Source organism: Mesorhizobium sp. WSM4837 (assembly GCF_055811435.1).
The window spans coordinates 1-46,915 of the sequence record NZ_JBVVQE010000057.1 but is presented as its reverse complement, the minus strand read 5'-3'; the positions used below and the strand labels follow the sequence as shown (position 1 = coordinate 46,915).

43 protein-coding genes and 2 pseudogenes are annotated in these 46,915 nt (G+C 62.5%); 27 read left to right on the top strand and 18 right to left on the bottom strand.

Annotated features, from left to right (window positions below; all coding sequences use genetic code 11):
- Nucleotides 1-69 precede the first annotated feature (69 nt).
- From AC0L3D_RS26790 to AC0L3D_RS26770, 5 genes are all read left to right on the top strand, one after another.
- On the top strand, nt 70-996 hold the full coding sequence (locus AC0L3D_RS26790; RefSeq protein WP_287347312.1) for a carbohydrate ABC transporter permease: 927 nt from the start codon (nt 70-72) through the stop codon (nt 994-996).
- Nucleotides 996-1,853: a carbohydrate ABC transporter permease gene (locus AC0L3D_RS26785; protein ID WP_473630372.1), complete on the top strand. Its 858-nt coding sequence runs from the start codon at nt 996-998 to the stop codon at nt 1,851-1,853. The genes AC0L3D_RS26790 and AC0L3D_RS26785 overlap by 1 nt, the downstream gene beginning before the upstream one ends.
- A gap of 27 nt (nt 1,854-1,880) precedes the next feature.
- Complete coding sequence (locus AC0L3D_RS26780) at nt 1,881-3,890, top strand: glycoside hydrolase family 127 protein (protein WP_473630371.1); 2,010 nt, start codon at nt 1,881-1,883, stop codon at nt 3,888-3,890.
- 110 nt (nt 3,891-4,000) lie between these two features.
- The gene (locus AC0L3D_RS26775) at nt 4,001-5,164 is read left to right on the top strand and encodes a hypothetical protein (protein WP_473630370.1); all 1,164 of its coding nucleotides are present in this window, start codon (nt 4,001-4,003) and stop codon (nt 5,162-5,164) included.
- Nucleotides 5,151-5,774 carry a hypothetical protein gene (locus AC0L3D_RS26770; protein ID WP_091600508.1) on the top strand — a complete coding sequence of 208 codons (624 nt, stop codon included), beginning with the start codon at nt 5,151-5,153 and terminating at the stop codon, nt 5,772-5,774. Before AC0L3D_RS26775 ends, AC0L3D_RS26770 begins: the two co-directional genes overlap by 14 nt.
- Here AC0L3D_RS26770 and AC0L3D_RS26765 read toward each other — a convergent pair.
- The gene (locus AC0L3D_RS26765; RefSeq protein WP_473646332.1) at nt 5,740-6,753 is read right to left on the bottom strand and encodes a threo-3-hydroxy-L-aspartate ammonia-lyase; all 1,014 of its coding nucleotides are present in this window, start codon (nt 6,751-6,753) and stop codon (nt 5,740-5,742) included. The genes AC0L3D_RS26770 and AC0L3D_RS26765 overlap by 35 nt on opposite strands.
- A 225-nt stretch (nt 6,754-6,978) precedes the next feature.
- Between AC0L3D_RS26765 and AC0L3D_RS26760 the strand changes: the two genes are divergently transcribed.
- From AC0L3D_RS26760 to AC0L3D_RS26750, 3 genes are all read left to right on the top strand, one after another.
- On the top strand, nt 6,979-7,956 hold the full coding sequence (locus AC0L3D_RS26760) for an ornithine cyclodeaminase family protein (protein WP_473630369.1): 978 nt from the start codon (nt 6,979-6,981) through the stop codon (nt 7,954-7,956).
- Nucleotides 7,957-7,973: 17 nt separating this feature from the next.
- A complete protein-coding gene (locus tag AC0L3D_RS26755; protein WP_473611318.1) occupies nt 7,974-8,174 on the top strand; it encodes a hypothetical protein in 201 nt (66 codons plus the stop codon).
- Between the two features lie 154 nt (nt 8,175-8,328).
- Nucleotides 8,329-8,700: an endonuclease domain-containing protein gene (locus AC0L3D_RS26750; RefSeq protein ID WP_473630368.1), complete on the top strand. Its 372-nt coding sequence runs from the start codon at nt 8,329-8,331 to the stop codon at nt 8,698-8,700.
- Between the two features lie 456 nt (nt 8,701-9,156).
- On the opposite strand, the gene AC0L3D_RS26745 is transcribed toward AC0L3D_RS26750, so the two are convergent.
- A complete protein-coding gene (locus tag AC0L3D_RS26745) occupies nt 9,157-10,482 on the bottom strand; it encodes an NAD(P)/FAD-dependent oxidoreductase (protein WP_473646330.1) in 1,326 nt (441 codons plus the stop codon).
- 175 nt (nt 10,483-10,657) lie between these two features.
- On the opposite strand from AC0L3D_RS26745, the pseudogene AC0L3D_RS26740 reads away from it, so the two are divergent.
- Nucleotides 10,658-10,918, top strand: a pseudogene (locus tag AC0L3D_RS26740) (GNAT family N-acetyltransferase); the annotation flags it as partial.
- A gap of 89 nt (nt 10,919-11,007) precedes the next feature.
- Here AC0L3D_RS26740 and AC0L3D_RS26735 read toward each other — a convergent pair.
- The 3 genes from AC0L3D_RS26735 to AC0L3D_RS26725 are packed head-to-tail and all read right to left on the bottom strand — an operon-like array spanning nt 11,008 to nt 13,157.
- Nucleotides 11,008-11,448, bottom strand: coding sequence for a GtrA family protein (locus tag AC0L3D_RS26735; RefSeq protein ID WP_473630367.1), 441 nt, complete (start codon nt 11,446-11,448; stop codon nt 11,008-11,010).
- A complete protein-coding gene (locus tag AC0L3D_RS26730) occupies nt 11,441-12,127 on the bottom strand; it encodes a class I SAM-dependent methyltransferase (protein ID WP_473630366.1) in 687 nt (228 codons plus the stop codon). The genes AC0L3D_RS26735 and AC0L3D_RS26730 overlap by 8 nt, the downstream gene beginning before the upstream one ends.
- Nucleotides 12,102-13,157, bottom strand: coding sequence for a glycosyltransferase family 2 protein (locus tag AC0L3D_RS26725; protein ID WP_027153861.1), 1,056 nt, complete (start codon nt 13,155-13,157; stop codon nt 12,102-12,104). The genes AC0L3D_RS26730 and AC0L3D_RS26725 overlap by 26 nt, the downstream gene beginning before the upstream one ends.
- A gap of 356 nt (nt 13,158-13,513) precedes the next feature.
- On the opposite strand from AC0L3D_RS26725, the gene AC0L3D_RS26720 reads away from it, so the two are divergent.
- The 6 genes from AC0L3D_RS26720 to lpxK all read left to right on the top strand — a co-directional run bounded on the left by AC0L3D_RS26720 (nt 13,514) and on the right by lpxK (nt 19,112).
- Nucleotides 13,514-14,857, top strand: a complete 1,344-nt coding sequence (locus AC0L3D_RS26720) for a TldD/PmbA family protein (protein ID WP_473630365.1) — start codon at nt 13,514-13,516, stop codon at nt 14,855-14,857.
- Complete coding sequence (locus AC0L3D_RS26715; RefSeq protein WP_473630364.1) at nt 14,844-15,653, top strand: 3'(2'),5'-bisphosphate nucleotidase CysQ; 810 nt, start codon at nt 14,844-14,846, stop codon at nt 15,651-15,653. Before AC0L3D_RS26720 ends, AC0L3D_RS26715 begins: the two co-directional genes overlap by 14 nt.
- 76 nt (nt 15,654-15,729) lie before the next feature.
- Nucleotides 15,730-15,975: a DUF4170 domain-containing protein gene (locus tag AC0L3D_RS26710; protein ID WP_023802307.1), complete on the top strand. Its 246-nt coding sequence runs from the start codon at nt 15,730-15,732 to the stop codon at nt 15,973-15,975.
- A 5-nt stretch (nt 15,976-15,980) separates the two neighbouring features.
- Entirely contained in the window at nt 15,981-16,769 is a 789-nt protein-coding gene (locus tag AC0L3D_RS26705; RefSeq protein WP_473646328.1) for a lysophospholipid acyltransferase family protein, read from the top strand.
- Complete coding sequence (gene waaA, locus AC0L3D_RS26700) at nt 16,766-18,082, top strand: lipid IV(A) 3-deoxy-D-manno-octulosonic acid transferase (protein WP_473646326.1); 1,317 nt, start codon at nt 16,766-16,768, stop codon at nt 18,080-18,082. Before AC0L3D_RS26705 ends, waaA begins: the two co-directional genes overlap by 4 nt.
- A 1-nt stretch (nt 18,083) precedes the next feature.
- Nucleotides 18,084-19,112, top strand: coding sequence for a tetraacyldisaccharide 4'-kinase (lpxK, locus tag AC0L3D_RS26695; RefSeq protein WP_473646324.1), 1,029 nt, complete (start codon nt 18,084-18,086; stop codon nt 19,110-19,112).
- 242 nt (nt 19,113-19,354) lie between these two features.
- Here the strand turns inward: lpxK and AC0L3D_RS26690 are convergent, their stop codons facing one another.
- Nucleotides 19,355-19,588 carry a DUF2093 domain-containing protein gene (locus AC0L3D_RS26690; RefSeq protein ID WP_112564953.1) on the bottom strand — a complete coding sequence of 78 codons (234 nt, stop codon included), beginning with the start codon at nt 19,586-19,588 and terminating at the stop codon, nt 19,355-19,357.
- A gap of 143 nt (nt 19,589-19,731) precedes the next feature.
- Nucleotides 19,732-20,658 carry a LysR substrate-binding domain-containing protein gene (locus tag AC0L3D_RS26685; RefSeq protein ID WP_473630583.1) on the bottom strand — a complete coding sequence of 309 codons (927 nt, stop codon included), beginning with the start codon at nt 20,656-20,658 and terminating at the stop codon, nt 19,732-19,734.
- Nucleotides 20,659-20,747: 89 nt separating this feature from the next.
- Here AC0L3D_RS26685 and AC0L3D_RS26680 point away from each other — a divergent pair, with 89 nt between their 5' ends.
- Complete coding sequence (locus AC0L3D_RS26680; RefSeq protein ID WP_473646322.1) at nt 20,748-21,641, top strand: DMT family transporter; 894 nt, start codon at nt 20,748-20,750, stop codon at nt 21,639-21,641.
- A gap of 207 nt (nt 21,642-21,848) precedes the next feature.
- On the opposite strand, the gene mutL is transcribed toward AC0L3D_RS26680, so the two are convergent.
- Nucleotides 21,849-23,708: a DNA mismatch repair endonuclease MutL gene (gene mutL / locus AC0L3D_RS26675; protein WP_473630585.1), complete on the bottom strand. Its 1,860-nt coding sequence runs from the start codon at nt 23,706-23,708 to the stop codon at nt 21,849-21,851.
- A 587-nt stretch (nt 23,709-24,295) separates the two neighbouring features.
- A complete protein-coding gene (locus AC0L3D_RS26670; RefSeq protein ID WP_473646320.1) occupies nt 24,296-25,198 on the bottom strand; it encodes a LysR family transcriptional regulator in 903 nt (300 codons plus the stop codon).
- Nucleotides 25,199-25,302: 104 nt separating this feature from the next.
- Between AC0L3D_RS26670 and AC0L3D_RS26665 the strand changes: the two genes are divergently transcribed.
- A complete protein-coding gene (locus tag AC0L3D_RS26665) occupies nt 25,303-26,295 on the top strand; it encodes a zinc-dependent alcohol dehydrogenase family protein (protein ID WP_473630327.1) in 993 nt (330 codons plus the stop codon).
- Between the two features lie 15 nt (nt 26,296-26,310).
- On the opposite strand, the gene AC0L3D_RS26660 is transcribed toward AC0L3D_RS26665, so the two are convergent.
- Nucleotides 26,311-27,213: a LysR substrate-binding domain-containing protein gene (locus AC0L3D_RS26660; protein ID WP_473630328.1), complete on the bottom strand. Its 903-nt coding sequence runs from the start codon at nt 27,211-27,213 to the stop codon at nt 26,311-26,313.
- Nucleotides 27,214-27,305: 92 nt separating this feature from the next.
- Here AC0L3D_RS26660 and AC0L3D_RS26655 point away from each other — a divergent pair, with 92 nt between their 5' ends.
- The 3 genes from AC0L3D_RS26655 to AC0L3D_RS26645 all read left to right on the top strand — a co-directional run bounded on the left by AC0L3D_RS26655 (nt 27,306) and on the right by AC0L3D_RS26645 (nt 31,341).
- Nucleotides 27,306-28,856: a trimethylamine methyltransferase family protein gene (locus AC0L3D_RS26655; RefSeq protein ID WP_473630329.1), complete on the top strand. Its 1,551-nt coding sequence runs from the start codon at nt 27,306-27,308 to the stop codon at nt 28,854-28,856.
- A 43-nt stretch (nt 28,857-28,899) separates the two neighbouring features.
- Nucleotides 28,900-30,549 carry an ABC transporter substrate-binding protein gene (locus AC0L3D_RS26650; protein WP_473630330.1) on the top strand — a complete coding sequence of 550 codons (1,650 nt, stop codon included), beginning with the start codon at nt 28,900-28,902 and terminating at the stop codon, nt 30,547-30,549.
- 96 nt (nt 30,550-30,645) lie between these two features.
- Complete coding sequence (locus AC0L3D_RS26645; protein WP_023802321.1) at nt 30,646-31,341, top strand: corrinoid protein; 696 nt, start codon at nt 30,646-30,648, stop codon at nt 31,339-31,341.
- Here AC0L3D_RS26645 and AC0L3D_RS26640 read toward each other — a convergent pair.
- Genes AC0L3D_RS26640 through AC0L3D_RS26630 form a run of 3 tightly spaced genes read right to left on the bottom strand, consistent with a single transcriptional unit; the run spans nt 31,336 to nt 34,801 of the window.
- Nucleotides 31,336-33,321 carry an oxidoreductase gene (locus AC0L3D_RS26640; RefSeq protein WP_473646319.1) on the bottom strand — a complete coding sequence of 662 codons (1,986 nt, stop codon included), beginning with the start codon at nt 33,319-33,321 and terminating at the stop codon, nt 31,336-31,338. The genes AC0L3D_RS26645 and AC0L3D_RS26640 overlap by 6 nt on opposite strands.
- Before the next feature lie 40 nt (nt 33,322-33,361).
- Nucleotides 33,362-34,156, bottom strand: coding sequence for a pyrroline-5-carboxylate reductase family protein (locus tag AC0L3D_RS26635; RefSeq protein WP_473630332.1), 795 nt, complete (start codon nt 34,154-34,156; stop codon nt 33,362-33,364).
- Nucleotides 34,157-34,171: 15 nt separating this feature from the next.
- Nucleotides 34,172-34,801, bottom strand: coding sequence for a TetR/AcrR family transcriptional regulator (locus tag AC0L3D_RS26630; protein WP_027153879.1), 630 nt, complete (start codon nt 34,799-34,801; stop codon nt 34,172-34,174).
- Between the two features lie 148 nt (nt 34,802-34,949).
- Here AC0L3D_RS26630 and AC0L3D_RS26625 point away from each other — a divergent pair, with 148 nt between their 5' ends.
- Nucleotides 34,950-36,986 carry an oxidoreductase gene (locus AC0L3D_RS26625; RefSeq protein WP_473646318.1) on the top strand — a complete coding sequence of 679 codons (2,037 nt, stop codon included), beginning with the start codon at nt 34,950-34,952 and terminating at the stop codon, nt 36,984-36,986.
- Between the two features lie 46 nt (nt 36,987-37,032).
- The gene (locus AC0L3D_RS26620) at nt 37,033-37,404 is read left to right on the top strand and encodes a dimethylsulfonioproprionate lyase family protein (protein ID WP_473646316.1); all 372 of its coding nucleotides are present in this window, start codon (nt 37,033-37,035) and stop codon (nt 37,402-37,404) included.
- A 175-nt stretch (nt 37,405-37,579) separates the two neighbouring features.
- On the opposite strand, the pseudogene AC0L3D_RS26615 reads toward AC0L3D_RS26620, so the two are convergent.
- Both AC0L3D_RS26615 and AC0L3D_RS26610 read right to left on the bottom strand, forming a co-directional pair.
- Nucleotides 37,580-38,626 (bottom strand): annotated as a pseudogene (locus AC0L3D_RS26615) (FAD-binding oxidoreductase); the annotation flags it as partial.
- Nucleotides 38,627-38,650: 24 nt separating this feature from the next.
- Nucleotides 38,651-39,889 carry an aromatic ring-hydroxylating oxygenase subunit alpha gene (locus tag AC0L3D_RS26610; protein WP_473646315.1) on the bottom strand — a complete coding sequence of 413 codons (1,239 nt, stop codon included), beginning with the start codon at nt 39,887-39,889 and terminating at the stop codon, nt 38,651-38,653.
- A gap of 150 nt (nt 39,890-40,039) precedes the next feature.
- Between AC0L3D_RS26610 and AC0L3D_RS26605 the strand changes: the two genes are divergently transcribed.
- From AC0L3D_RS26605 to AC0L3D_RS26595, 3 genes are all read left to right on the top strand, one after another.
- The gene (locus AC0L3D_RS26605) at nt 40,040-40,918 is read left to right on the top strand and encodes a LysR substrate-binding domain-containing protein (RefSeq protein ID WP_473646314.1); all 879 of its coding nucleotides are present in this window, start codon (nt 40,040-40,042) and stop codon (nt 40,916-40,918) included.
- A gap of 110 nt (nt 40,919-41,028) precedes the next feature.
- Entirely contained in the window at nt 41,029-41,508 is a 480-nt protein-coding gene (locus tag AC0L3D_RS26600) for a DUF3828 domain-containing protein (RefSeq protein WP_023802330.1), read from the top strand.
- 4 nt (nt 41,509-41,512) lie between these two features.
- The gene (locus tag AC0L3D_RS26595; RefSeq protein ID WP_473646312.1) at nt 41,513-42,019 is read left to right on the top strand and encodes a hypothetical protein; all 507 of its coding nucleotides are present in this window, start codon (nt 41,513-41,515) and stop codon (nt 42,017-42,019) included.
- 87 nt (nt 42,020-42,106) lie between these two features.
- Here AC0L3D_RS26595 and queF read toward each other — a convergent pair whose 3' ends face one another.
- Both queF and AC0L3D_RS26585 read right to left on the bottom strand, forming a co-directional pair.
- Entirely contained in the window at nt 42,107-42,568 is a 462-nt protein-coding gene (queF, locus tag AC0L3D_RS26590) for a preQ(1) synthase (RefSeq protein ID WP_023802331.1), read from the bottom strand.
- A 396-nt stretch (nt 42,569-42,964) separates the two neighbouring features.
- The gene (locus AC0L3D_RS26585) at nt 42,965-43,372 is read right to left on the bottom strand and encodes a hypothetical protein (protein ID WP_091600611.1); all 408 of its coding nucleotides are present in this window, start codon (nt 43,370-43,372) and stop codon (nt 42,965-42,967) included.
- 116 nt (nt 43,373-43,488) lie between these two features.
- On the opposite strand from AC0L3D_RS26585, the gene AC0L3D_RS26580 reads away from it, so the two are divergent.
- Nucleotides 43,489-43,914, top strand: a complete 426-nt coding sequence (locus AC0L3D_RS26580) for a MarR family winged helix-turn-helix transcriptional regulator (RefSeq protein WP_027153887.1) — start codon at nt 43,489-43,491, stop codon at nt 43,912-43,914.
- 114 nt (nt 43,915-44,028) lie between these two features.
- Here AC0L3D_RS26580 and AC0L3D_RS26575 read toward each other — a convergent pair whose 3' ends face one another.
- Nucleotides 44,029-46,101, bottom strand: a complete 2,073-nt coding sequence (locus AC0L3D_RS26575; RefSeq protein ID WP_473630336.1) for a putative bifunctional diguanylate cyclase/phosphodiesterase — start codon at nt 46,099-46,101, stop codon at nt 44,029-44,031.
- A gap of 281 nt (nt 46,102-46,382) precedes the next feature.
- Here AC0L3D_RS26575 and AC0L3D_RS26570 point away from each other — a divergent pair.
- Nucleotides 46,383-46,915: aminotransferase class I/II-fold pyridoxal phosphate-dependent enzyme (locus AC0L3D_RS26570; RefSeq protein WP_473646311.1), on the top strand; the 533-nt coding region annotated here is incomplete at its 3' end.

Genomic DNA, 46,915 nt, shown 5'->3' with positions numbered 1-46,915 from the left:
CACCCCCGACCTTCGGCCGGACCCTCCCCTCAAGGGGGAGGGGGACGTAGCGCTAACGAGAGAGCAGGCATGACCTCCATCGCAGCCATCTCCACCCCAACCTCCCGCCGCAAACTGGTCGGCGCCGGCCGCCGGCAGTGGGTCGGCCTGCTCTATGTCGCGCCGGCCGTCGCGCTGGTCGTCGTCTTCTTCATCATTCCGCTTGGCATGACGGCGTGGATGTCGCTGCACAACTGGCCGCTGATGGGCGCGCACTCGTTCATTGGCCTCGACAATTACTGGGCGATCCTGCGCGACACCAGGTTCTGGAACGCGCTCAAATTCACCGGCTACTATACGGTGATCGTCACCATCGCGATCTTCGTCGTCGCCTTTCCGCTGGCGCTGTTCATCGAAAGGCCGCGGCCGCTGACCGGCTTCTACCGGACGTCGTTCTTCATGCCGGCCGTCATCGGTTTTGCCTCGGCCAGCCTGCTGTGGTCGTGGCTGCTCAATGTCGATTCCGGCCTGTTCAGCCCGGCCGCCTTCGAGCTCGGCCTGACCGAAAGGAAGGTCAACCTGCTGGCGACGTTCCAGCCGGCGTTCTGGTCGATCATCGCCATGGTCGTCTGGAAGGTGGCGGGTTTTACCATGATCATCCTGATGACCGGCCTGCAATCGATTCCGCCGGATCTGCAGGAGGCGGCGATGATCGACGGGGCAGGGCCGCTGGCGCGGTTTCGCGCCATCACCCTGCCGCTGATGCGCCGCACGCTGGCGCTGGCGCTGATCCTGTCGGTTGCCGGCTCGGTGCTCGCCTTCGACCAGTTCTACATCATCCTGCGCGGCGGGCCGCGCAACCAGACGCTGACCGCCGTCTACTGGATTTTCAACCAGTCGTTCGTGTCGTTCAAGCTCGGCTACGGCGCCGCCCTGTCGATGGTCCTGCTGGTCATCTTGGTCGCGCTCAGCCTGATCCAGCTGCGGTTGCTGCGCCAACCGGAGGGCGTTGACTGATGGCGCAGGCACGAAGCCGCAAACGCCGCATCGGCATGCAGATCGCCGAGCACGCGACGGGCATCATCGCCTCGCTGCTGTTTCTGGCGCCGATCGTCTGGACCGTGCTTTCGGCCTTCAAGCCGGCACAGGAATCGCGCCTGCCGCCGCTGCCGCCCTGGCCGACGACGGGTTTTTCGGTCGAGAATTATGCCACGCTCAACACCTTTGGCGATGGCCTCTGGCTGCCGGCGCAAAACAGCATCTATGTCTCGGTCATGACGGTGGTGCTGTCGGTGATCGTCAGCGTGCTGGCCGGCTACGGTTTCTCGCGCTTCCGCTTTCCGCTGAAGAACCTGCTCTTCGTCCTTATCCTGTCGACGATCATGATCCCGTTCCAGTCGATCCTGACGCCGATCTTCCTGGTGCTGACCAAGATCGGCCTGCACAACACGCTGACCGGCCTGGTTTGCGTCTATGTCACGCTGCAGCTGCCGTTCTCGATCTTCATGATGCGCAACGCTTTCGACGCGGTGCCGCGCGAGATCGAGGAGGCGGCCCGCATGGACGGCGCCAACAATGTCACCATGCTGCTGCGGGTGATGCTGCCACTGGTCTGGCCGGGCATCGTCACCATCGCGCTGTTCGCGTTCCTCGGCGCCTGGAACGAGTTTCTGGCGGCGCTGGTGCTGATGACCGACCAGTCCAAATTCACGCTGCCGATCATGATGACGGCGCTGCAGTCGGGCCGCTTCGGCGCCATCGACTGGGGCGCGGTGCAGGCCGGGGTAACCGTGATGATGGTGCCATGCCTGGTGCTGTTCCTGCTGCTGCAGCGCTTCTACATCCGCGGCCTCATGGCAGGGGCCGTGAAGTGACCAATCGAACCGAACCGGAGTAAATTGATGACCGCATCGCAATCCGCCAAGCCGGCTGCCGAGCTGGACCAAACCGGCAAGTCGGACAAGCCAAAACGCGCCTTCCGCCCGCTGCCGGTGCCGCAGGTCGATGTGCGCGGCTTCTGGGGCGACCGTGCCGATGCCGTCGCCACCACGACCGCCGGCATCCTCTATGATCGCTGCGTCGAGGCGCGCATGCTCGAGCAGATCGATCCGGATCGGCCATCGCCGGGCGTCGTCATTCCGTTCCACTCACCTTCGCCGGACGAAGCAGCCACCGCCGGCAACGAATTCACAGGATCGACGGTGACGACCCAAATGTTCTGGGACTCCGACTGGGGCAAGACCATCGAGACCGCCGCCTACTCGCTGTACCGCCGCCGCAATGACGCGCTGGAGAAGAAGATCGACGCCGTCATCGACATGTACGCCAAGCTGCAGCAGCCCGACGGTTATCTGTCGAGCTGGTACCAGCGCATCCAGCCGGGCTTGCGCTGGACCAATCTGCGCGATTGCCACGAGCTCTATTGCGCCGGCCATCTGATCGAGGGCGCGGTCGCCTACTTCCAGGCGACGGGAAAACGCAAGCTGCTCGACATCATGTGCCGCTATGCCGACCATATCGCCGAGACCTTCGGCGCCGAGCCCGGCAAGAGGAAAGGCTATTGCGGCCATGAGGAGATCGAACTGGCGCTGGTCAAGCTCGCGCGGGTCACCGGCGAGCAGAAGTACATGGACCTGGCAAAATACTTCATCGACCAGCGCGGCCTTGAGCCGCATTATTTCGACGAGGAGGCGCGTGCCCGCGGCGCCGACCCAAAAGCCTATCATTTCAAGACCTACGAATACAGCCAGTCGCACAAGCCGGTGCGCGAGCAGGACAAGGTCGTCGGCCATGCGGTGAGGGCGATGTATCTCTATTCCGGGATGGCCGATATCGCGACCGAATATGGCGACGACACGCTGCGGGCGGCGCTCGACCGGCTGTGGGACGACCTCACCACCAAGAACCTCTACATCACCGGCGGCCTCGGGCCGTCGTCGCACAATGAGGGCTTTACATCAGACTACGACCTGCCCAACGAAACCGCTTATGCCGAGACCTGCGCTTCGGTCGGACTGGTGTTCTGGGCGAGCCGCATGCTCGGCATGGGCCCCAATGCGCGTTACGCCGACATGATGGAGCGGGCTCTCTACAACGGCTCGATTTCGGGCCTGTCGCTCGACGGCTCGCTGTTCTTCTATGAAAATCCGCTGGAAAGCCGGGGCAAGCACAACCGCTGGAAATGGCACCGCTGCCCGTGCTGCCCACCCAATATCGGCCGCATGGTCGCCTCGATCGGCAGTTATTTCTACGGCCTGTCCGGCGATGCCCTTGCCGTCCATCTCTATGGAAACAGCACGGCTCGTTTCGATATCGCAGGAACGCAAACGGAGCTGCGCCAGACCAGCAACTATCCATGGGACGGCGCGGTCTCGATCACGATCGAGCCCGAGGCGCCGACGACATTTACCTTGCACCTGCGCCTGCCGGCCTGGTGCCGCAAGGCGGCGCTCAAGGTGAACGGGGAGGCGGTCGATCTGCAGGCGGTCACCAGCGACGGCTATGCCGCGATCCGGCGCGAATGGCGCAAGGGCGACCAGGTCGAGCTCGACCTCGAAATGGCCATCGACCGGCTCTATGCCAACCCGCAGGTGCGGCAGGATATCGGCCGCGTCGCGCTTGCCCGCGGCCCGCTGATCTATTGCGTCGAGGAGACCGACAATGCCGGCCAGCTGCACCGCATCGCCTTGCCGCCGACAGCCGAGATCGAGGCGCATCAGCAGCCGAACCTTTTGGGCGGCGTCGTGACGCTTTCGGCTGTTGCCAGGAAAGAGAAGTTTGAAGACTGGGACAACGGCCTCTACCGCCCCGAACCGCCGGCGGTTGAAGAGTCAAAAATCACCGCTGTGCCGTATTTTGCCTGGGACAACCGCGATCCCGGCGAGATGCTGGTCTGGCTGAGAGACTCGTGATCCGTGGACGAAGATGATGCCGCCGACGACAGGGATGTCTTGAATTTGCCCCGGCGGCGCTAATTTAGAGGGGAGAGTGGCGCTAGCCACTCGAATGGGTGGAGGCAGAGTTGGCGCTCGAAGATGTCGCGCGTCCGAGCGCTGGTGCTCGCGCCATGGTCATGACCGTCGCGGCGGTGCCGTTGCTGTTCGTGATCGGTGGACTGGCCATCCGCTATGCGGCTTTTGCTTCGGTGTCGGAGGAAACAGGTTTCGCGGCTTATGCCCGTGCGCTGTGCCGGTGGGATTGCGCCTGGTACATTGGCATCAGCGAACAGGGCTATGAGCGTTTTCCCATTCCAAACCACAGCAATGTCGGTCGCTGGAGCTTCTTCCCGCTCTATCCGATGCTGGTGGCGGCGATCCGGTTTGTTTTCCCATACCCTACGATACTGATCGCGACGGTCACCTCGATTGCCTGCAGCTACGCCGCCTGTCTGGTGGCGTGGCCGCTGCTCGAGAACAACATGCGGGCCTATGTGCTGTATTGCGCGTTTCTGCTCAGCGGCCCGTTCTCGTTCCACTTCACGACCTTCCTGAGCGAACCGCTTTTCGTGCTGCTGACCTCGTGCGTTTTTCTGGCGCTCAAGCGCTCCAGCTATCTCGCCGCGGGCGTTTCATCCGCGCTGCTGTCGGCGACCAGGCTGGTCGGGGTCTTCGTCGTCTTTGCAACCGTTATTCAAATGTTCAGCGAGCACCGCCGGCAGGGCGGATCGGCGCTGTCTTTCCCGCGTTGGCTGCTTGGCCGACCGGATCTGCTGGTCGCTGTCCTCATCTCGCCTGCCGGTTTGTTCGCTTACATCCTGCTCCTGTACCTCACCGTCGGAGACGGCTTTGCATTCCTGCACGTCCAGCGCGCGTTCGGACGGGTGGCGGGCAATCCGCTGGTCTTCCTGTGGGACGGGCTCTCAGCTGTTCCGACCACCGGATGGCTGCCCACGGCGCCGCAATGGAGCGCGCTCTCCGCGATCGCCGGGCTGGCGCTGTCGGCCGGTCTGGCGGCTCGCAGGCAATATGGCGCGGCACTCTTCTGCGCGCTCTGCATCATCCTGCCGCTGATCACCAACCTGGCCTCGATGGTCAGATATGTGATTGGGCTTGCGCCCCTGACAATGTTGCTCGTCGTCCTGTTGTCGGCGTCAAGGCTCATTTGGCTCGCGGCTTTGGTTCTCTTCCTTGGCGCCTGTTATTTGATGACTGTGGCGTGGATCGGAGGCTATCTTGCCCTGGTCTGACATTCCGGCCCCGTATCGGCGCGCCGCCTCGCTTGGCGGCTACGCGCTTGCGGCAGTTCTGGCCGGGTCCGAGATCGTCATCCTAGCGCTTGCTCTCAATCCGAACGTCAACGCCGATTACCGCGCCTACTACATCGATCAGACGACGACCTGCCTCAATCGCGATGCGACCGGCAGCTACACACTTGGCCAGACGGTGTCGTTCCGGAGCGACGGCGCCAAACGGGCAGCCAGCATAAAGGTCTGCGGCTGGTCGGGGTCGGCAGGCGACGGCACCCATTCGCTAGGCGAGACCTCGCGGCTTCGCGTGAAGATACCGCCGCTCCGCGACAGCCTGATGGCCACGCTGCAAATGGCCGCCGTCATTCGTCCACCGCAGATCACGCAAAGGGTGGTGATCTCGGTGAACGGTGTTCGGGTGCATGCGGAGACGCTGTCTGGCAAAGAACCACGAACGGTCTCGTTCGTCGTTCCACCGGCGGCTCTCGGCAAGGCCGATACACTCGAAATCGCCTTCGACTATCTCGACGGCATTCCGCCGACTCCGGCCGCCAGCGACATCTACAAGCGCTCCATCAAGCTGGTGTCGTTGCGGCTGGATGCGATTTGAGATCACGCTCTGCGGCCGCCATGATCAAGCTGGCGAAGCGCGTGAGATCCACATTGCCGCCACTGACGATGACACCGATGCGCTGGCCTCGCAGGCTTTGCGATTCACTGCGAACCGCCGCCGCTGCAAGGCAACCGGTGGGTTCGACCACGATTTTCATGCGCTCGGCGAAAAAATGCATCATTTCGATGAGCGCGTCGTCGCTGACCGTGGTGATAGCGGCAACCTTGTCGCGGATGACAGGAAAATTATGCGCGCCCAGATGGGTGACGACCGCGCCATCGGCGATGGATTTCGGCACTTCGATGGTGACGACCTCACCCCGGGCGAGGGATTGCTGACCATCATTGCCGGCCTCCGGTTCAACCCCGACGACCCGGCAGGCGGGCGCGCATTCCGCCGCCGCCAGTGCGGCGCCGGCGAGCAGGCCGCCACCGCCAAGGCAGACATAAAGGGCATCGAGCGAGCCGGCCTCCTGGATAAGTTCAAGTGTCGCCGTGCCTTGCCCGGCAATCACATCGGGGTGGTCGTAGGGTGGAATGAGGGCGGCTCCCCGCTCGGCGGCGATCCTGCCGCCAATCTCTTCGCGGTTCTCGCTGTAGCGGTCGTAGAATATCACTTCGGCGCCATAGCCGCGGGTGGCACGCACCTTCAGCTCGGGCGCATCCCTGGGCATGATGATCGCTGCCTTCACGCCATTGATCGCGGCCGCATAGGCCAGCGCCTGCGCATGATTGCCCGAAGAATAGGCCACCACTCCCCGTGCCCGCACCGAAATATCCAAGGCCAGAAGCGCGTTCATGGCGCCGCGGAACTTGAAGGCGCCGCTACGCTGGAAGTTCTCGCACTTGAAGAACACCTCGGCGCCGGTGAGCTCGTTGAAGGTGCGCGAGGTCAGCACCGGCGTCCGGTGGGCCAATCCGGCGAGGCGCGCCGCGGCGGTCAGAACATCGTCGAATGTCGGGATATTGAGGGGCATTGCGGGTCGCCTTCTTCACTTTGCCGATGGTGGGCCGGCCGATGGGCTGGCTTGTCTGCGACGATACGTGTTTGCGCGAACCGGCGAGCGCATTCGATGGGAAGCTCGGCGCAACATTCGCCCGAATGACGGGCGACAAACCGCAGGAAATGCGGCTCGTTGGCCAACACCGCTGTCTTCCCCCGAGAACCGCTGGCTAGAATGAGGGAAAGCCGGGGAGATGTCATGTCCGTCACCGCAGACGAGTCGCAGCTGCTGCTGCTTGCAGGCGATCAGGTCGCGCCGCTGTTGGAGCCGGATGCCGTGCTCGATGCCGTGCGGCGGTCCTTCGAGCTTCACAGTGCGCGCGAAGGCAGGGTCTTTCCGCTTGTGCGCGAGAAGCTGCATACCGGCGGCATTTTCGGTATCAAGTCGGGCGACGTGCCGAAAGCCGATCTTCTGGGCTTCAAGGCAGCGGGCTTCTGGCCAGCCAACCGCGAGGTCGGCAAGGAGCCGCATCAGGCGACCATCGTGCTCTTCGACCCGCATACCGGGCGTCCCTTGTGCATCATCGACGGGAACGCCATCACCACCTTGCGCACAGGGGCGGCTGGCGCCATTGGCCTGACCCTGCTGGCCCGCCCCGAAAGCCGGTCGATCTGCATTTTCGGCACCGGCACCCAGGGCCGGATCCAGCTGCGCCTGACCCTGCGTGCCATGCCCGGTCTGGACACCATCCATTACCTGACGGCGGACGGCCGGCCCGACGCGGCGTTCGAGGCGGCATTCGAGGATTTCGCGCCGGCCCATTCGAACCAAGCCGCCAAAGCTGTCGGCTCGAGCGATATCATCATCACCGCGACCCCCGGCAGCAGACCGCTGTTTCCGCCAGAAGCGGTGCGGCCCGGCACGCACATCAACGCCGTGGGTGCCGATACGCAAGGCAAGCGGGAACTGCCTGACGGCCTGCTGCGCCGGGTACGGCTCTTTGCCGACGACTGCGAACAATCGGCCGCTGTCGGCGAAGGCCAGTGGGACACCGGCTGCCGGGCAATCGAAATCGGCGATCTTCTGACCGGAAAAATTCCGTTCACGCGCGATGCCGCCGACATCACGGTCTTCGACATGACCGGGCTCGCGCTGCAGGATCTGACGGTCGCGGATATGCTCTGGCGACAGGCCAGGAGCCGGGGCACGGGAACGCGCGTGCCATGGCGCTGGTAACGCGGGAGAAACAGGCAATGACGACCAAGACCATCCATTTGTTCAACGCGCAGAGCGGCATATTCGCCGCCATTTTGCTACAGGACGAGGTCGATGTGGCTCCTTTCGGCGAAACCCCGAAGATCGGCCATCTCGTTCGCATCGGACCAAATGCTCCTGCTCTCGATCATCTGGATATCGCCATCGGCGACGCGGTCGCCGAAAAACAGGAACGATAGGTCGGGGTCGCACCGTTTGGATGTCCAGACCAACTCGTCGGCGTCGGGGCGACTCTGGTGGATGGCCAGGGCCCATTGACCAGTGATGGGAGTCAGCGATTTGCATAACGATGGTATGTTGGACGTAGCGCCAAGGCCGGAATAATCTCGCCCGATGCCGCATCAGCCTGTCGCTCCGACCAAACGTCGTTTCGCCCGCTCGATGCGGCGCGAGCCAACAGAGGCGGAGGACCGCCTGTGGCACGAACTGCGCGGACGCAGGCTCGATCGCATCAAATTCCGGCGTCAGGCTCCCATCGGCAAATTCATCGCCGATTTCGTTTGCGTCGAGGCCAGGCTGATCGTCGAGATCGACGGCAGCCAGCATGCCGATTCGAACCACGATCGGGAGCGAGACGCCGAATTGAAGGCGAGGGGCTTTCGTGTGCTGCGCTTTTGGAACGACGACGTGCTGCGGGATTTGAACGCCGTCTGCGAGACCATCATCGCTTATGTCCGCGATGAGAGTTTGCAGCCGTGGCGGTAATGGCGCGGTCTTGCCTTCTCCCCCTGTGGGAGAAGGTGGATTGGCGCGCAGCGCCAAGACGGAAGAGGGGTGTTGGACGGAGCGCCGTCCGTGCCAAGATGGAGCACCCCTCATCCGGCCGCTTCGCGGCCACCTTCTCCCACAAGGGGAGAAGGGAAAGCGCGGCATTCCGCGCCTTGGCCAAGCCGCATACTGGGTCGGTATCTTTCCGAGCTCGAGCGGGGCGAAGCGGCTGCGACGCCCGAGGCCCGGATTGAAGGCGTTTGCCGCGAACTGGCGGTCGTGGACGCGGTGAAGCTGTGTGCCTGAAGCGCGCCTGTATGTATTGGATGCTGGAAGAGGGTGCGGCGGCGGCGACTGCATCGGCGAGAGCGGTCATCAAACGGTCCAGATCGCGCCTGAGCCCGTAGGTAACGATCGCTCAGCGCCCTTTGCTGTCGCCAGCGGTCGATCGCATCAGAAGGCGCCGACTTCCATTTTGGATCTGTCCGCGAAGCGTGACAGGCGGAATGGCGTCGGATCGACGCTTGCCGCGTCACCGGCGACCAGATCCGCCGCCAGATGGCCAATGCCGGGGCCGGCGCCGAAGCCGTGTCCGGAACAGCCTGCGGCGACGAACGCTCCGCCGATGCTGTCCACCGCCGAAATCACAGGTACTGCGTCCGGTGTGAAGTCGATATACCCGCCCCAGGAGGACACGATGCCGGCATCGGCAATGGCGGGGAAGAGGGCCCTTATCTGCGTCATGATGCTTGCCGCCATTCGCTTGTCCGGAGCGGGATCGAGGACGCGGATGCGCTCAAACGGGGTCGGCCTGTCGAGACGCCAGCGACCGAGTGTTTCCGGGCCTGCGAAGAACGAGCGACTTACGCCGATCTCGACGGCCTTCAGCCGTTTGATGAACATCGGCAGAAACGGGCGGGCATAGCGGATCCCCTGCGGCGTGATCTCGAGCGTCGCCCTGCCGCTGGCGGCTATCGTGTAGCTGCCGTCGATCCGGCGCGTCAGGGCACCGTCAGAGGTAAAGATTGCCCCGCCAAAATCCGGTGCAGGACCGGTCCGCAAGGTGGTCTGACGGACGCTGGCTTGCGGCAGCGAAACCGCATGCATGCGCAGGAAAGCAGAAGCCCAGGCGCCGGCGGCGCACAGCACCGCGTTGGTGCGGATCAGGCCTTTCTCGGTGACGACGCCGCTCACTTGCCCATTGGTGATATCCAGGCCGCGTGCCGCGCAGTTCTGATGAATGGTCGCGCCACGCTTGCGGGCGCCCTCGGCGATCCGCGGGGCGGCTAGCCAGGACTCGGCCTTGCCATCGTCTGCCGCGTGGACGCCGCCCAGCCATTTGCGGCCGCCAGCCGCGGGAACGGCGGCAGTGGCCTCGTCGGCCGTAAGCATCCGCGTCTTGACGTCGAACCGCCGCGCAACCGCGCGCCACTTGTCCCATTCGGCGAGCTGCTTTGGATCGTCCGTTGCATAGATGAGCCCGCAACGGCGGAAGCCAAGGTCGTGCCCGATCTCTTCGGTCAGCTCTTCCCACAGCCGCAGCGCCAGATTGGCAAGCGGCAATTCACGTGCATCGCGGTTCTGCCGGCGGCACCAGCCCCAGTTCCGGCTCGACTGTTCGCAGCCGACATAGCCCTTTTCGATCAGCGCCACCGACAGGCCGCGCCGCGCCAGGAAATAGGCCGCGCTGGCGCCGACAATCCCGCCGCCGATCACCACGACGTCCGCTGACCTGGGCAGCGTTTCATCGCTGCTGATGTGGTGGATTAAAGGGGACATGGCGGCCTCGGCAATCAATGATAGCTCGCAGTATCGGCGACCGGCGCCGCAGAATGCACTGACTGCAGCGGCATTTTGGTATTTTGCACCGAATCTCGCCGGCATTCGGCGAGTGGCGCGGAAGAGGCGGTTCTATCGTCCTGTCAGTCTTCCCACTCCAACAGTCCTGGTGCTCATGAACACCCAGTCCGTCACATTCGAACCTTTTGAAGCGCACCATCTTGAGGAAGCGACGGACCTGTCGCGAGCGGCCGGCTGGCCGCACCGGAAGGAAGACTGGGCCATGATCTGGTCCCTGAGCGAAGGTCAGGTCGCCTTGGAAGGCGGCAGGGTGGTGGGAACCGCCTTCATGACCCCTTTCGGAAGAACCTGCGCAACTCTCAACACCATCATCGTCGATGAGGCAATGCGTGGTCGCGGGCTGGGACGGCGGCTGACCACCAAATATCCCGGGTTCCACGAACGCACGCATCTTTGCCCTGGCCAGCCAGGCCCTCGGCTGAGGCCAACTCAGAAGACCATGGATCAGGTGGAGCGGTCGCCGTGCTCGCCGGGTCCTCGCTGCGCAAAAACCCATCGGTCGAGCATGAGAAGATTGACCGCCGGAACAAGCAGGCATGTAACCACAATGGCAATGATCGGCGGCAGGCCGAGTTTCGCCGTCAAAAGCGCCGGCGCCGCGTAAGCCACGGCAAAGCCTGTCGCCGTCAGCAGGAGAAAACGCCCAGCTTCCGATCGATGCGATCCATTCGACATGAAGGTTATCGATTTATGGGCGAAATATGAAAACACGGCAGCCGCCGCATAAGCCGCGAGCGACGCCTGGACCGGCGAAAGGCCAATCCATTTCGATTCGACCAAACCGATAGCCAGGGCAGCATACAGGATTGTCGCGGCGATGCCGACCAACCCGAAGCGCGCCAGCAGCTTCAGCCCGGCACCGGCAGTCGAACGGTCCTCAGACATGCGCGCTGCACGCATACTGGGCCCCGAGCGGCAGAGGCGCGAGCAGGCGCTCGACTCGTCTCGCGAAGGACCTGGCCGACGGCAGCAGCAGGAAGTGCTCGGATCGGATATCCTGAAAACCCGTCTCCTGAAAAAGCGACCTTGCTTTGGCGGCGTTGAGCAGGACCGCGTCCTGGTCGAACGGACACCGCAACACCGCGAGACGCGTCAGCGGATTATAAGGGTTGTGCTCGATGATGCAGGCGACGCCGCCCGGCCGCACGACGCGCCGCATTTCCCGGAAGAAGTCGAGCCAGGAGGCGGGCGGAACGTGATGGACGACGCAACTGGCGAAAGCCAGATCGAACGCGCCGTCGCCATAAGGCAGGCGCGGCGTTGTGCAGGCCCGGTAGCTCACACACGGATTGTCCTGGCTGGCGCGCAGGATCGATTGTTCCGAAACGTCGCAGCCATCCAGGCTCTCGAACGCGCCTTCGAGATAAGGGTGGAGCGACCCGACGCCGCAGCCGATATCCAGTGCCCGCACCCCGCCCTGTCGAAGCCCACGCTCGACGGCGAGACGCCGCAGCAGGTCGGCCTTGGCGATCAGAAAAAAGTCGTGCCCGAGTCCGGAAAACCGGATGGATCCTGCGACCGCCTCGCCATAATTCGATTTATAGCTGTCGAAGAGTTCGGCCATCAGCCGAGGCTCCGTTCCTGGGTTTTCGAAACGGTCGACGGCTCTCACTGGCGGCACGCATCGCCTTGTCGAAGCCGGCGACCCGATCGATCACGTAAAGCGGACGGCGTTTCACCTCGGCGTGGATGCCGCCGACATAGAGCCCGACCACGCCGGTCATGAAAAGATTGATGCCGCAAAGCAGCGAAACGATCACCACGGTGGATGTCCAGCCGGCAATGATGCCGGTTTCAAAAATCCAGGCGAAGATGGCGTAAATGCCGAACAACACCGCAAGCGCGGAGATCGCCAATCCGCCCCACAGCGCCATGCGCAGCGGCTTCTCGGAGAAGCTTACGATGCCGTGAACGGCAAGGTGCATCATCTTCCAGAATGGGTATTTGGTCTGGCCAAGCGTCCGCGCCGGGCGTTCGAAAGGCACCGCTGTCTGCTTGAACCCCATCCAGGCGAACATGCCCCTGACGAAACGGTCGTGTTCGGGCATTTGCTTGAAGGTTTCCAGAGCCTTGCGCCCGACCAGGCGAAAATCGCCGACGTCGCGGGGGATGTCGACCGACGTCATCTTCTCCAGCAGGCGGTAGAAGAGACTCGCCGTAATGCGCTTGAACCAGGATTCGCCCTCACGCTTGACACGGCGGGCATAGACGATCTCGAAGCCTTCCTTCCACTTCGCCACCAGATCGAGGACCACCTCCGGCGGGTCTTGCAGGTCGGCATCCATGACGATGACGGCATCACCCGCAGCCGCATCCATGCCGGCCGTGATCGCGACCTGATGGCCGAAATTGCGGGAAAGCTCGATCAGCCGGAAGCGCGGCTCGACGGCGACGACGTTGCGAAGGTATTCGACGCTCCCATCGAGGCTTCCGTCATCGACGAAGATCGCCTCAGTCTCGCCGTCCAGCCGGCCGATCAGCGAACTGATCCGCTCGATCAGTCGCGGCAGCACCTGTTCTTCATTGTATATGGGAAGGACCAGCGAGTACCGCGGCGGCGACACGTTCACCGCAGTCCTGATGCTTTGGATCACAGGGTCTCGCATGCCGTTGAAAATGGAACGCAAGCTACAAAGTTCCAAGGCCATACAAGAAATCGCTAAATTTAGCGGTTTCGGGCAGATGCTGATCATGCGTGGAAAGGAACACAGGCGTTACCGCAATCGAACGTCCACTTGTGGTCGGAGCACGGCGTCAATGGGCTATCGCCCGTTCCAAACCGCCGCGAAGCAACCTTTGAGGACCCGCTTCGATCATGCCGCCCAAAAACGGGTGTCTGCCGGCCGATCTGCCCCGCTTGCCACTTCTGCCATTGCACAAGCCACATCAGAACAATAGATGGTGCGGAGCGGCCGCCCCTTATGTCAGGCGGAAAAACAGGACTATGCGCATGACCGATACGCTGGACTCAGCGAAATTGACCGACCGGGTCGCGGCCCTGGTCGAGGCTGCCAAACGGGCCGGCGCCGACGCCGCCGACGCGGTTGCGGTGCGCGGCCGTTCGACCGGCGTGTCGGTGCGGCTTGGCAAGGTCGAGGGCACCGAGGCGTCCGAGAGCGAGGATGTCTCGCTGCGCGTCTTCGTCGGCAAGCGGGTGGCGAGCGTCTCGGCAACCGCTGCCGCCGACCCGAAAGCGCTAGCCGAGCGCGCCGTGGCGATGGCGAAAGTCTCGCCGGAAGATCCCTACCAGGGCCTCGCCGATCCGGCCTTGCTGGTCAAGAAGCCGCGCGACCTCGATCTGTTCGATCCGACGGAAGTCTCGGCCGACCAGTTGAAGGAAGCGGCGCTGGCCGCGGAAGCGGCGGCCCTTGCCGTCAAGGGCGTTACCAATTCGGCCGGCAGCGGCGCCAGCGCCGGGCTTGGCGGGCTGGTGCTCGCCACCTCGCACGGCTTTGTCGGCCACTATGTCGCCTCGCGCTTTTCGCGCTCGACCAGCGTCATCGCCGGCGAGGGCACCGGCATGGAGCGCGATTATGAATTCTCCTCGCGCCAGCATTTCTCCGATCTCGACGCACCCGAAGACATCGGCCGCAAGGCCGGCGAACGCGCCGCGCGGCGCGTCGGCGCGCGCAAGGCGGCGACCGGGCCGGTCGATGTGGTGTTCGACCCGCGCGTCGCCCGCGGCATCGCCGGCCATCTCGCCGGCGCCATCAATGGCGCTTCCGTCGCGCGCAAGACCAGCTTTCTGCGCGACATGATGGGCAAGCAGGTGGCGGCGGCCGCGATCACCGTCACCGACGAGCCGCTCCGGCTCCGTGGCCAGGCGTCGCGTCCGTTCGACGGCGAAGGCATCGAGGGCGAAAAGCTGCTCATGGTCGAGAAGGGCGTTTTGAACCACTGGTTCCTGTCGACCTCAGTCGCGCGGGAATTGGGGCTGACCACCAACGGGCGCGGCTCGCGCAACGGCTCCTCCGTCTCGCCGTCATCGACCAATCTTGCCATCGAGCCGGGCGAGCGGACGCCCGAGGACCTCATCAAGTCGCTCAAATCAGGCTTTTACGTCACCGAAGTGTTCGGCCAGGGCGTCGACATGGTGACTGGCGAGTACAGCCGCGGCGCTTCCGGCTTCTGGATCGAGAATGGCGAGCTCGCCTATCCGGTTGCGGAAGTGACCATTGCCTCGAACCTGAAGACGATGTTCCTCAACATGGTTCCGGCGAGCGATCTCGATCGCAATTTCGGCACCGCCGCACCATCGCTGCTGATCGAAGGCATGACCCTTGCCGGAGCTTGACCAGGTCGCCTCCGCCGCCGGGGCTCGTGAGGATCTGCCGCTGCTGCGCGACGCTGCCCGCGAGGCGGGCGCCATCGCCATGCGCTATTTCGGCAACAATCCGCAAGTGTGGATGAAGGGCGGCACATCACCGGTGAGCGAGGCCGATCACGCCGCCGACGCCTATCTGCACCAAACCTTGCTTGCAGCGCGGCCGGACTATGGCTGGCTGTCGGAGGAGACGGCCGACGATCCGGCAAGGCTTGCCGCCCGCCGCACCTTCGTCGTCGATCCGATCGACGGCACGCGCGGCTTCCTCGAAGGCCTGCGCTCCTGGTGCGTCAGCGTCGCGGTGGTCGAGGACGGCCGCACTCTTGCCGGCGTGCTCGAATGTCCTGCCACGGAGGAGACCTATTGGGCGCTGCCAGGTGAGGGGGCGTTCCTGAATGGCCGTCGCATTGCCGTGCGCCGCCCGGCAGCGATGGTCGAAATTGGCGGGCCGAAGCCATTGATCGCCCTGATGCCGGCGCAATGGCAGGGGCGGCTGAGCCGCGTGCCCTATATTCCCTCGCTCGCCTATCGGCTGGCGATGGTCGCCAATGGCAGGCTCGACGCGACCTTCGTCAAACCCAGCGCACATGACTGGGACATCGCCGCGGCGGATCTCATTCTGCACGAGGCCGGCGGCGCATTGCTCGACCAGAAGGGCCGCGCACCGCGCTATGCCGGCGAAGTCATCCAGCACGGCGCGCTGGTTGCCGGCAGCGGCGAACTGCTCGCCGTCCTCTCCGCCGTCGTCGCAGGGCTGGACGGCTGAACGTATCATCAATGGTTCCAAAGTCGGCGGCTTTGGTCTAGACCTGTCACAAACTCACGATATGTGAAGGACCGACATGACCGCGGAAGACGGAAAGAAGCAGCTTTTGCACCTGGTGTTCGGCGGCGAACTGAAGACGCTTGGCGGGACAGAATTCCGTGATCTCGAGACGCTCGATATCGTCGGCATCTATCCGGATTATCAATCCGCGCAAACGGCGTGGAAAGCCAAGGCCCAAGCCAGCGTGGACAATGCCCACATGCGTTATTTCGTCGTTCACCTGCACCGGTTGCTCGACCCCGAAAACAAGCCTGCCGGTTGACATGGATGGATCATGAAGGCGTGAAAGGGCCGGCCACGAGGTCCGCGGCAAGGCGGCGTCGCGGTGGCACCCCGAAGACATTCTGGCGCAAGATACGCGAACCGCTGGCGCAATCGCGATTCGTCAAGATCGCGATCGCCAGCCTGTTTGCGCAGTTCGTTCGCCTCGTCCGCCTGACCAATCGTGCTGTCGACGGATCGGCGCAGATGTCGGGCGGCGCCTACGCGCAGTTCGAACCCGCCATCATCGCGCTGTGGCACGGCCAGCATCTTCTGACTCCGGCCTACTATCCCGGGGGACGGCCAGTGGTCGCCATGGTGTCGCGTAGTGCCGATGCCGAGCTCAACGCACTGATGATCGAGAAATTCGGGATCGAGGCGGTGCGCGGCTCGGGTGGACGCGAAGGCTCGAAGCGTCGCGACAAGGGCGGCGCCAAAGCGCTGATCGCCCTGAAAAAGTCACTCGCCACCGGCAAGAACGTCGCCATGATCGCTGACATTCCTCATGGCACGCCGCGCGACGCCGGGCTTGGCATCGTTCTCCTGGCGCGGCTTTCGGGCCGGCCGATCCTGCCCGCCGCAATCGCCACCAGCCGCCGCAAGGTGCTGGAGCGCAGCTGGGACAAGACCACGATCAATCTGCCGTTCGGCCGCTCCTCGATCGTGCTTGGAGCGCCGGTGTTCGTTCCGGCCAATGCCGACGAGGCTGAAATGGAACGCAAGCGCCAGGAGGTCACGGCCGCGCTCAACGCCGCGACCGCCGAGGCCTACCGCCTCGTGGATGGCCCAAAATGAGCGAGCGCTGGGCGCGCACTTTCCTGACGGCGTATCGTTTCGCAGGCGCAACCGCCTATCCCCTGGTCGGGCCCTATGTCGCCTGGCGCACCTCCAGAGGCAAGGAGGACCGAATTCGCCGGCGCGAGCGCTATGGCATCGCCGGGCGCGAGCGCCCCGAAGGGCCGGTGATCTGGATCCATGCGGCGAGCGTCGGCGAGACGATCGCCGTCGTGCCGCTGGTCGAGAGCATCCTCGATTACGGCGTCAACATCGTGCTGACGACGGGGACCGTCACCTCCGCTCAGGTTGCCGAGGAACGGCTCGGCGACCGCATCATCCACCAATACGTGCCGCTCGACCTCAAGCCGGCGGTCAGCCGCTTCCTCGACCATTGGCGGCCGGATCTGGCGATCATCGCCGAATCGGAGATCTGGCCGATGACCATCCTCGAGCTCGGCGCACGGCGTGTGCCGCAGGTGCTGGTCAATGGCAGGCTGTCGGACCGTTCGTACAAATCCTGGAAGAAGCGCGCCAACATCGCCGAGGCGCTGTTCGAGAATCTCGCCCATGTTGTCGCCCAGTCGGATGTCGACGGCGAGCGCTTCCTCTCGCTCGGCGCCCGGCCGGTCACCGTATCCGGCAATCTCAAGGTCGACACCACGCCGCCGCCGGCCGATGAAAGGGCGCTGTACACGCTGAAGCGCCAGATCGGCGCCCGCCCGACCTGGGCGGCGATCTCGACCCATGACGGCGAGGAGGCGGTCGCCGCAGAGGTTCACGCGATGCTGCACAAGCGTCACCACGGTCTTTTGACGATCGTCGTGCCGCGCCATCCCGATCGCGCCGAAGCACTTGCCGCGCAGATTTCCGGCATGGGCCTGAAACTCGCTCGGCGCAGCAAGGGCGACCGGATCATCGCCGATACGGACATTCTGCTCGGCGACACGATGGGCGAGATGGGGCTTTATCTCCGGCTGACAGAGATCGCCTTCGTTGGCCGTTCGCTCACCTCGGAGGGCGGCCAGAACCCGCTGGAGCCGGCCATGCTCGACACGGCGGTGCTGGCCGGCCGCAACGTCCAGAATTTTCGCGAGACCTATCAGCGCCTGCTCGACAGCGGCGGCGCCAAGCTGGTGCGCGACCGCGACATGCTGGCCGGCGCCGTCAATTTCCTTTTGACCAACGAGGTGGCTCGCCACGAGATGATGGCGGCGGGTGCGGCGACTGTCGAAGAGATGCGCGGCGCGCTGGCGCTCACCTTGAAGTCGCTCGAACCCTACATTCAGCCTTTGGTCGTCAAATCGCGCCTCAAGGGCGCCAACGGCCGTTAAGATGGCCAGCGAAGCGCCCCCCTTCTGGTGGGAAGAACCGGACTGGCGGGCGCTGGCGCTGGCGCCGCTGTCGGCTGTCTATGCGCTGGTTGCCGGCCGCCGCATGCGTTCAGCGGCGCGCGAGAAGATCGAGGCGCCGGTGCTTTGCGTCGGCAACTTCACCGTCGGCGGCACCGGCAAGACGCCGGTGGCGATCGCACTGGCCCGGCAAGCCAGGCGCATGCAGCTCAATCCAGGTTTCCTGTCGCGCGGCCATGGCGGCTCCTTCGCGCGGCCGCATGTCGTCGATCCGCATCATGACGCCGCCAAGCATGTCGGCGATGAGCCGCTGCTTTTGGCTAAGCATGCGCCGGTCGCAGTGACGCCGAACCGTGCCGCCGGCGCCCGCCTCCTGCTGGAAAAGCATGGCTGTGATTTCCTGATCATGGATGACGGTTTCCAGAGCGCGCGCATCCACATCGACTATGCGCTGGTCGTCGTCGACGCACGCTACGGCGTCGGCAACGGCCGCGTCATTCCCGGCGGTCCGCTCAGGGCTGGCATCGTCGACCAACTGGTTTTCACCAGCGCGCTGCTGAAGATGGGCGAGGGCCTTGCTGCCGATGCCGTCGTTCGCCAGGCGGCGCGCGCCGGTCGGCCGATCTTCGAGGCGCATACGCTGCCAACCAGCAAGGCGGGGCTGGCCGGCAAGCGATATCTGGCCTTTGCCGGCATCGGCCATCCCGACAAATTCTTCGACACGGTCCGTCAGGCCGGCGGCGAGGTTGCGCTGGCCCGGTCGTTTCCTGACCATCATTTCTATGGCAAGGACGAACTGGCCGAACTGGCAACGACAGCGCGAGGTGCCGGACTTGGCCTCATCACCACCGCCAAGGATGCCGCCCGGCTGCGCCACGATGCCGCGTCGGCCGATTTCCTCGGACAGCTCGATGTGCTGGAGATCGACACCGTGTTCGATCCCGACCACGTGCCCGAACGCATCATCCTCGAGACGCTGGATGCCTGGCGGCAGCGCAAGCTGCAGGGCTGATCTTGGAGCATTGCGTCGTTGGTAGAGCTGTTTGACGCTGGCGGGACAGCGCCCCCTCTGTCCTGCCGGACATCTCCCCCACAAGGAGGGAGATCGGCCGTCACCCCGGCTTTCGCCAATCACCAACGTCGCAGGATGAGCATGGCGCTAAAGCTGCCGATCTCCCCCCAAGTGGGGGAGATGCCCGGCAGGGCAGAGGGGGGCGCGAAGGATCGCTACTGAACGGCTTTGATGGCGCCGCCCTAACGTCGGCTGCGCAGTTCGGGATGTGTCTCGATCTCGCGGCGCAGCGAGGCCGCGGCACTCACATAGGGCTCCTGCCTGGCGACGCTCCAGTATTTGAGCTCATCGAGCGGGATGCTTTCGCCGGTGACCGCACAGCGCACGAAGGCGCCGGGGCTGGTCACCTGGAAGTCGCCGTCCAGGTAGCGGATACGGGCTTCCTTGCCGCCGGGGCCTTCAAAGCGATTCATCATGACATGGAGCCAAGGTTCATGACGATGTCATCGCCACAAAATGCCGGCAAGGTCAAGCTCCGAGCGAGGCAAGATTGGCTTCAGTCGGCTTCGTTTCGGACGGCAACCAGCCGAGCAGGCCGGCAAAGTGGATGCCCCGCTTCCTACTGCTCGGCTGCGATGAAATCCTCGATCCTTTCCGCCGCCAGTCCGGCGTGGGCTGCGATGCGCCGGGCAAGCTCGGCTGCGGCGGCGCGCGGGCGCCCGATAGGCCGGTCGAGCCAGTAGGATATCGGGCTGAGGACGACGCGCTCGTCGACGGCGATGATACGGCCTGACTTCAGTTGATCCTCGGTCATCGGCGGCCGCGCCAGCGCGATGCCGAGACCATGGGCGGCGGCGCCGAGCACCAGATTGTAGTCCTCGAAACGGCGGTCCTGCGGACGCGGGCGATAGTCGATGTCCTGTGCGGCAAACCAGGCACGCCAGGCCGAGGCGTCGGAATCGTTGATCAGCGGGAATTTGAGCAGCCGGGCAGGGTCGCCTCGGCCGATCTCGCGGGCGAGGTCCGGCGAGGCGACCGGAAACACATGTTCCTCGAACAGCTGCACCGAGACGCGGCCGGGGATGCGGCCGCGTCCGCAGCGGATCGACAGATCGATGCCCTCGTCGGCAAGGTCCGCCTGGCGGATATCGACGTCGAGCACGATGCGCAGCCTGGACGGATTGTTTTCCAGCGCCGCCATGCGCGGCATCAGCCACAGCCCGCTGACCGAGGGAATCGAGGTCAGCCGCACCACGGCGGTGCCGCGCGGCTCGATCCAGCGGTCCGAATTGCTCGATATCAGCGCGAAGGCCTCAATGGTGCGCAGATGCAGGCGGTTGCCTTCGATCGTCAGCGAGACTCCTCGCGCGCCGCGATCGAACACTTTCAGCCCGAGCCAGTCCTCCAGCTTGGCGATCTGCCGGCTGACGGCGCCATGGGTGAGATTGAGCTTTTCGGCAGCGGCCGAAAAGCTGCCCGTCCGTGCCGCGGCGTCGAAGGCGCGCAGGGTTTCGAGCGGCAGCATCGCGTCTGAGCTGTGATCCATAGTCACAGCTGACTCTCGATTTGGTCGTTTGTCAACCGATCGGGAAAGGCGCTTTGTATGTTGAGAGCATGAAACGCGGGAATAATGAAATGAACGCTTGTACCGGCACGTTGAATACGACACAGCGGATCGACACCACGGCGGCCATTGCGGTGGCGTTGACAGTGGTCGGCTGGGCCTCCGCCTTTCCGGCGATCCGTGCCGGCCTCGTCGCTTTCGGGCCGCTGGAACTTGGCGCGCTGCGCTTCGCCATCGCGGCGGTGCCGGCGGCGATCTTCCTCGCCGTCAAGCGGCCGGCGCTGCCCCGGCTCGATGAATTGTGGCGCTTTGCCTTCGGCGGCGCCGTCTTCGTTGCGCTGTACACGGTAATGCTCAATTTCGGCGAGCTGACCGTTTCGGCGGGTGCCGCCGGCTTCATCATCAATGTCAGCCCGATCTTCACCGCGATCATGGCGATGGCGCTGCTTGGCGAACGCTTCTCGGGCCTGGCCTGGGCCGGCACATTGCTGTCCTTCGCCGGCATCGGCATCATCGCCATGGGCGAGGGGCAAGGGTTGCATTTCAACAATGGCGCGCTGCTGGTCCTCGGCTCGGCGCTGTGCTCGGCGGTCAACACCATCGTGCAAAAGCCGCTGTTTGCCAGCCATCATCCGCTGACCATTTCGGCCTCGAACATGCTGCTCGGCGCGCTCTGCCTGCTGCCCTTCCTGCCGAACGGCCTGGCGCAGGCGGCAGTTGCCGATACCGCCGGTCTCGGCGCCGTCGTCTTTCTCGGCATCGTGCCGAGCCTCATCGCCTACGCCGCCTGGGCGACAGCACTTTCCCGGCTGCCGGCGGCGCGTGCCTCGAATTTCCTTTATCTGGTTTCGCCGGTGGCGACGCTGATCGGCTTCTTCTGGCTAGGCGAGGTGCCGACGCTGCTCGGCATCATCGGTGGCGCGCTGGCGCTCGGCGGCGTCATCGTGGTGAATTTGAAGCGGTGAATCAGAGGGTTGGAGCTGTCTCTTGACTCGAAAAGAGCCGCTATACAGCGGCTCTTTTCAGACACCCCACCCCGCTGCTTTGCAGCGACCCTGCCCACAAGGGGGAGGGTAAGTTGCTTGCGAGGCGTCCGCGGCTAGGCTCCCTACCTCCCCCTTGCGGGGAGGTCGGACCGAAGGTCCGGTTGGGGTCTGCGCCCTGCACGTTCTTCATCGTCGCCCAAACAACCTCTCAATGTCGGCGAGCCTGAGCTCGATGTAGGTCGGGCGGCCGTGGTTGCAGGTGCCGGACCCGGGCGTCGCCTCCATCTGGCGCAGCAGTGCGTTCATCTCTTCCGGCTTGAGCAGGCGGCCGGAACGCACCGAGCCGTGGCAGGCCATGGTCGCGGCTATCCTGTCCAGCCGCTCTTTCAGCGTGTCGACGGTGTCGTTGTCGGCGATCTCGTCGGCAAGGTCGCGCACCAGCTGCTGGACATTGGTTTCGCCGAGCATCGACGGCGTCTCGCGCACCGCGACCGCACCCGGGCCGAAGCGTTCGACGGCGAGGCCGAAGCGGGCCAGTGTTTCGGAATGCAACGCGAGCCGTTCTGCATCCTCTTCCGGCAGATCGACGATCTCGGGCAGCAATAGCATCTGCGACGGCACGGCGCGCGAATGCAATGCGTTCTTCAGTGCCTCGTAGACCAGCCGCTCATGCGCCGCATGCTGGTCGACGATAACAAGCGAATCCCTGGTCTGCGCGACGATGTAGTTCTCGTGCACTTGCGCGCGTGCGGCACCCAGCGCCATGCCGAGCAGCGTCTCCGCCGCTTCGTCTTGTCCGGCGCGCGCGTCGGCGCTGTGAAGCGAACCGGCATCGAACGCCGCCTGATCGTTTTCGCCGAAGCCGCCATTGGCAAATCCTGCATCCAGCGGCCGTTGCGACGAGCGGGAAGGATCGAAACCGGCGAAGCCGGAGGCCCGGTAGGCCGCTTCGTAGCTGCGATGACCGTTGGCCGGTCCTGGATGCGCATAGGATGCTGCGCCTGGCCGGAATGCCGCCATCATGCCGGCCGCCCCTGATGTGGCGGCACGAATGCCGGCATTGGCCAGCGCCTCGCGAATGGCGCCAACGATCAGCCCGCGCACCAGCCCCGGATCGCGGAAGCGGACGTCGGCCTTGGCCGGGTGGACATTGACGTCGACGATGGCCGGATCGAGCGTCAGGAACAGCACCGTCACCGCATGGCGGTCGCGCGGCAGCACGTCGGCGAAGGCGCCGCGGATGGCGCCGGCGATCAGCTTGTCGCGCACCGGCCGGCCGTTGACATAGGCGTATTGCTGCAGCGCGTTGGCGCGGCTGAAGGATGGTATCGAAACGTGGCCGGCAAGATGCACCCCGTCGCGCATGGCGTCGATGGCGATTGCGTTGGCCGGAAAGTCAGCGCCCATCACTTGCGCGACGCGGCGCAGCTGGCCTTCCGGGCTGTCGTCGGTCGCCGGCAGTTCCAGCGTCGTGCGGTCGGAACCGGCCAGCGTGAAGCGCACGGCCGGGAAAGCGATCGCGATCCGCTTGATCACGTCGCTGGTCGCCGAGCTTTCGGCGCGCTCGCCCTTCATGAATTTGAGCCTCGCCGGCGTGGCGAAGAACAGGTCGCGCACCTCGACCGTGGTGCCGCGATTGGCAGCCGCCGGCTTGACGGCGGACACGCGCCCGCCCTCGATGCCGATCTCGGCGGCGCTGTCGCCGTTGGCGGTGCGCGAGCGGATCGACAGCCGCGCCACCGAGCCGATCGACGGCAGCGCTTCGCCGCGAAAGCCGAGCGAGCGGATGTCGTGAATGTCCTCAGTGAGCTTCGAGGTGCAATGGCGTGCGATCGCCAGCGGCAGTTCCTTTTCCGGGATGCCTGAGCCATCGTCGGTGACGCGGATCAGGTTCAGCCCACCGCCGGCGGTGACGATCTCTATTCTGGCTGCGCCGGCATCGAGTGCGTTCTCGACCAGTTCCTTGACCACGCTTGCCGGACGCTCGATGACTTCGCCGGCGGCGATCTGGTTGATCATCGTTTCGGAAAGCTGGCGAATGGGCATGGGGTACTATACGCGGATTCGAGGGCGGTTGGAGGGCTGAAATGTATTGACCTCTAGCAAGGGCAGCCAACTATAACCGCTGCGCTCCGTCCACCCCCCTCTGGCCTGCCGGCCATCTCCCCCGCAAGGGGGGAGATTGGCAGTTCACGCGTTCCGCCAGCCTTCAACCGTTGGAGATTGGCGAAGGCCGAGGCGACATCCGATCTCCCCCTTGCGGGGGAGATGGCCGGCAGGCCAGAGGGGGGTGCTGTCCCGCCACGATGTAGAGATAGGAGTATTGTTGAAGTGAATGGGCATGCTCCCCAATTGACTTAGTGGAAATGGTCGGGTGAAGGCCAAAATCAAATTGCCGTTGGAGGCGACATTTGGACGAAATCCTGGATTACTTAATGACAAAATTCGGTCGATGGATACAGCGTCGAAAGGGTAGAATTGCCAAAATAGCGTGGTTCACAATCTGGACGGTTATTTCGATATCGCTAACGGTTTTTATGATTTATCTCCTGTATATACGAAATCTGACCATATAGCTTTTCTATCGTCGGGTCGTTCTCAAGGAAATCCACGCAGCCGAACGCTCGTGCATTTCAAGTCATCAGCCCGGGCAGCGCTGCCGCCAGGGTGTCGACGGCAAGGCGGACCTTCAGCGGCAGATGAGGCGTCTGCAGCCAGAGCGCATAGGCGTCGTAAAGAAATCCCGGCTGTTCCGGCAACAGCACGACAAGTGCGCCGGCCTGAATGCGCTCACGGACCAGCCAGTATGGCAGCCAGGCGAGCCCCATGCCGGCTGCCGCAGCATCGGCGATCGCAGCGAGGTCGTCGAGCCGCAGCCGGCTGACCGGCATGACCTCCAGCGCACGCTGGCCATCACGCGGAAACAGCCACGGTTGAACGACACGGCCCGAACGGCGGTAGACGATGGTCTGGTGGCTGCCGAGATCCTCTACCCGCCGTGGCTGCCCGTGCATCTCGAGATAGGATGGCGACGCGCAGACGACCATGCGCTGGCGCGCGACGCGACGCGCCATCACGCCGGCCTGATCCTCCAGATTGCCGGTCCGGATGGCAAGATCGCAGCCATCCTCTGCAAGATCGGCGATGGGATCGCTGAAAGACAGGTCGAGTTCCAGAGCGGGATATCGCTGCGCAAGCTCCAGCAGCATCGGGGCAACGCAGCGCCGGCCGAAGTGTACGGGCATGATGACGCGCAGCTTTCCGCGTGGTTCGGAAAGTTGATCGGCCGCCAGTGCATCCGCAGCTTCGGCTTCAGCGAGTACCATCCGGCAGCGCTCATAGTAGGCGCGCCCGAAGTCGGTCAGGCTGTGGCGGCGTGTGGTCCGGTTGATGAGGCGCACGCCCAGACGCTCCTCGAGAAACCGGACATGCTTGCCGACCATCGGTCCGGACAGATCGAGAGCGGCAGCAGTCGCCGCGAACGAGCCAAGATCGAGGGTTTTGACGAACACGGCCATGCTCGTAAGGCGATCCATATTCAAAACTCCCAGTTTCTACTGTCTTGCCCAAGCAAGCATTTATCTGCCGGATGGCCGATGGCATAGCGTATTCGGTTAAAATATTTTGGAGTTGTGGCCGCATGGCACGTGTTGTTCGCTTTCATGAGCATGGTGGTCCCGAGGTTCTGCGCATCGAGAATCTCGATATTCCCGCGCTCGGTCGGGGCGAGATTCAGATCCGGGTCAAGGCATTGGGTCTCAACCGGGCCGAGGCGCTGCTGCGTTCGGGCACTTATATCCAGACGCCGCCGTTGCCTTCCGGTCTTGGCCTTGAGGCAGCGGGTGTCGTCGAAGCGGTCGGCGAAGCCGTGCACGGTTTTGCGCCAGGTGACGCCGTCAGCGTCGTGCCGCCATTATCGATGGCCCGCTGGCCCGCCTATGGTGAGATTGCCACATATCCCGCCCATCTCGTGGCCAAGCACCCGCCATCGCTTACCTGGGAAGAGGCGGCAGCCGTCTGGATGCAATATCTCACCGCCTATGGCGCGCTGATCGACATTGCCAAGCTCAGCAGAGACGACTTCGTCGTCATTACCGCGGCATCGAGCAGTGTCGGACTTGCCGCGATCCAGATTGCCAACATCGTTGGTGCGACCGCGATCGCGGTGACGCGGACATCTGCCAAGAGAGAGGCCCTGCTCAAGTTCGGGGCGGCCCATGTCGTCGCTTCAGCGGACGAAGATCTGGAAGCCCGGCTGAAGGAAATCGCCAGTCCGGACAACATCCGAGTGGTTTTCGACGCAGTCGGCGGCCCGATTTTCGAACCTCTGACGGCGGCGATGGCACGGGGTGGCATTCTCATCGAATATGGCGGCTTGAGCCCCGAGCCGACGCCGTTCCCGCTGTTCGATGTGCTGGCCAAGACGCTGACGCTGCGCGGCTATCTCGTCCACGAGATCACTGGCGATCCGGTGAAGTTGGAAGCTGCCAAGGCGTTCATCCTCGACGGATTGATGTCGGGTTCGCTAAAGCCGGCAATCGCCAAAACCTTTTCATTCGAGCAGATCGTCGAAGCGCATCGCTTTCTCGAGTCGAACGAGCAATTCGGCAAGATCGTCGTGACGGTTGATTGAGCATTAATGGGAGCCTCACGCCTGCGCCGCCAGCCAGTCCCGCACCTTGCGAGCATTGTCGCTGAGGTCGCGGGTTCTCGACCAGATGACATGAAAGCCCTTGCCGGTCGTCATCGTGTGGCCGGTCGCACGCACCAGCAGCCCCGACGCCAGCAGGCGCTCGGCGAGGTGGCCCCAGCCGAGCGCAATGCCTTGGCCTTCCATGACCGCCTGGATCACCAGCGCATAATCGTTGATGCGCAAGCCACGCCCGGCATCGGTGATGGTGACCCCGGCCGAGGCGAACCACTCGTCCCAGCTCGCGGCTTCGCGAAACGGCTCTTCGAGATGGATGAGCCGGTGCGATGGCAGATCCTCGACGCTCTCCGGCAGTCCGAACCGCGCCACATAGCTCACGCCGGCGACGGGGAATATCTCCTCGTCGGCCAGTGGCAGTGAATGATAGTCCGGCCATTCCCGGGGCTCGCCACCGCGCACAGCGAGCGGGATGCCCTCGGCGATGATGTCGAGATCGCGGTCGGCGGTCTGGATGCGCAGATCAATTCCCGGCAGTTCGTCGCGGAACTGCTGCAGGCGCGGCATCATCCAGAACGAGCCGAAGGCCGTCGACGCGGCAAGCGTCACATGGCCGCCGGTCGCCTGTAGGCGCAAATCCTCCGCCGACTTGCGGATGTGCGACAGGCCAAGCGAGACGTCGGCATGAAAGCGGTCACCGGCTTCGGTCAGGCTGACTTGTCGATGGCGACGCTGGAAGAGTTTCGCGCCGAGCTGCTCTTCAAGCCCGCGGATCGCGTAGGACACGGCAGCCTGCGTCATGCCAAGCTCTCGCCCGGCGGCGGTAAAACTCGACAGCCGCCCGGCGGCTTCGAAAACGATCAGGCTGCCGGCAGAGGGCAGCAGGTGGCGCAGGCTTCGCATAAGCTGAACTTATACAAGAGATCAGGATTTTCCAGCGTCACAGCTGTATTTTGTCTCGCTAAGTTGACTGGCTCTGGGAGGATAGAGTTGCCATGAATGCACCGGCCGCCGAAGTCACCGAACACGCCAACCGCCGAGGGGGCGGCCGCCTGGGCCGCAAGGCGCTGCGGGGAACTCCGATGGCGTCGTTTCCGACGCTGGTTCGCAACATACCCGCATACCAAATGGTCCCGGACGAGGCTGTCGAGCTGATCCACCAGGAGTCGCTGTCGATCCTCGAAGAGGTTGGCTGCGAGTTCCGCGACGACGAGGCCATAGCACTGTGGCAGGCCGCCGGAGCCGATGTCTCTGAGACGCGCGTCCGCATTGACCGCGCGCTCTTGATGGAGCTGGTCTCGAAAGTCCCGCCGGAGTTCACGCTCAATGCGCGCAACCCCGAGCGCTCGGTCCGCGTCGGCGGCAAGAATTCCATCTTCGTGCCGATGTACGGCGCGCCTTACGTACGCGACCTCGACAACGTCAGGCGCTATGGCACGCTCGCCGACCTTCAGAATTTTCATAAGCTCGCTTACATGGCGCCGGCGCTGCATTCGTCGAGCTCGATCATCTGCGAGCCGATGGAAATTGCGGTGCCGAAGCGTCACCTCCACATCATCCATTCGGCGCTGAAGCATTCCGACAAGCCGTTCATGGGCATCGTGACATCCAGGGAACGCGCCGAAGACACGATGGCGATGGCGGGCATCGTGTTCGGCGAGGATTTTGTCCGCGACAACCCGGTGTTGGTCGCGATCACCAATTGCAACTCGCCACTGGTATGGGACGCCACCATGCTGGACGCGATGAAGGTCTATGCACGTCACAACCAGCCGTTGATCCTGGCGCCGTTCGCGCTGTGCGGCGCCTCGACTTCGGCCTCGGCGGTGGGAGCGGTCGCGCAGGTCAATGCCGAAGCGCTGGCGGGCGTCGCCTTCACGCAACTGCTGCGTCCGGGTTCACCGCAGATCTACGGACAGTTCATGGTCACGGTCGACATGAAGACCGGCGCGCCGATGGGTGGCACGCCCGAGGCCGCCCAGATGATGTATTTGATGGGAGCACTGGCGCGGAAATACCGGCTGCCATGGCGCACGTCGGGCTTCCATGTCGGGTCGAAACTCAACGACGCCCAGGCAGGCTACGAGGCGAACATGCTGATGCATGCCGCCATCCTTGCCGGCGCCAACTACATCTGGCACGCCGCCGGATGGCTCGAGGCCGGCCTGACCTGCGGCTATTCAAAATTCGCGACGGACTGCGAACAGCTTGTCGGCTGGTACAAATATGCTGGCGGCCTGCCGTTCGACGACTTCAAGGAAGCGATGGCGGCAATCCGCGAGGTCGGGCCGCAGGGCCACTTCCTCGGCACCCAGCACACACTCGAGCATTTCCAGTCCGCCTTCTTCATGCCCAGCATCATGGACTTCAATTCCTACGAACAGTGGAAGGCTGAAGGGGCAAAGGACCACGACACGCGCGGCCGCGAGAAAGCGCGCAATATGCTCGCCGATTATGAGGAGCCGAAGCTCGATGACGGCATCGCCGATGGTCTCAAAGATTTGATCGCGCTGCGCGAGGAGAAGCTGCCGGACAGCGTTAGTTAATCCAACGGGCGAAGACCCAAAGGCAACCATAAGGGAGGAAATAATGGCACTCTTCAGAAACAACGGTGATCGTGTCCCCAGCGTTATCGAGGCGATGGCTGAAGAAGCCCGCTCAGGCCGGATGGACCGGCGCGAGTTTCTGGCGCTGGCAAGCGCGTTCGGGGCATCGACTGCCCTTGCCTACGCTATGATCGGTCTTGCGGTGCCGGGACGGGCTTTGGCCGAAGAGCCCAAGAAAGGCGGAACGCTGCGCGTATCGATGTCGGTGAAGGCGCAGAAGGATCCGCGTACTTACGACTGGGTGGAGCTTGCGAACATTTCGCGCTGCTGGCTCGAGCCGCTTGTCCGCTACACCCGCGAATTCACTTTCGAGCCGGTCCTGCTCCAGAGCTGGGACGTCAACGACGACGCCACCGAATACGTGCTGCATCTGCGCAAGGGCATCACCTGGAACAATGGCGACGCCTTCAACGCCGACGACGTGGTCTACAATCTGACGCGCTGGTGCGAGAAGGATGCCTCTGGCAATTCGATGGCCGCGCGCGTCGGTGCGCTGATCGACGCCAAGACCGGCAAGGCCAGGGACGGGGCGATCACCAAGGTCGACGACAACACGGTCAAGCTGACGCTGAACGAACCTGATATCTCGCTGATCCCGAACTTCACCGACTATCCAGCGCTCGTCGTCCACCGCAAATTCGATGCCGATGGCGCCGATCCGCTCGCCAAGCCGATCGGCACAGGGCCTTTCGAGCTTGTGTCTTATTCGGTCGGCCAGAACGCGGTCGTCAAGCGTCGCGAGAATGGCAAATGGTGGGGCGGTGAAGCGCCGCTCGACAGCGTCGAATTCATCGACTACGGCACCGACTTCAACGCCTCGGTGAATGCATTCGAATCCGAGGAAATCGACGTCAATTTCGAGACGCCCGCCGACTTCATCGACATCCTCGACCAGATGGATCTGGTGAAATCGGAGGTCGCGACAGCAACCACGCTCGTTGCCCGCACCAACATCACGCACAAGCCTTATGATGACCAGCGGGTACGCAACGCCTTGCAGATGGCCGTCGACAACAATGCGGTGCTCGAACTTGGCTACGCCGGGCGCGGCACCCCAGGTGAAAACCACCACGTCAGCCCGATCCATCCGGAATATTTTCCGCTGCCCAAGAAGACACGCGATGCGGCCGGCGCCAAGAAGCTGATGGCCGAGGCCGGACAGGCCGATTTCGAGCATGAACTGATCACCGTCGAGGACGATTGGCAAAAGAACACCGGCGACGCGATTGCCGGCCAGCTGCGCGATGCCGGCATCAAGGTGAAGCGCACGGTGCTGCCGGGGTCGACCTTCTGGAACGACTGGACGAAATACCCCTATTCCATGACCATCTGGTACATGCGCCCGCTCGGCGTTCAGGTGTTGGCGCTCGGCTATCGCACCGGCGAGGCCTGGAATGAAACGGCGTATTCGAATCCTGATTTCGACGCCAAGCTCAAGCAGGCCCTCTCACTCATCGACGTGGAGAAGCGCCGCGAGGTCATGAAGGACGTCGAGCAGATCCTGCAGGATTCGGGCGTCATCATTCAGCCGTTCTGGCAGAAGCTGTACAGCCACATGAACAAGAAGGTGAAGAACTACGCGGTCCACCAGACCTTCGAGATGGATCTTCAGAACGTCTGGCTGGACGCCTGAGTTAGCTCCCAAGGCTGGCAATGACCCGCCGGCACCCGTTGCAGAAAACAGGTGCCGGCGGACCGCAAGCCATTGAAATCAGTGAGTGCGTCAAACATGGCCGACGACGAGATCATCCTTTCCGAGCTTTCCGACGACGAACTCGTCCAGCAGATGCACGATGACCTTTATGACGGGCTGAAGGAAGAGATCGAGGAAGGCACCAATATCCTGCTCGAGCGCGGCTGGGCGCCTTACAAGGTGCTGACCGAGGCACTGGTCGAAGGCATGCGCATCGTCGGCGAGGATTTTCGCGACGGCATCCTGTTCGTGCCGGAAGTGCTGTTGTCGGCCAACGCGATGAAGGCGGGCATGTTCATCCTGCGTCCGCTGCTTGTCGCCACCGGCGCGCCGAAGCAGGGCAAGATGGTGATCGGCACCGTCAAGGGCGACATCCACGATATCGGCAAGAACCTTGTCGGCATGATGATGGAAGGCGCCGGCTTCGACGTCATCGACCTCGGCATCAACAATGCGGTGGAAAAATACCTCGACGCCATCGAACAGCACCAGCCTGACATCATCGGCATGTCGGCGCTGCTGACGACGACCATGCCCTACATGAAGGTCGTCATCGACACGATGAAGGAAAAGGGCATCCGCGACGACTACGTCGTGCTGGTCGGCGGTGCCCCGCTCAACGAGGAATTCGGCAAGGCCGTCGGCGCCGACGCCTATTGCCGCGACGCGGCCGTGGCAGTCGAGACCGCCAAGGATTTCATGAAGCGCAAGCACAACGTGCGCGTGTCATAGCCGCAAGGCAACTTTCCGTCCTTCGTGGAAGGCGTAGGGCGCTTGGCGCGGAGCGACGGCGTCGCCGACCTCCATGAAAGGCTGGGACGTGCTTTCCAACTCTTTCGCCAGCCAATTCGCCGCCACATTGGTGGTTGCAAGTACAAGGCAATCGCCCGGCACAAAGCTCTCTTCACGGGTGTTGTGGTCAACGATGGTCACACCGTCCCCGTGCCATTCCAGCACACTGACATCCAACAACCATGTGACGCCAAGCTGGCGCAATGTCCGTCGAAGCGGAAAATCGGCAGCCGTCCGCTGCAGTTCCTTGCCGATCAGCGGGTCGGGTGTGAGAATGGTCACTTGATGGCCATCCTCGGCAAGTTTCCAGGCCGTGCCACAACCGCGCCAGCCTCCGCCCTCGTCGAGCAAAAGCACGTGCTTACCCGGCCGCACAACGCGGGCCATGACGGATTCGATCGAGAAGACATTGCCCCTTTCGATGCCGGGCAGGCTCGGCACTGCCGGCAAAGCCTTCTGAAAGCCGGTTTCGGGAGACACCGACCCCGTGGCCAGGATAACGGTGTCAGCTTGGAAAGAGGCGATTTCCGAGGCCTCGACGTAGGTGTTCAGTCGTACGTCGACATTCAGTTTGCTGAGCTGGCGTTCATACCACCCGAGAAGGTCGAGGATTTGCCCGCGGCGCGGCTGCAGTCCTGCGAGCAAAAAGTTCCCGCCCAGCCTACTGGAGGCTTCGGCCAGCACCACGTCGTGCCCTCGCTCGGCGGCAACCCGAGCCGTCTCGAGGCCGGCGGGACCGCCGCCGACGACAAGCACCCGTTTCTTGATGGCAGCGGACGTGAACCGGTCACCACCCCATTCAAACTCGCGCCCCGCAGAGGGATTGATAAGGCAGCTGATCCAGTAGTCGCGGGAACGACGGCCCCAGCACATCTGGTTGCAGGATATGCATCCGCGCACATCCTCGGGCCGGTCCGCCGCGGCTTTGCGTGCCAGATGCGGGTCGGCGATCTGGCCCCGGACGATCGACACCAGGTCTGCAGCTTTCTCGCCGAGCACGGTTTCGGCGTTTTCAGGCGTCCTGATATGGCTTTCGGCCACCACGAGGGCCGTCTTGACCACGGCCTTTAGGGTCGTCGCAAGATCGGCGCCAAGCTTCTCCGGATAGAGAAACGTCGGCATTATCTTGTAGAAATCGAGGTAGCTACCGGTGCCGCAGGTCACGTAATCGATCAGCCCCTGCTCATCATGCAGCCGAATGATCTCCGCCAGTTCCTGGCGACTGAGCGCGACTGTGTAATCGGGTTCGTCGCTGACCGAGAGTCCAATGATGAAATCGAGGCCGCATGTTTCGCGGATGCGGGTTAGGATTTCGCGCGAGATCCGCGTGCGGTTGTCGAGCGACCCTCCCCATTGGTCCTCGCGTCGGTTTGTCCAGGGCGTCCAGAACTGATCGACCAGTCCGAGATAGGCAGCCCAGACTTCGACGCCGTCGAAACCGGCTTCCTGGCAGCGGCGCGCCGCCTGAACGAAGCTGTCGATGGTTTCCCAAATCTCACCCTCGGACATGGCGTGGGAACCTTCGCTGTCATGATAGCTCGGCAGGCCCGAGGGCGACCAATGCGCGTGAAATGAATTGTCCGAATCCCCGTGCGCTCCGACGTGATAGAGCTGCTGGATGGCGATCGCCCCGTGGTCCTTGATCGCGCGCGTGACCTGCTGGAAATGAGGAATGACGCTATCGTCGTCAGGTCGAAAATTGCCGCGTGTCAGGACGGCGGCCTGATGGACGGGCATGGGTTCGACAACAATCATGCCGGCCCCACCGAGCGCTCGCTCGGCATAGTAGGCAACGTGTCGTTCGGTCGGCACGCCATTTTCGGCCATGTTGGCGGTATGAGCCCCGAACACGATCCGGTTTCGCAGCGTGCGACTGCCTAGCTTTGCAGGTGAAAACAGATGCGGAAAGAGTTTTGACATAATATCACACCAGCGGTCGGAGGAAGGCCTCGGGCGGCAGTCAGGTGGCTTGTCCCATAGTCACGGATTTCTGGAGCGCCGCGGCAAGGCCGTCTGCCACGGCAGATTCAAACCCGGCTGCGCGCATGGCCTCGATCGCTGCCGCGGTGGTGCCGCGGTAGTCGAGGAAGGTCTGGACGATATCTTGGGGATTGTCTGGACGAGCCTCGAGGAGTTTTCCGGTTCCAACAAGCACCGCGCTGACGCTCCGCCGGGCAATATTTGGATCCATTCCTCGGCTGAGGGCGTCGTCCATCATCGCCGCCGCCAAAAGCGCCGGAAAGGCTGGACCGGATCCGGTGAGGCCCGTCAAATAGTCGATATCTGCTTCTGTTTTGACTTCATCGGCAGCGCCACAGGCCTCCAGAATCCGGCGAACGACATTGCGGTCATCGGCGGTGACGCCCTGAGAGCTTATCCAGGGAGTATAGGAATTCCGCACCTCTGCCGCTGCATTCGGAAGCGTGCGGACGACGCGGTCGGTTTTAAGACGTCCCGCCAGTTGGTCGAGAGTGATCCCGGCCATAACCGACATGGCGAGCTTGCCGGACGCAGCAATGTCGATGGCAGGCCAATCCTGGGGCCGGACCGAGACGATGATGACATCAGATCGATCCACCAGTTCCTGGTTGTCCCTGGTCCATGTAGCGTTTGGCAGAAAGTCGGGTTGCCCACTTCGATGAGAGAGCGTGAGGTGCTCTGCGGCGACTATTTGCGCATCAATAATGGCCTCGGCGATAGCGCGTCCAAGCCAGCCACCTCCGCCGATTATTCCGATGCTCAGGGGTTCACCCATTGTCGAAACGCTTCCTCAGCCCGCCGAATGGCCGTGTCTGGCGAAGAACCGGTCGAGTTCGCGCTTCCGCGGGGCCTTACCTGTAAAAATCTCCACGTACCCGGGAATGCGCTTCATGCGGTCCGCGAGATCTTCGCTGGTCTGCATTGAGATGTAGCCGATCTGCACGAGATAGATGGTGCGCGCTCGAACATCGGCTGAGCCTTCGTCGTAACCAAAGCGGACAAACATCTGGCTCAACGCATCGAGGCGCGTCTGGTCGGCTTTCTGCACCTCCGCCAGGATGTCAGGGGATTGAAGCGCCCAGCTTCTGACTGCGAACTCGAACTGGGAATCGAACAAGGATTTGTCGAGCCAGCAGTCGAAAACGTTCAGCATCGCTTCGGCGACCGTCTCGGCATATGCCTCAGCCTGCTTGACGAGGTTGCCGGTGTTCTTGTCCCGCCAACGGGTCACGAGGGCAGCCAGCAGTTCTTCTCTATCCTTGAAGAACCAATAGAAGCTGGTGCGCGACAGGCCCAATTTCTTGGCCAGTGGCGATATTCTCACCGTGTCGACGCCGGATTCAAGAAGCAGGTCGTAGGCGGCTTCAAGCCACCCCTCCGGCGATCCGCGCCATCCGCTATCGTTCGAAATTTGCTCCATGAGTGATCAGCCTAACAAAATATCAAAGTGAAAACCAGCAAAATGTACACGTATGTCGACTCTATCGACTGCTCCGAAGTGAAACTTGACATGCATGTACATTTTCGGATAGCGTTCGCACTTGCCATCTCAGCCCGGAGTCCGTCAGATGTCGAGCGATCCCCTCCTGCAGCCGTACAAACTCAAGCATTTGACCCTGCGCAATCGCATCATCGTGACCTCCCACGAGCCGGCTTATCCGGAGGACGGGATGCCGAAGGAGCGCTATCTCGCCTATACGGTTGAAAGGGCGAAGGGCGGTGTGGCGATGACGATGACAGCCGGGTCCGCTGCGGTCTCGAAGGACAGCCCCCCGGTTTTCAACAACCTGCTCGCCTACAAGGACGAGATCGTGCCGTGGATCAGGCAGATGACAGATGCGGTGCACGAAGAGGGCGCCGCCATCATGATCCAGCTAACCCATCTTGGACGGCGTACACGCTGGGATAAAGGTGACTGGCTTCCCGTTCTGGCGCCGTCCCATCATCGTGAAGCCTCCCACCGCGCGTTTCCCAAGAAAATTGAAGACTGGGATATCGAGCGCATCATCAAGGACTTTGCGGACGCCGCGGAGCGGATGAAGGCAGGCGGGATGGATGGCGTCGAACTCGAGGCCTATGGCCACTTGATCGACCAGTTCGTGTCTCCTCTCACGAACGAACTTGACGGTCCGTATGGTGGTTCGCTCGATAATCGCATGCGCTTCTGCATGGACGTCTTCAAGGCGATCCGGTCACGGGTCGGCGAGGACTTCATCCTGGGCGTGCGATATACTGCGGATGAACGTCTCCCCGGTGGCACTGGCAAGTCCGAGGGCATGGAAATCTCCAAGCGTCTCAAGGAAAGCGGACTGATCGATTACCTCAACGTGATCCGCGGGCACATCGATACCGATGCGGGCCTGACGGACGTCATTCCAATTCAGGGAATGGCGAATGCGCCGCATCTTGATTTTGCCGGCGAGATTCGTGCCGCGACCAACTTTCCAACTTTCCATGCAGCGAAAATACCGGATGTGGCGACAGCGCGGCACGCGATCGCATCGGGCAAGGTGGACATGATCGGCATGACGCGCGCGCACATGACCGACCCTCACATCGTGCGCAAGATCATAGAAAAGCGCGAAGACGAAATCAGGCCATGCGTGGGCGCAAACTATTGCCTTGACCGTATCTATCAGGGCGGGGCGGCATACTGCATTCACAACGCCGCGACTGGCCGTGAGCTGACCATGCCGCATATTGTCGCCAAGGCCGACAGCCGCAAGAAAGTTGTTATCGTCGGTGCAGGTCCGGCTGGCCTCGAGGCCGCCCGTGTCGCGGGTGAGCGGGGACACGAGGTCGTGGTCTTCGAGGCCGCCAGCGACCCTGGCGGGCAGATCCGGCTGACAGCGCTGAGCCCGCGCCGCAAGGAGATGATGAGCATCATCGATTGGCGCATGGCCCAGTGCGAAAAACATGGAGTGACCATCAGGTTCAATGCCTGGGCGGAAGCCGAAACCATCGAGGCGGAAAATCCGGACGTTGTCATCGTCGCCACGGGCGGGGTGGCGCACACCGACGTCCTTTCCAAGGGCAACGAGTTCGTGGTGTCGTCTTGGGACATCATCTCCGGAGACGCAAAGCCGGGAAGCAATGTCCTCATCTTCGACGACGCGGGTGACCACGCGGCACTCCAGGCCGCGGAATTCCTCGCCGGCGCCGGAGCGAAGGTTGAAATCATGACACCGGACCGGTCATTCTCACCCGAGGTCATGGCGATGAACCTCGTGCCCTACATGAGGTCTCTTCAAAAACTCGATGTGACCTTCACCGTTACCTATCGGCTCGAGTCAGTTGAAAAGAATGGCAATCAGCTCATTGCAAATGTCGGCAGTGACTACGGCGGCATATCCAAACAGCGCGTCGTGGATCAGGTTGTCGTCAATCACGGCACCATTCCGCTGGACGACATCTATTTCGAACTGAAACCGAAATCGACCAATCACGGAGAGATTTCGCAAGATGAGCTCATCGCCGGGCAGCCGCAGTCGGTGGTGCGGAATGCGCAGGGCCAATTCCAACTCTTTCGTATCGGCGACGCCGTTTCAGCTCGCAACACCCACGCCGCGATCTACGATGCACTGCGACTGGCGAAAGATATCTAACATCCGGCAACGGACGATAGCGTCCGCTCACAACAAGGGCTCCGAGATGAACAGAAGTGAGGCCCTGCAATATTTTGTAGACACAGCGTTCGTGGCCTTCGACCAGTTCTCACACGACCTGCGATCGCGCAGATCGATCATCCAGCTCTTCGCCCAATCGGAGGTTCCCGGGCCTGAAAAGACCAGGGCCGGGAGCCGTTTGCCGGTCTGTTCCTATCTCGGCCCGGCGTTGGCGGAAGAGGCGATCCCGTCTACGCTCCGCAACTTGATTGAGCGCTTCAAGGCGATCGAGCCGCTGCTCGAATGGCGGCTGAAATCAAATCCCGCCCCGTCTGCCAGCAGCAATTTCCGCGACGGTCACGCCAACGCGATGATCTTGGCCCGGGCGGCCTCGAGGACAGAAACGATCTGTGGCTGACGCATCACTGAGCTTGCCCGAAACCCGGCTACCGGGCCGAGGAAGAGCCAAGACCGCCTTGCGGGTGAAGCGCGTGACTCATCAATAGTTTCATCATCGACTTCGGTTGACCGCGGACCGTCAAGGCGCTGCCGATTTCGAAGAAGCGCCTTGATCAAAGATCGCGAAATGGTTGCTATATCTCGACTTTCACACGGCCAACCGGATTAGAACAGCAAGCAAGGATATAGCCGTCGGCAATCTCTTCGTCGGTGATGCCGCCATTGTGGACCATATGCACATCGCCTTCGGTTCTGCGAACCTTGCATGTCCCGCATATCCCCATACTGCAACCCGATCGGATCACCAGACCGGCAGCCCGTGCCGCAGTCAGGATCGTATCCGTCTCGACGCATTTCGCCGAGACGCCGGATAGGACAAATTCGATCTCGGCCTCGTTGTTCTCGGTGGGAACGAAGTCATCCGGGACCTTCTCGGCCTCAGGAAGCGGCGCGCGGAAGCTTTCCTGATGATAATGCGCCATGTCGAAACCGAGACCGGCCAGCGCCTCGCGCACGGCTTGCATGAAGGGCTCGGGCCCACAGCAGAACACCTCGCGATCAAGATAATCCTGCGCCATCAGTCCGAGCATCAACTGGTTGAACATGCCTCTGTAACCGGTCCATGGCCTGTATGGATCGGTCTGTTCAACCACCCATTTCAGGTCGATGCCGGTTACGCGCGACGCCATATGCTCCAGCCGTTCGCGGAAGATGATCTCAGAAGGACGGCGCGCGCAGTGGACGAAGACGATGTCCGGATCAACCCCGGAATCATACAGATGGGTGGTCATGGACATCATCGGTGTGATGCCCGAGCCGGCCGATATGAAGAGAAACTTTTCGGCTGGCTGATGCGCCATCGAGAAGGTGCCCCCCGGACCTATTGCCCGCAGGCGCATTCCCGGACGGAGGCTGTCAAACATCCACTGCGTTCCGACAGAGTCGGCCTGCGCCTTTACGGTAATGGTCAGCGAGGTCGGCCGCGACGGAGATGAGGATATCGTGTAGGTCCGGTAGACCGAACCGCCGGGAGTGGGCAGTTCCAAAGTGAGGAACTGCCCTGGATCAAAATTGAACAGCGATCCGGACGGCGACCGGAAACAAAAGGTCAGGACGTTCGGCGCCTCCGGAAGAAAGGAGGCACATTCGAGTTCTTCCGCGTCGGTCCAGAAACCAGCCTGGGTTTTGCCACCACGTTCATTGCTTCATTCCGCGGCCAATCGCATCGAGGCCTGAGAGCGCCCAAGCCAGTTCGCATACCAATCGACGAATTGGGTCACACCGCTTTCCTGAACCGGCGAATATGGTCCGGGAACATAGGCAGGAGAGAAGATCCCTTGCTGGTTGGTCTCGACGATATCACGGTCTTCATCATTGGTAGAGATCCAGACCTCGGTCAGGCGCTTGAGGTCGTAGTCGAGCCCTTCGACGGCATCTTTGTTCACCAGCCAGGTGGTGGTGACCTCGGTTTCCGTGGCGCTGATTGGCGTGACCCGGAAGGTCAAGGAGTGATCCGGCAGGAAGTGGCCCCAGGTCGTTGGATAATGGAACATCAACAGCGAGCCTGCTTCGGGCAGAGCCACCCGGCCAAGATTCTTGTGAACGGCAGCCTTGCCGTCGAGCGTGTAGCTCACCGCCTTTTGCTGCAGCGGCATCCGCGCCAGGCGAAATTGGCCGCTGCCGCCAAGGCGGAACTGCGCCGGCGCGCCTGAGGCTTCGCAACGGTCAAAATGCGCCTGGAGGGTCGCCGAGACCGACCCGTCAGCAGAGACTCCCGCCACGTCCGGGTCGAGCGAGAAGGAACGGCAGAGCGACGGGTGGTTGCTGCTGCAGTGGTAGCATTCGCGGTTGTTTTCCCACACAAGCTTCCAGTTGGCCTTCTCGATGATAGTCGACGTATGCGCGACCTTCGCATTGTTGAGGTCATGGACCTCTAGGTAGGGAAGGGCCAGGTCGGCAAACGGTTCGAAGTCTGGGGGCGTAGCGGACAGACAGACGTAGATCAGGCCGGCAAGATTGCGCAGATGGACCGGCTTCAGCCCGTGTTTGGACATGTCGAAGTCGGGCCCCATGTCATTTGCCCAGATGAGCTTGCCGTCAAGCTCATAGGTCCACTGGTGATAGGGGCAGACGAGTTTGGCCACTTGGCCTTCGCGCGCCTTGCAAATCATCGAGCCGCGATGGCGGCAGGAATTGTGGAAGGCGCGGATTTCACCATCGCGGGCGCGCACGATGACCACCTCATAGGCACCCACGCGCATCGTCACGTAGCTACCAGCTTTCGCAAGCTGGCATGCCGGGGCCGCGTAGAGCCATTCCTGGTAGAAGATGTGCTCGAGATCGAGCTGGTAAATCGTGGGCGAAGTGTAAAAGGGCTGCTCAAGGGCATAGCCCGAGACGCGGCGCGCTAGCAACTCTTGGATCGAGGGCGAGGGGGCGTTCATGCGGAATTCCATAGATGGCGTGCATAATTGAGATGAAATTTTCTCGCCTGAACGCCTTTCGCGCAATAGCACTAATTTTCAGAACGATTTAGTTCAGCTAATCTGTTGCACTCAGCGAGCCATCCAAGAAGCGGGTCCGAAGAAGCGTTGATGCCAAGACCGTACGATCTCTCCTCGGTGACGGCTCTCATCTGCTTCGAGGCAGCCGCCCGAAATGCGAGTTTCAAAAACGCCGCCCAGGAATTGAATGTGACGCCCGCCGCGATCAGCCACCAGATCAAGGCGCTTGAGGGTGACTTGGGATGTAACCTGTTCCTGCGCTTGAGCCGCGGCGTCGAATTGACTGAGAAAGGAGCGTTCCTGTTCGTTGCCGTGCAGCGCGGGCTTGAGACGATTTCCGACGCCGTCACTCACATGCGCGATCGCCCGGAAACCGCTGACGTGACCATCCGGACAACGACGGCCGTCAGCTCGCTATGGCTTACACCGAAGATCTCAGCCTTCTGGAAGAGCCATCCCACCATCACTGTCTCGCAGATCGTCAGCGACGTTCCCGCAATAGCCGCCCGCTGCGATCTAAGTATTCAATACGGGGATGCGCAGGAAAGTCCCGAGGAGTGTCACAAACTTTTTCAAGATCGCATTGTCGCGCTTGGAACTCCAAAATTCGCCGCCGAGCACGGCATTGGCCGAGTTGAGGACCTGCTCAAGGCACCTTTGATTCATATGAACAACGAGGAAACCGACTGGACGAACTGGCCGGAGTGGTTTCAAGCGCTTGGACACACCATCCCAAAAGGCCGCAGGTTTAGCGTGAACAACTATATGATTGCCCTCCAGGCCGCCCAGGATGATATCGGGGCGGTCTTGGGGTGGGATGGATTGGTCAAAAGCCTGATGGAACAGGGCCGGCTGGTCACACTTGTACCCGACAACATTCCCTCACCCAGGGCATTTTATCTGAAAATCCATCCTAGGGCAGGTTCGAAAGCGCGGCTTTTTGCGAGCTGGCTCGCCAAAAGCTCTTGAGCAGCTGCTCTCTTGCTCGCTGACTTCTTCGGGCGGCTTCACATCACCGCGCTCGCTATGGATTCGTGGTATTGAACGGGTTCCCACCACGAAAGCCTGGAGATTATCGGATGAGACTGATTGTGCTTGCCGCCGCTCTCTCGATCGCAGCGCCTGCGACCGCCTTGGCCGGGCCGGCCTCCAATGCGGTGAAGTTCTTTTACATGCCCGAGGTCAAGTTCGAGGCCGACGCGAAATACCGCGACCGTTTCACCGAGCCGGTGACAAAGCTGTTCGACCTCAACGACCAGGCGCAGAAGAACAAGCCGGACGAGGTGCCTTGCATCGACTTCGCCCCCGGTCTCGACGCGCAGGATTTTGACGAGAAGACAGTCGCCAAGACGTTGAAGCTGTCTGAAGCGGTGGATGGCGACAGCGCCAACGTGACAGTGACGTTCAACCTTTTCCCGGAAGGCGATGAATCCAAACGCGAAATGGTCTGGTCGCTGAAGAAGGTCGACGGCCAGTGGAAGGTTGCCGACATCACCTCGAAGACCAGCGGCTGGACGCTGAGTGCGCTCGAATGCCTGGCTGGCCAGACTCCGGAGTGACGCCATGGCCCGCGCCCTGGCCCTGGCGACTGCGTGCCTGCTGGCCGCGGGTTTGAGCAGCACCGCTGGCCAGGGCCTGTTCAGCGCGCCGCTCTCAGCAGAAAATGCACGGGCAGCTCCGCTGCGGCCGGGTTCGCCGACGGCGATGGTGAAACCGTTTTACGAGCATGTCGGGCTCGAGCTCGACCCGGCTCAGCGCAGCCATTTCGTCGATCCCGCGAAGTCGGTGCTCGACAAGAGCGATGCGCTGCGGAAATCGGGGCAGGGCGAATGCCTCGATCCCAACATGGCGCTCGACAATGCGGCGTACGACAGGGCCGAGATCGACAACAGCCTGAAGGCTGTTGAAGCGGTCAAAGGCGATGAGGCCAAGGTCGTCGTCGCCTTTATCGTTGCCGGCAATCCGCACCGGCTGGAATGGAAGTTCAAAAAGGTCGACGGCGACTGGAAGATATCGGACCTTCTGTCGGTGACCGGCGAATGGGCGCTCAGCCAATATCAGTATGAGTGAGAACGGACCGATGAGTTGATCGCCTGATGGCGATTGAAAACCAGAGTTGGCGATCCTGCTGTCCCGCCGGACATCTCGCAGCAGAATTCAGCCGCGTCCGCGATACGGCGCAACACCGGTGTCGGGCAGCCATGCGCCTTCCGGCGGCGCGCCGGTCTGCCAGAATACGTCGATCGGAATGCCGCCGCGCGGATACCAATAGCCGCCAATCCGCAACCACAGTGGTTTGGTCGCAGCGATGATGCGGCGGCCGATCATGATGGTGCACTCTTCATGGAAGGCGCCATGGTTGCGAAACGAGGTCATGAACAGCTTCAGCGACTTCGATTCCACCAGCAGCGTGTCGGGTGCATAGTCGATGACGATGTGGGCGAAGTCCGGCTGGCCGGTGACCGGGCAGAGCGAAGTGAATTCCGGGCAGGTGAAGCGAACGATGGCTGGCGGCCCATCGCCGCGCGAAAACGGCACGGTCTCCAGGACTGCTGCGTCAGGGTTCTGTGGCGCCTCGACGTTGGTGCCGAGCTGGGTAAGGTTTTTCGTATCGGTCATCGGCGGGTTCCTTACTGCATGTCGCCCAAAAGCCTGCCCACGGGCCCGACCCGAGGGTGCGCTGACTTGGGTACGACATGCGCAAAAACAAAAATTTGCCGCTCATTAGCACAATTTGAAACAGGAAGACGATGACCACCAGCGATCCGCTTCTCCAGCCCTATCAGCTCAAACATTTGACGCTGAAGAACCGGGTCATGTCGACCAGCCACGAGCCGGCCTATTTCCGAAGACGGTATGGATCTGAAGATCACTTCGGATTTGATTTGGTGGCGCGCAGCCGAACCTCCGCACGGAGAGCCACCAGGCACGTCGGTCCGATCTGCGCGCTGCGCACGCCGCCGGCTTGCAGCCAGACACCGTACGATCTCTTAAACCGCGATAGCGGCTGGCCGCTCAAAACATTCTGGCGGTGGCCATGCAGAGCACGGTGATGACCAGCAGCCCACCAGCGATGCGTTCGCCCCTTGTCATTTTCGCGCGCAACTGCGTTTCCGTCGCCGAGTCAGTGCCGGCAAGCCGCCTGCTGGCAGAGCCGACCAGCGCTCCCTGAACACCGGCGGCAATCAAGGCCGTAGCGATACCCAGGGCCAGAACCATTTCCATCGAACCGAAAGAGCCGCTGTGGAAGAAATACCAGAGCAGGGCGCCGGTCAGGAAAACCATGCCGGCCGCGTTCATTTGCGGCCGGAAAAACCGTTCGATCCGAATCTCCGGATCGCGGGCGACAGCGATGGTCGTTCCAGCCCAGAACACACCGGCCAATACGTGAAGGCCGAGGACGATGATGTAGACATACTGCATGACCGCGTTCCTCCTTTCCTACCGCCAACCATAAAGTTAGATATCAAATGATTAGATGTCAATGTAAAGTCAAAGGGCCAGTTCCATCGGCCTTTCCCTTACTCTAGTGTCGGATCATGACGCTTTTTGACCGCCCGCCAGTCGGGATGAATCTCGCCCGCACCGCAAAGCTTGTCGCCCAGGCCTTTGACGCCACGTTGGTCGAGGCGGGCGGCACGCTGCCGGTTTGGGTCACGCTGTTGTCGATCAAGTCGCGCGAACTGGCCAACCAGCGTGAGCTCGCCGGCATGATCGGAATCCAAGGCGCGACGCTGACCCACCACCTGAACGCGATGGAGACGCAAGGTTTGCTGACCCGGCGCCGCGATCCGGAAAACCGCCGCGTCCATCAGGTCGAACTGACCGAAGCGGGAGAGGCGCTGTTCCTGAAATTGCGCACGGCAGCCATTGCCTTCGACAAGCGGCTGCGGACCGGGTTGTCGGACGACAGGCTGGCGGAGTTCGCGGAAGTCTTGGCGACGCTGCGGGCGAATGTCGATTGATCCCAACTGCCGAACGCTTTGTTCAGCGAGCCCAAGATGTAGCGGCAGCCGGCTACGGACCGGCCTTAACCCCATCAGGCCGCCATTTCCGAAGCGGCGTGTCAGGTTGGCGCCTCACGCCAGCCTTCCCTGCAGCACCGTCAGCCTGGCTCTCTTCGGCGCCCGCGCGACCAGCCATTCGCGTACTTGGTCCTGCGGCATCGGGAAGGCGATCGAGTAGCCCTGCACCTGGTCGCAGCCGATCGCCATCAGCGAATCGAGCTCAGCCTCGGTTTCGGCGCCCTCGGCGACGATCGAGATGCCAAGGCCGCGGGCGAGTTCGGTGATGGCACGCACGATCTTGGTGTTGTCGCCGTTCTCATTGATGTTCTGGACGAAGCGGCGATCGATCTTCAGCCTGTCGATCTCGTTCGGGTTGACGTGGCTGAGCGACGCGTAGCCGGTGCCGAAATCATCGAGTTCAAGATGGACGCCGGCGGCGCGGATGTGCCGCAGCTTTGCCGCGATGCCGGTCTTCTCGTCGTCGAGAATGACGGATTCGACGATCTCGAGCGACAGTTTTTGTGGCGGCAGCCCAGCCTTTTCCAGCGCACCGAAGAGGAAGGCGTCGAAATTGGCCTCACGCAATTCGGAGCCGGAGACGTTGACGGCGAGCCGTCCGAAGGCAATGCCGGCACGGTTCCACTCCGCCGCCTCGCCGATTGCCTTGGCGATGACGATGCGGCCGATCGCAGGCATGAGTCCGCATTTCTCGGCGATGGGAATGAACTCGCCCGGTGCGATCATGCCGCGCTCGGCATGTCTCCAGCGAACCAGCGCCTCGATGCCGCCGATGGTGCCGTTCGACAACGAAACCTGTGGCTGGAAATAGACCTGGAACGTCTTCTCCGCGATAGCGATCCTGATGTCATGCTCGAGCCGTTTGCGGTAGTCGAGTTCATGCCGCAACGCCTCGGAGAAGAATGAGAGACTGCCGCCACCCTGCTTCTTGGCGGCGTGGAGCGCGAGGTCGGCATGGACGAGCAGATCTTGCGCATTGTCGGCGTCGACCGGATAGACGGCGACGCCGGCGCTGGCGCCCGGAAGGATGGTCGCGCCCCGATAGACGATCGGTTCGTTGATCTGCGACAGGACGCGCCCGGCGACCGTGTTGATGTCCTCGGTGCCGCCGGCACCGTTGAGGATCATCACGAACTCGTCGCTGCCCAGACGCACGCAGAGATCCGACGCCCGGCAAGAATCACGCATGCGCTGCGCCGTCACCACCAGCACATAGTCGCCGGCGGCGTGGCCAAGCGTGTCGTTGATCTGCTTGAACCGGTCGAGGTCGAGGTGGACCGCCGCAAGCCGCTCTCGCCGGCGCTGCGCGCCCTTGATCAGCGTATCGAAATGGTCGGTCAGGAAGGTGCGGTTGTGCAGGCCGGTAAGGCCGTCATGCACGGCGATGAAGGCCATGGAATTGCGGGTATCGATCAGTTCACGCGTCTTGCGCAGGATGGCGTTCGACATCGGCCTGAAGATGAAAAGTGCCACCAGCACGATGACGCCGAGGGTGGAGTAGAACAGCGTTCGATGGAGATCGAGAAGGCTTTCCGATCGCGCGTCGGCTTGGGCGCTGATGCGCTGACCGAGTGCCGCATAGCCCGACAGGGCCGCATTGGCGACGGAAGCGTCGAGGTTGACGCGTTCGCCGCCACCCTTGTAGCCGCCATTGTCGGCCATGCCGAGTTGCGATTCAAACGCCGAAACCAGGCGTTCGCCGTTGGCGATAAGCCCGACCGAGAAGTAATCGAGATGAAACGGCTTGGCAAAAAGGACGTTCTCGACTGATTTTGGATCGAGTCTTGCCGGTGCCGCCGGGTCGGCGACCACACGCTCGAGCAGAAGGTCGTAGTTCCTCTCGAAGTCGGCCGTGGCCTGTTTGAGTGCGGTGACCAGAGCCGGTTGTTGGTTGCGCGTAGCTGCTCCTGCCGCGTTGGCAAGGAAGACAATGCGTTGCGACAGCACCTTTTGCATGCCGACAATATCGAGCAGCGTGTCGTCGTGCCGATGGCCAGCCATCATCTGCTGGAGAAGGATGAAGGAGGCCATCACCATGGCTGCAATGATCAGCAGCGCCAGCCAATAGCCTGCCTTGATCAGCAGTATGAGCTTGCCCGAAATGGTTTGCATCGGTTGCTGCGACATTTTCTGGGGCGGTCCCTCTCGCCGACAGATTGTTGGGTATGAGAACCATTGGCTTGAAAGGTTAACAGCTCCGGAAGCCGACACAGCAGCAGCGGTGGAAAGCTCGCAAAATGGTTATCGCCTTCTTTCGCGCCGCAGCTGCATTTGAACATTTGCCATTTGGCGGCATTCTGGGGCGGCATTCTGGCCACTGACCGTCGGGTCACCGAAGCCGTCGCTTTTGCGGTGGATTTTTCGCCCGCGCGGGGCGACAGTCTATTGAATCTCAACAGGGCCAGATCATGAGCGCGGCATTCCTCTCCCATATCGACAGCGAGCTTCAAGGGCTGAAATCGGCCGGCCTCTACAAATCCGAGCGGGTGATCACCTCGACGCAATCGGCTAAGATCGAGGTGGGCGGCGAGAGGGTGCTGAATTTCTGCGCCAACAATTATCTTGGCCTCGCCGATAGCGCCAACTTGCGCGATGCGGCCAAGCAGGCACTCGACCGCTATGGTTATGGCATGGCGTCGGTGCGTTTCATCTGCGGCACGCAGGAAGAGCACAAGCAGCTCGAGGCGACGATTTCTGGCTTTCTCGGCATGGAGGACACGATCCTCTACGGCTCCTGCTTCGACGCTAATGGCGGCCTGTTCGAGACGCTGCTTTCCGAGGAGGATGCGGTCATTTCCGACGCGCTGAACCATGCCTCGATCATCGACGGCGTGCGGCTGTCGAAGGCGAAGCGTTTCCGTTACGCCAACAACGACATGGCGGCGCTCGAGGAGGAATTGAAGAAGGCCGAAGGCAGCCGCTTCAAGCTGATCGCCACCGA

Coding starts and splice junctions, on each gene's coding strand:
- AC0L3D_RS26790 (WP_287347312.1), top strand. CDS start 70: ATGACCTCCATCGCAGCCATCTCCACCCCAACCTCCCGCCGCAAACTG.
- AC0L3D_RS26785 (WP_473630372.1), top strand. CDS start 996: ATGGCGCAGGCACGAAGCCGCAAACGCCGCATCGGCATGCAGATCGCC.
- AC0L3D_RS26780 (WP_473630371.1), top strand. CDS start 1,881: ATGACCGCATCGCAATCCGCCAAGCCGGCTGCCGAGCTGGACCAAACC.
- AC0L3D_RS26765 (WP_473646332.1), bottom strand. CDS start 6,753: ATGCCCCTCAATATCCCGACATTCGACGATGTTCTGACCGCCGCGGCG.
- AC0L3D_RS26760 (WP_473630369.1), top strand. CDS start 6,979: ATGTCCGTCACCGCAGACGAGTCGCAGCTGCTGCTGCTTGCAGGCGAT.
- AC0L3D_RS26755 (WP_473611318.1), top strand. CDS start 7,974: ATGACGACCAAGACCATCCATTTGTTCAACGCGCAGAGCGGCATATTC.
- AC0L3D_RS26750 (WP_473630368.1), top strand. CDS start 8,329: ATGCCGCATCAGCCTGTCGCTCCGACCAAACGTCGTTTCGCCCGCTCG.
- AC0L3D_RS26745 (WP_473646330.1), bottom strand. CDS start 10,482: ATGTCCCCTTTAATCCACCACATCAGCAGCGATGAAACGCTGCCCAGG.
- AC0L3D_RS26735 (WP_473630367.1), bottom strand. CDS start 11,448: ATGTCTGAGGACCGTTCGACTGCCGGTGCCGGGCTGAAGCTGCTGGCG.
- AC0L3D_RS26730 (WP_473630366.1), bottom strand. CDS start 12,127: ATGGCCGAACTCTTCGACAGCTATAAATCGAATTATGGCGAGGCGGTC.
- AC0L3D_RS26720 (WP_473630365.1), top strand. CDS start 13,514: ATGACCGATACGCTGGACTCAGCGAAATTGACCGACCGGGTCGCGGCC.
- AC0L3D_RS26710 (WP_023802307.1), top strand. CDS start 15,730: ATGACCGCGGAAGACGGAAAGAAGCAGCTTTTGCACCTGGTGTTCGGC.
- AC0L3D_RS26705 (WP_473646328.1), top strand. CDS start 15,981: ATGGATCATGAAGGCGTGAAAGGGCCGGCCACGAGGTCCGCGGCAAGG.
- waaA (WP_473646326.1), top strand. CDS start 16,766: ATGAGCGAGCGCTGGGCGCGCACTTTCCTGACGGCGTATCGTTTCGCA.
- lpxK (WP_473646324.1), top strand. CDS start 18,084: ATGGCCAGCGAAGCGCCCCCCTTCTGGTGGGAAGAACCGGACTGGCGG.
- AC0L3D_RS26690 (WP_112564953.1), bottom strand. CDS start 19,588: ATGATGAATCGCTTTGAAGGCCCCGGCGGCAAGGAAGCCCGTATCCGC.
- AC0L3D_RS26685 (WP_473630583.1), bottom strand. CDS start 20,658: ATGGATCACAGCTCAGACGCGATGCTGCCGCTCGAAACCCTGCGCGCC.
- AC0L3D_RS26680 (WP_473646322.1), top strand. CDS start 20,748: ATGAACGCTTGTACCGGCACGTTGAATACGACACAGCGGATCGACACC.
- mutL (WP_473630585.1), bottom strand. CDS start 23,708: ATGCCCATTCGCCAGCTTTCCGAAACGATGATCAACCAGATCGCCGCC.
- AC0L3D_RS26670 (WP_473646320.1), bottom strand. CDS start 25,198: ATGGATCGCCTTACGAGCATGGCCGTGTTCGTCAAAACCCTCGATCTT.
- AC0L3D_RS26665 (WP_473630327.1), top strand. CDS start 25,303: ATGGCACGTGTTGTTCGCTTTCATGAGCATGGTGGTCCCGAGGTTCTG.
- AC0L3D_RS26660 (WP_473630328.1), bottom strand. CDS start 27,213: ATGCGAAGCCTGCGCCACCTGCTGCCCTCTGCCGGCAGCCTGATCGTT.
- AC0L3D_RS26655 (WP_473630329.1), top strand. CDS start 27,306: ATGAATGCACCGGCCGCCGAAGTCACCGAACACGCCAACCGCCGAGGG.
- AC0L3D_RS26650 (WP_473630330.1), top strand. CDS start 28,900: ATGGCACTCTTCAGAAACAACGGTGATCGTGTCCCCAGCGTTATCGAG.
- AC0L3D_RS26645 (WP_023802321.1), top strand. CDS start 30,646: ATGGCCGACGACGAGATCATCCTTTCCGAGCTTTCCGACGACGAACTC.
- AC0L3D_RS26640 (WP_473646319.1), bottom strand. CDS start 33,321: ATGTCAAAACTCTTTCCGCATCTGTTTTCACCTGCAAAGCTAGGCAGT.
- AC0L3D_RS26635 (WP_473630332.1), bottom strand. CDS start 34,156: ATGGGTGAACCCCTGAGCATCGGAATAATCGGCGGAGGTGGCTGGCTT.
- AC0L3D_RS26630 (WP_027153879.1), bottom strand. CDS start 34,801: ATGGAGCAAATTTCGAACGATAGCGGATGGCGCGGATCGCCGGAGGGG.
- AC0L3D_RS26625 (WP_473646318.1), top strand. CDS start 34,950: ATGTCGAGCGATCCCCTCCTGCAGCCGTACAAACTCAAGCATTTGACC.
- AC0L3D_RS26620 (WP_473646316.1), top strand. CDS start 37,033: ATGAACAGAAGTGAGGCCCTGCAATATTTTGTAGACACAGCGTTCGTG.
- AC0L3D_RS26610 (WP_473646315.1), bottom strand. CDS start 39,889: ATGAACGCCCCCTCGCCCTCGATCCAAGAGTTGCTAGCGCGCCGCGTC.
- AC0L3D_RS26605 (WP_473646314.1), top strand. CDS start 40,040: ATGCCAAGACCGTACGATCTCTCCTCGGTGACGGCTCTCATCTGCTTC.
- AC0L3D_RS26600 (WP_023802330.1), top strand. CDS start 41,029: ATGAGACTGATTGTGCTTGCCGCCGCTCTCTCGATCGCAGCGCCTGCG.
- AC0L3D_RS26595 (WP_473646312.1), top strand. CDS start 41,513: ATGGCCCGCGCCCTGGCCCTGGCGACTGCGTGCCTGCTGGCCGCGGGT.
- queF (WP_023802331.1), bottom strand. CDS start 42,568: ATGACCGATACGAAAAACCTTACCCAGCTCGGCACCAACGTCGAGGCG.
- AC0L3D_RS26585 (WP_091600611.1), bottom strand. CDS start 43,372: ATGCAGTATGTCTACATCATCGTCCTCGGCCTTCACGTATTGGCCGGT.
- AC0L3D_RS26580 (WP_027153887.1), top strand. CDS start 43,489: ATGACGCTTTTTGACCGCCCGCCAGTCGGGATGAATCTCGCCCGCACC.
- AC0L3D_RS26575 (WP_473630336.1), bottom strand. CDS start 46,101: ATGTCGCAGCAACCGATGCAAACCATTTCGGGCAAGCTCATACTGCTG.